This is a genomic window from Candidatus Neomicrothrix sp. (genome assembly GCF_035329545.1).
In the GTDB taxonomy this organism is placed as follows: domain Bacteria; phylum Actinomycetota; class Acidimicrobiia; order Acidimicrobiales; family Microtrichaceae; genus Microthrix; species Microthrix subdominans.
This window is the reverse complement of sequence record NZ_DAOLGP010000018.1, coordinates 1-57,671: the sequence shown is the minus strand read 5'-3', so window position 1 is coordinate 57,671 and position 57,671 is coordinate 1. Positions and strand designations below refer to the sequence as shown.

Genomic DNA, 57,671 nt, shown 5'->3' with positions numbered 1-57,671 from the left:
CCGCTCCGAACGGGCCTGGCTGCGCTCCCGCTGGAGCGCCACCCCGGCGCCGCGGCGCTGCCACGACACAAAGGTCACCCCCACGGTGGTGATCAAGGCAAGCGCAGCCGCAACGTCGCGCACGGCGTTGGGTTCGTAGCGCAGCCCGACGACGACGGCGCCGGCGAACAGCACGCCCGTCGTGCCGCGGATCGTCCAGCCGTATCCGATGCCCACCTCGCGCCGGCGGCCGGTCAGGGCCAGAAAGGCGCCCATGCCGGTCGCCCAGGCGACCATGAACGTGGCGGCGTCCAAGGTGATCATCGACGCAATGCCTTTCGCTCGGGCGAGGGGGGGGGGATCGCAACTCGATGTGAGTTGCGACGGTGCAGTGCCCGGACGCTAGCCCGGTTGGGGTTGGAGGTCGCTTCGAGCGCGTGGCCCGGCTGTGCTGCGCGCCCCGCCGGCCCCATGAGCGGCCGCGGCGTCGGCCGCTTGGGCAGCATGGTGGGAGCTACGGGTGAACGGGGACGACTCGGCGTGGGCGATGCCGGCCTCCCGTGCCAAGGCGCCGAACCGGTCAAAGTCGGCGGGGGTCCACCAGTGCGACACCGGCAGGTGGGCTGCGGTGGGCCTCAGGTACTGGCCCATCGTGACGATGCTGACGCCGACCCCGGCCAGATCGGCGAGGGTGGAGGCGATCTCCGCCTCGGTCTCGCCCATGCCCAGCACCATGCCGGACTTGGTGACCAACCCTGCATCGGCCGCCCGGGCGAGCACGGCGAGGCTGCGGGTGTAGTCGGCGGAGGGCCGGGCGGCCCGCTGGAGCCGGGCGACCGTCTCGATGTTGTGGTTGAGCACGTCGGGGCGGGCGTCGAAGATGAGTTCGAGCGACTCGGGGTCGCCTTTGCAATCCGAGATGAGCACCTCGACCCGACATCCCGGCCGGGCCCGACGGATCGCTTCGATCGTCGCCGCAAACGCCCCGGCGCCGCCGTCGGGCAGGTCGTCGCGAGCCACCGTGGTGACGACGGCAAAGTCGAGCCCCATCGAGACGACCGCCTCGGCCACCCGTTCGGGCTCGCCGTCATCGAGCGGGCCGGGGCGACGGGTATCGACCAGGCAGAACCCGCAGGCGCGGGTACAACGCTCGCCGTTGATCATGAACGTGGCGGTCCCGTCGGACCAGCACTCAGACAGGTTGGGACAGCCTGCCTCCTCGCACACCGTCACCAGGTCCAGCCCGGCGATCTGACGCTTGAGCGCCGTCACCTCGGGGCCGTGCTCGACTCGGGACCGCATCCACGAAGGCTTGCGCTCCCGGTAGGGCACCGCCTCGTCCACCCCCGCCTCGGCCAGACGCTTGGATCGCCTCGGCGACAGGGTGACCGTCGAGGTCGTGGCGCCTCCGTCGGCGGGTTCGGCGGCGACCGATCGGGCTGTCGCTCCCATCCCAGCGGATGCACCGGCCAAGGTGACCCCGGCGTTGGCACCGGCTGCACCCGGGTCGGAGCGGGCAGCGGCGACGTTGCGGCTGAATGGGGCCAGATCGTCGACATGATGGCGCCACACGACGTCGGAGCGGTCCCACGCCCGGCCATGCCCGAACGCCTCGGCGGGCGGCGCCCAGCGCTCGACCGCCCGGGCGATGAAGGCGTCGGTCGCTTCGGCCAGGCCGACGTCGATCCCCTCGGCGGCCAAGGAGGTGACCCCGTACTCGGCGATGCCGCAGGGCACGATGTGGTCGAAGTAGCTCAGGTCGGGGTGGACGTTGAGGGCCACGCCGTGCAGGGTGCGGTTGCGCACCAGGCGCACGCCGATGGCAGCGATCTTGCGGGGCCGTTCACCCTCCGGCGCGATCCACACGCCCGGGTAGTCGTCCATCCGGGTGGCGCCGGGCAGGCCCAGGTCGGCCAGCGTGTCGATCACCACCTGTTCGACCGTGCGCACGTAGGCGACCGTGTCGGGCTTGTCGCCCCCGCCCCGCCCCGGCAGCGTCAGCACGGGATAGGCGGTCAGCTGCCCGGGCCCGTGAAAAGTGACGTCGCCGCCGCGGTCGGCCCGCACCAGCTCGGCCCCCACCGTGGCGGGGTCGACGAGGATGTTGGCCGGGTCGGTGCGCACCCCCATCGTGTAGGTGGGCTCGTGCTCCTGGCAGAGCAGCCAGTTGTCGGCGCCCCGCTGTGACAGCGCGTGCTGAAGGGCGTAGGCATCCCGGTATCGGGTGCGGCCCAGCCAGCGGACGTGCAGGGGCGCCGGCTTCATCGGCGGGCGCTCACAGCTCGGCCGTCCAGTCGCGGGTCTGGAGAATCTCCTTCATGCGGGCGAGGAAGGCGGCGGCGTAGCCGCCGTCGAATGCCCGGTGGTCCCACGACATGGTGAGGTTGCCCACGGAATGGATGGCGATCGACTCGTGGCCCCGCTCGTCGGTGATCGCCACCGGGCGGCGGGTGATGCCGTCGGTCGAAAGGATCGCCACCTGGGGCTGGTTGATGATCGGCGCCACGAACAGCGTGCCGAAGCTGCCCGAGTTGGACAGCGTGAACGTGCCGCCCACCAGATCGTCCGGTCCGAGCGCTTTGGTGCGGGCCCGACCGGCCAGGTCGGCGATGTCACGGGCGATCGCCCGCAGACGCTTGTCGGAGGCATGACGCACCACGGGGGCCAGGAGCCCCTCGAAATTGAGATCGACCGCAACCGACAGGTTGACGTTGCGGTGAACGACCAAACCGTTCTCGTCGACCGAGGCGTTGATGTAGGGGAACTCCTCGATGGCGTCGACCGCTGCCCGGGCGATGAACGGCAGGTAGGTGAGGCTGTAGCCCTCGGTCGCCTTGAAGTCGGCGCCAAACAGGCTGCGAGCCGTCTCCACGCCCTCGAAGTCCACCTCGACGGCGGTGATGGCGTGGGGGGAGGTGGCCTTGGACGCCACCATGTGATCGCCGGTGCGGCGACGGATGTTGGTGAACGGAACCTCGGTGTCGTCCGCGCTGAGCGTGACGGGCGCCGGGGTGGGCACCGACGACTGAGGCTGGCTCTGCGGGGCCGGGGCGGGCGAAGCGGGCGCACCGAGGGCGAACGCCGGGGCCTGAGGAGCCGCTGGCGGGGCCTGGGCGCTGGCCAGCGGTGCAGCCGGAGCGCTGGGGGCCTGTGCGGGGGGTGCGGAGCCTGGCGCACCCTGACCGCGGGCCTCGATGGCGTTGACCGCGTCCTCGCGTGTGATGCGCCCCCCGGGGCCCGTACCGGTCACCTCGGAGGCGTCGAGGTCGGCCCCGTCCAGCAGCCGACGAACGAGCGGCGACAACAGCACGCCGCCGTCGCTCGTCGTGGCCGACGAACTCTCAGGCTTGGCCTCGTCGCCGGCTGCCGCCTGCTGGGGCTCTTCTCCCGGCTGCTCCTCTTGGGGCTGGGTTGCCTCATCAACCGGGGTCTCCTCGGCTTCGGCCTGGTCCTCCGGCTGAGGTTCGGGCTCCGGCTCGCTGGCCTGCGCCACCTCGGGCTCGGCGGGCGCCTCTTCCTCACCGCTGTCGGCGTCCTCGTCGGACCCGCTGGGCGCCGCTCCCTCGCCGACGACGGCGATCACCGTGCCGACATCGACCGTGTCGCCCTCGGCGGCGCGCAACTCCTGCACCGTGCCGGCGATCGGGGAGGGCACCTCGGTATCGACCTTGTCGGTCGACACCTCCAGCAACACTTCGTCCTCGGCCACCTCGTCACCGGGTTGCTTGAACCAGCGGGTGATCGTTCCTTCGGTGACGGACTCGCCCAGCTGGGGCATGGTGACGTCGGACATGGTTGCTGCTCCTGTGATGTGCGAACGGTGTGATGGCGAATGGGTTGATCTGGGGACGGGGCGCTACCCGTGAAGGCTGCGGCCGGTGAGGGTCATCACCGTCTCGCCGAAGAGCTCCGACAGGCTGGGGTGGGGCTGGAGGTAGTGGGCGATCTCGTCCACGGTCGCCTCCCAGTTGACCGCCAGGTACCCCTGGCCGAGCTGTTCGGTGACCCACGGGCCGACCATGTGAACTCCGAGCACGCGACCGCCGGTGCCGTCGCCTTGATCCTCGGCGATGATCTTCACCAGACCATCTGTCTCGCCGATGATCTGTGCGCGGCTGTTGCCCATGTAGCGGCTGCTCGACACGACGACGTCGAAGCCGGCCTCCTTGGCCGCCTCCTCGGAGTATCCGGCGAAGGCCACCTCCGGCTTGCAGTAGATCGCCCAGGGAACAGCGTGGTAGTCGACCGGCACGGGGTGCTCACCGAGGATGTCGCCGATGGCGCAGATGCCTTCGGCGAAGCCGACGTGGGCCAGCTGGGGCGTGGCGATGCAGTCGCCGATCGACCACACCCCGTCGGCACTCGTCCGGCACAGCTCGTCGACGGTGACGAATCCGCGGTCGTCGAGGTCGACTCCGGCGCCGTCGTCGACCAGCGAGTCGGTGTAGGGCCGGCGGCCGACCGAGACGACGACCAGATCGGTCTCGATCGTCTCGCCGTCGCCGAAGCTGACGGTGGTGGCACCCGAACCGTCCGGCTCGTGGCCGGTGACCTTCACCCCGGCGCGCACGTCGATCTTCTTCTTCTTGAACGCCCGCAACACCTGCTTGGCGACGTCCTCGTCCAGGCCGGGCAGGATTTTGGGCAGCGCTTCGAGAATGGTCACGTCTGCGCCCATGTCGGCCAGGGTCGAGGCGAACTCGCAGCCGATGGCACCGCCGCCGATGACGACGGCGCGACGGGGCAGATTGGCCAGCTCCAGGAACTCGTCGGAGGTGCACACGACCGAACCGTCGGGCTCGAAGCCGGGGATGGTGCGTGGCACGGACCCGGTGGCCAGGATGACGGCGTCGCCCTTCAGGGTGCGGGTGCCGCCGTCGGACAGTTCAACGGTGACCGAATGGTCGGATTCGAGGCGACCGGTCCCGGCGACGGTTTCGATCTTGCGCTGCTTGATCAGCCCGGACAGCCCCTTGTGCAGCTGATCGACAACCTTCTGCTTGCGGCTCTGGGTCACCGACCAGTCGACCTCGGGAGCATCGGTGGTGATACCAAAGGTCCCGGCGCCGAGCACGGTCTGATGGACGTGGGCGGTCTCGAGCAGTTCCTTGGCCGGGATGCACCCGCGGTGCAGGCAGGTGCCACCGACCTTCTCCTTCTCCACCATGGCGATCCGCAGACCGGCGCTGGCGCCGTAGAGCGCAGCGCCGTAGCCCCCGGGGCCTCCACCGATGATCACCACATCAAAATCGTCGGCGCCCTGCTGCGACCCTGACCCCTGCTGCGAAGCGTTGCTCACGCCGATCTCCTCACCACCGCGCCGTTCGGCCCCGGTGCCCATCCGAGACTACCCCGGTGTGACGCCGACACCGGCCGGTCGTCGCCCGCTCCATCGAAAGGACGGTCGCCAGCCGGCCGAACGGGCTCAGGTGTTGCCGGTCGCCATCACCACCTGGGTGACGAACGCCGCCACAATCAGGACCCCGCAGATGACGGCGGCGATGATCAAACGCTTGGTGCTCACGCCGAGGCAGGTTAGTCAGCGGTCGGTTCGGCAGCTGAACCTCGACGGCGGTTGACTAGGCGGATGGATATTGCGATCACCGGATCCGGCGGGCTTATCGGCACCGCTCTGAGCAAGGCGTTGACCGATCGGGGCGATCGGGTGCTGTCGCTGACCCGGTCGGCCGACAAGGCCAAGGGCGACCCCGACGCCGCCTACTGGTCGCCCTCCTACGGCAGGATCGACGCCGGTGCGCTCGAAGGCCTCGATGCCGTCATCCACCTGGCGGGTGAGCCGATCGCCGACAAGCGCTGGACCGACGATCAGAAGGCCAAGCTGCTCAACAGCCGCACCGAGGGCACCACGTTGATCGCCGAAACGCTCGCCGGGCTGGCCCGCCCACCGGCCACGCTGCTGTCGGCGTCGGCGATCGGCTACTACGGCGATACCGGCCAGCAACTGGTGGATGAGACCTCGCCGGCGGGGTCGGACTTCCTCGCCAACATCTGCGTTGCCTGGGAAGCGTCGACCGCTCCCGCCGAGGCCGCGGGGATCCGCACCGTCCACCTGCGCACCGGCATCGTGCAGTCGACCCAGGGTGGCGCGCTGCAGAAGCAGCTGTTGCCCTTCAAGATGGGGCTGGGCGGCAAGGTGCTGCCCGGCACCCAATGGGTCAGCTGGATCACGATCGACGATGAGGTGGGCTCGATCATCCACGCTTTGGACACACCCGAGGTGACCGGCGCAGTCAACCTGGTGGCCCCCAACCCGGTGACCAACGCCGACTACGCGTCCACGTTGGGCAAGGTGTTGCACCGGCCGACGTTCATCATCCCGCTCATCGGACCGAAGGTGCTGTTCGGCTCGGAGCTGGCCGAGTCGCTGCTGAAGACCAGCCAGCGGATCGACGACGGCGTGCTCGAGCGGACCGGCTACCGCTTTGCCCATAGCGACCTGGAGGCCGGGCTGCGCAGCCTGATCGACGGGGACCGCTAGGACGGCGGGGCGCCATCGTCCAAACTGGGAGCGCCGGGCCGGGAAGCTCCCGCCGGGCAGGACGGAAACATGATGGTCGAGAAGACAGCCAAGGACCAGGTTTCGGTGTCGCGACAGATCGACGCCAGCCCTGAAGAGATCTTCGACGTATTGGCCCATCCGGCCCGCCACTCCGAGATCGATGGCTCCGGCACGGTGAAGGACAGCCGCGACGGCCAGCAGCTGCGCCTGTCCCCCGGCGCCAAGTTCTCCATGGACATGCGCCTCGGGTTGCCCTACCGGATCAAGAACACGGTGGTGGAGTTCGAGGAGGGCCGCCTCATTGCGTGGCGACACTTCGGCCGCCACATCTGGCGCTACGAGCTCGAGCCCGTCGACGGCGGCACCCTGGTGACCGAGACGTTCGACTGGTCGGGCGTGCCGGTGAAGGCCTACATCACCCTGATGAAGTGGCCGGAGCGTCACGAGAAGAACATGGCCGCCACGCTGGAGCGCCTGGCCGAGGTCACCGAAGACGGGGCCACCAAGGGCTAGCCGGTGAGTTTACCGAGCGCCGGCACCGACCCGGCCGACCGGCCCGGGGTGGCCGCCTTCGACTTCGACGGCACGCTCAGCGTGCGAGACACCCTCGTGCCGTTCCTCGTCGGCCTGGCCGGCCGACGGGCGATGGCGTCGCTGCTGGGCGGCTCCGGCGCCGAGCTGGTGCGCGGCCGAGGCCGCAGTCGCGACGCGGCCAAAACGATCGTGCTGCGGCGCGTGATGACCGGCCGCCCGGCGGTGGACGTGGCGGCGGCCGGCACGCGCTACGCAGCACGGCTGTTGCCCAGGCTGCGTCCCCACGGCCTCGAGCGGGTGCGCTGGCATCAGCAACGCGGCGACCGGGTGGTGCTCGTGTCCGCCTCGCTGGGCGTCTACCTACGACCCTTGGCCGACGAGCTCGGCCTGGACGGGGTCGAAGCCGTCGAGCTCGTCGTCGACGCTGACGGCCTGCTGACCGGCGCCATGATCGGACCCAACTGCCGGGGCCCCGAGAAGGTGGTGCGCCTCGACGGCTGGCTGGCCGGGGCAGGACTGGACCGCTCCAGCATCGAGCTGTGGGCGTATGGCGACTCGACGGGCGACGACGAGTTGTTGGCGGCGGCCGATCACGCCCATCGCTGCGGACGTCCACCGCGCAAATCGGGCGATCGCCGGGGTGTCCGCATCACCGGGTGACGGCGGCTACTCGATCACCGGCTTGACGTCGGTCAGGCCGATGTACACCGGGCCCGATTTCAGAGCGATCGGGTTGCCGGCATCGTCGGTCAGGTGCCAGGTGTCGTCCGGGTTGGCGCGGGACCAGGTGCCGTGGATGTAGTCCCGGCCGGTCATCACCCACGCTTCGCCTCCGCCAGTGGACGCCGCCTCGGGCGACCGGTCGTCGGCCGGCGACGGTGGGTACCCGGTGCCCAGGATCACCACCGAGGTGCGCCCGATCTGGTAGCCGGTGTCCTTGTCGATGTGGGGGCGGCCGTGCTGGAAGCGAAGCCACATCTGGGAGGTGTCGTCCCACTGCCACCAGGAGTGCGACTGGCCGATGTCGACCGACACCTTCACCGGTTGCCCACTCACCGTGTTGACCCCGGCGCCGGCGCCCACGAAGTCGGTCTGCCTCCTCGGTGGCAGGGCCTCTGCGCCACGCGCGGCGATCCAGCCCGGGCGGTGGCCGTAAAAGTTGTGCGGCTGTTGTCGGTCGTCGCTGCGGAAGAAGGAGCCGACCGCGTTGCGGTTGAGCATGCGCACCAACGTGCCGTCCGTCTCCCGGGCCTCCATCATCGCCATCACGTAGTCGTTACCGCCCGAGAACACCAGCATCGGCCGGCCCAGGCTCTTGATGATCGGCGGATCGGCGGTGCGCCCCGATCGGATCGGCCCGATCACGTCGGCCGCCCGGGAGTGGTACACGGCGATGAACCGGCTGACATCCTCGGCGCGGAGCTCGTAGATCAGGTCGGCACGATGCAGGTTGGTATGAGGATCGACCTCGGGGGCGTTGGACACCTTCACCGCGACCGCCGGCCCGGCAGCGCCCTCCGGCGAGTCGAAGCCCAGGTTGGTCAGCGGAGCACAGCACCCCTGGGGCCACGGCTCGGGCGGCAACACCGGCAACAGCTGGGGCCCCGCCTTGTCGCCGGAATCCGTTCCGATCGGCACCTCCTCGACGTCTGTGACGGGCGCGACGGCCTGGGTGGTCGACGTGACCTCCTCCGGGACGCTCGACGGCGCCGAAGCCTTCTTCGAGGTACCGCTGACGCCCTTGGACGTCGACACGATGCGTCGACGAGCGATGGGCGTCTCGTCATTGGTCGAGACGGTGGAATCATCGCCCGTGCGCAGGACCAGCACCCCGGCCACCGCAGCGACGACGACGATCGGTGCAAGGAAGGCCAGTTGCCGGGGTGACATCGAGCGGACGGCCGCCCACAGTCGACCCATCGTGTCGCCCACCGTCGAGCGAAGGCGATCGATCACTGGCTACGTGACGGTGGGGGCCGTGGTGACCAAACCGACGTAGATCGGGCCTCGCTGCAGGCCGATCGGACGCCCGTTGAGGTCGTTCATCTGGAACGTTGCCGTATCTGCGCCTCGGCTCCAGCTGCCTTGGGTGACGGTCTGACCGGTCAGCACCCACACCTGTCCGGAGGCCGCGACGCCCGGCTGCGTGGGGTACGTGACCGCTTCCAGGCTTCCGAAAGACTGCTGGTAGGCGGTGGTCATCACGATCACGGAGCTGCGACCGATCTGGGAGCCGTCGGTCTTGTTGATATGGGGCCGCCCGGACTGGAAGCGCACCCACTGCTTTGACGCGTCGTCGAAGACAAAGCCCGATCGCTGGCCGGCCACCTGCAGGTCGACGCGGCGAGCGGGTGTGGCTCCGGCGTTCTGCTGTCCATCCGCGAGGAACGCAAACTGGGGGTTGGGCGGGTAGGTGTAGGGGGCGTACTTCTGCACCAGGTTGTTGCGGCTGACGAACAGGTTGTAGTCGGTCGCTTTGGGGGACGTTCGGAAAAACTGGGGCGAACCGTCCTGGTTCTCTTGGGCGTGAACCAGCCATCCCTCCTGCTGGCGCAGGTCAACCCTGGCCTGCACGCCCTCGTTGGCTCCCGCGTAGGCCAGGATCGGGCGCCCCAGCGGCGCCAGCAGTGGCAGGTCGCCGCTGCGCGCCGACCGGACGGCGCCGATCGTGTCGACATTCCGGGAGTGATACACCGCCAGAAAGCGACTGGCATCCCCGATTTGGTGGGCTGGTTCCTCGTAGATCAGGTCGGCCATGTGCAGCCCGGTCTGTGGGTACGCTTTTGGGGCATTGGACACCTTGACCGCCAACGCCGGCCCGCCCTGACCGAATGGTGAGTCGACCCCCAGACCGGTGAGCGGGGCGCAGCGACAGCCCTCCGGCCAGGCGACCGGCGGCACCGGGCCGATCAGCCCCGCGGTGAGGTCGACAGGGGTCGGCTGGCCGGGCTCGGGCGCACGCAGTTGATCGGATTCGCCTGGCGGGGCTGTCGGCACCGGGTCGACCGGGCCCTGGTCCTGGGGAAAGACCTGCGCATCGGCCTTCGCCTTGGCGTCGACCTTCGCCTTCTTGGCATTGGCGGCCGCATCGGCCTTGGCCTTTGCATCCAAGGCGTCGCCCATGCCTCGGGACGTGGAGACCAAACGTCGCGCCGGGACGGCCACGTCGTCTCGGGTCTCCACCTTGGCGGGGTCGGTGCGGTTCGATGCCATGGCGATGCCTGCCACCAGTGCCACCGCCACCACTGGGCTGGCCGCGAGCGCACGCCGAGAGGTGACAGCTGTCGCCAAACCCTGAGGAAGCTTGGCGATGAAGTCTGGCAGCGCCACCCTGAACCTCCTAGGTCGGACTAGTGGATGCTAGCCCGACCACCCTGGCATTGGAATGAACGAATGCGAGGGGGCCGGGCCGGCGCATCGCTGGTCCCGCTACTACTTGGGCTGCATCCGGGTGCCGGCGTCGAGGCGCACCGTCTCGGCGTTGAAGTACGAGTTGGTGATCATCTCGACGGCGAGCGAAGCGAACTCGGACGAGAAGCCGAGGCGCTTGGGGAACAGCAGGTTGGCCGCCAGCTTCTCCTTGAACTGCTCGGAGGCCTCGCCGGTGCCGTAGATCGGGGTGTCGAACAGACCGGGGGCGATCGTGTTGATGCGAATACCCGAGGCGGACAGGTCGCGTGCAACCGGCAGGGTCATGCCGACGACGCCGCCCTTGGAGGCGGAGTAGGAGGCCTGGCCGATCTGGCCGTCGAAGGCCGCCACCGATGCGGTGTTGACGATGGCGCCACGCTCGCCGGACTCGTTGGGCTCGGTCTGGCTCATCGCCGTCGCCGCCAAGCGAATGGCGTCAAAGCTGCCGATCAGGTTGATCTCGATCACCTTCTTGAAGATGTCGAGGTCGTGGGCCGAGCTGTACTCGCCGTCGCGCCCGATGGTGCGGGTGGCCCAGCCGATGCCGGCACAGTTCACCAGCGCCCGGACGGGGCCGAGCTCCTTGGCGGCCTCGACGGCGGCGATGATCTGGTCGGTGTCGGTCACGTCGGTGGCGACATAGACGCCACCGATCTCCTTGGCCAGCGCCTCGCCGGCCTCGGCCTGGCGGTCCAGGTCGCAGACGACAACCTTGGCGCCCTTGTCGGCCAGCGCCTTGGCGGTGGCCTCTCCGAGGCCAGAGGCCCCACCGGTCACGAGTGCGGAAGCTCCGTTGATGTCAAGCATTCGAACATCGTAGGGAGCGAGGCCGCCCGCGCGCAGATTGAGGCCTCCGACGGTCGCCCCCGGACGCCCGGCTCGACCCCAAACCCACCGAACCGGGGAGCCCAAACAACCGCCAGACGGGCCACCCCACTCCCGAGTTGCAAGCGGGCTGCGAACCGGGGAGCCCAAACGACCGCCAGACGGGCCACCCCACTCCCGAGTTGCAAGCGGGCTGCGGACCGGGGAGCCCAAACGACCGCCTGACGGGCCACCCCACTCCCGAGTTGGCTGTTTAGGCGGGCGAGCCCCAGCCGGCGCCCCCGGGGGTGAGCATGCGGATCACGTCACCGGTTTCGAGCTGCAGGGTGCACTTGCCGGGGAGCCGTCGGGCCTGCGCCTCGTCGCCGCCGGGCAACAGCCAGTTCTCGCCCACGGCCCCGTCACCTCCGCCCGCCCTGCCGTGGGGCGCCACCTCTCGTCGCTCGCAGATCAGCGACACGGTGACCGGCTCGAGCACCTCCAGCTCACGCTCGATGCCCTCGCCTCCCGCAGCGAGCCCGGTTCCCCCACTCCCCCGGCGCAGGCGGTAGCGCCGCACCCGCACGCCCAACGCCCGCTCGGTTGCTTCCACAGGCGTGTTCAGCGTGTTGGTCATCGCCGTGTGCACACCGGACATGCCGGGTCGAGCCTTGGCGCCATCGGCCACCGGTCGACCGCCCTGTCCGCCACCGACCGTCTCGTAGCTCACCCAGCCGTCGCCGCCCAACAGGATGCTGTTCATCGTCCCCTGAGAGTCGGCGGGAACCCGATCGGGGAATGCACCGGCCAGCGCACCCAGCGCCACGTCGGCCACCCGCTGGCTGACCTCCACGTTGCCCGCCCCGACCGCAGTTGGCGCCAGCGCATCGGTCACCGTGCCGGGACGGGTGATCACCTGCAGCCGGCGGAGCGTGCCGCCGTTGGCGGGGAGGGTCGGATCGAGAATCGACCGCAAGGCCCAGAACGTCGCCGAGACCGTGACCGCCTTCGGCGCCCAGACGTTGCCCGGCGCCGAGGCACCGCATTGCGAATAGTCGAACGTGGCGCTGGAGCCATCCAAACGGAGCCGCACCCTCACCGGCACCGGTCTGCGCTGCGACGGCGCCGGCCCGGACGAGTCCATCACGTCGTCGTAGCTCCACTCCCCCAGGGGCGCCGCCGCCAAAGCGGCGGCCACCGTGCGCTCACCGTGGTCGAGCACCTCCTCGAAGGCACGAGCCGCCACGGCCGCGCCGCCCAGCTCCTCGACGATGACCGCCAGGCGCCTGGCCGCCACGCGGTTGGCGCCGACCTGGGCGTCGAGGTCACCCCGGCGCTCCTCCGGGGTACGACTGTTGGCCGAGATGAGGCGGGCCACCTCGGAGGTGAACACCATCGGCGGGATGCGCAGCCCCTCCTGGGCGATGTGAGTGGCCTCGGCGGGCAACGAGCCCGGCGCCGCGCCGCCGACATCGGCGTGGTGGGCCCGAGTCGCTACCCAGCCGACCAGCGTTGCCTCGGCATCGCCGGTCATCGAGGTGCCGCCGACCACCCCCGCCCGAACCCCCTCGGAGGTGGTGGCCCCGGCGGGCCCTGCAACGTAGACGGGAGCAACCAGCGTCAGGTCGTTCAGGTGGGTGCCACCGGCGAACGGGTCGTTGACCACCGCCTGGGTGCCCGGGGGCAGCGGGCCCAGAGCGTCGATCACCGCCGCCACCGCCGCCGGCATCGACCCGAGGTGAACCGGGATGTGCTCGGCCTGCACCAGCAGCTCACCGGGTGCGGTGAACAGCGCCACCGAACAGTCGGCGCGCTCCTTGATGTTGGGGCTGAACGCGGCCCGCCGCAGCACGGCACCGGCCTCGTCGGCCACCCCGGCGAGCCGTGCCAACAGCACCGCCAACGCCGCACTGTCGAGGCTGCCGTGCCATCGATTGCCGGCCTCCGGAGCCGAGCCGCTAGGGCCGGCATCAGTGTCGGCAGCCACGCCAGCATCCGCACCGATACTCCCATCCGCTGTCACCGCAGCATCCGCTGTCACCGCAGCATCCGCTGTCTCCTCGGTGATGACCAGCGCGCCCAGGGGGCCGGGCCGACCGGTCCAGCCTTCAGGGATCCAGACGGTGTGATCGGCGGCCGGCACCGACACCGGGCCGGACACCACCTGATCGCTGACCGCATCGGCACGCTCCAGCAGCTCGATCGGGCCGACCGGCGATCGCCGCTCGCCGAAGGCCCGGAGGGCGATGACCTCCACCGGGGTCTGCGGCAGCGAAAAGCCGTTGCGCTCCTCGTGGACGGTCCCGAAGCGTTGGACGTCGTCGACCTCGATCTCGTGGCCCTGCCCGGCGTACCGACACGACAGCACCGAGGCAACCTCGATGGGACGGTCGGCTTCACCATCGTCAACCTCGGCACGGTCGACTTCGGCACGGTCGGTCGCACCGGAATCGTGCTCGAACTCGGCTCGAACCCGGTCCTCCAGGGCGCGCCTCGCCTCGGCGAGCCCGTCGTGGTCGTGAGGGGTCGGCCACGAATGAGTCAGGTCGTGACGCTCGGGAGCGCCCACGATGCCAACCGCCGACAACACCCCAGCGAGCGGCGGCACGATGACCGCCGCCATGCCCAACAATCGGGCCAGGTCACAGGCATGCAACGGCCCGGCGCCACCGAAGGCGACCAGGGCCAAACCAGACGGGTCGACACCGCGGGCCACGCTGACGCTGCGCAGCGCGCCCTCCATGTTGGCCGTGACCACCGCCAGGGCCCCTTCGGCTTCGATGCCCTCCCGGGCAAACGCCTGGGAGGCTCCCCCGCCGTCGAGCGAGCCCAGCGCACCGTGACCCTGAGCGGGGATGCGGCCCAGCACCACGTTGGCGTCGGTCACCGTCGGCTCGATGCCACCTCGTCCGTAGGCGACCGGGCCCGGCTGTGCGCCGGCCGACCGGGGGCCGACCGTGACCGCTCCGCCGGCGTCGGTCGACACGATCGACCCTCCCCCCGCCCCGACGGTGACCACATCCAATGACGGCATCCGCACCGGGTAGCCGACGAGGTCGCGGTCGACCGCAGGCGCCGGGTCGCCGTCGAGGATGAGGCAGACGTCGGTCGAGGTGCCACCCATGTCGAAGGAGATCGCATCGGGGAACCCACAGGCGCTCGCCACCACCGCTGCAGCCCGAACCCCGCCTGCCGGTCCGGACAGCGCCAGCCCGGCAGGGGCGGCGGCCGCGTCGCCCAACGGCCACAGGCCTCCCGCCGACGTCATCACCCACAACCGTTCGGCCAACGGCGCCAGCCCTTCCAGGTAGCGACGCACCCGGGGTCGCAACGCGGCGTTCATCACGGTGGTGGAGGCCCGCTCGTACTCTCGGAACAGCGGCGACAGCTCGTGGCTGGCGGTGACGTCCCAGCCCGCCTCCCGGTAGGCCTGAGCGACCAGTTCCTCATGTTTCGGGTTCAGGTCGGAGTGTAGGAGGCACACGGCGAGCGCCTCGACGCCACCTGGGATGTCGGGCAGCGCTGCGACCTCCGGGGCGAGCTCCACCTCGCCGGTCGGTGACAGGCGTTCGGCGACGTCCAAGCGGTCGCGTCGGGCGACCAGGGGCGGAGGCCGGTCGGCGAAGTGGTCGGCCAGGGAGGGGCGGTTCTGTCGGCCGATCTCGATCAGGTCGGCAAACCCGGACGTGCCGAGCTGGGCCACCCGGGCCAGCGTGCCCTCGAGCACCGCGTTGGTGGCCACCGTGGTGCCGTGGGCCAGGTGCAGGGGCGCCGGATTGCCGGGGTCCGCCCTGAGGTCGCCACGGGCGAACGCTTCGGCTCGCAGGCGCTCGACGCCCTCCCGGATGGCAGCGCCAGGATCGGCCGGCGTCGACGGCAGCTTGACGATCGACCCGTCGGGTCCAACCAGGTCGGTGAACGTGCCGCCGGTATCCACCCCGATGTGCCACGCCGACCGTTCCGCCACGCCTCCGAAGCTACTGCCGAGGACGCGCCGGCCGGTGCCCAGAGCGCCACCGGAACCCACCGTCAGACGGCTCAGGACCAGCAGTGTCCCCCATGCACAACGCGAAGTGAGGTTCAACGCACATGGCGCCACCGTGGGTTTGAATGGACCGATGGGGCTCTCCACCGCAGTGACCACCTGTCCGCTCTGCGAGGCGATGTGCGGCCTCGAGCTGTCGCTTGATGGCGGACGTGTGACCCGCATTCGCGGCGATCGCGACGACGTGTTTTCCGGCGGTTATCTGTGCCCCAAGGGCACCACCCTCGGGCGGCTTCACGACGACCCCGACCGCTTGCGTGCTCCGGTGCATCAGCCCAATGCCCGCAGCGCCGCCGCCGGAGCGGCCCAACCGGTCACCTGGACCGAGGCCTGGCACCTCACTGAGGAGTTGCTGCGCACTGCGATCGACACGCACGGGCGCGACAGCGTGGCGATCTACCTGGGCAACCCCAACGTGCACCACCTGGACGGCACCCTGTTCGCCAAGCCGCTGATCCGGGGCCTCGGAAAGCCCAAGGTATTCTCGGCCAGCACGGTTGACCAGCGCCCCAAGGAGGTGGCCTCCGGGCTGATGTTCGGTACCACCCTGTCGGTGGCGGTGCCCGATATCGACCGCACCGACCTGGTGGTGCTCATGGGGGCCAACCCGCTGGAGTCCAACGGCAGCCTGGCCACGGCACCCGACTGGCCGGGCCGGCTGGCCGCCGTACGCGATCGTGGCGGCCGGGTGGTGGTGATCGACCCGCGCCGCACCAAGACGGCGCGGGCAGCCGATACCCACCTGGCCATCCGCCCCGGGGCCGATGCGCTGTTGCTCGCAGCGGTCGTCACCGAACTGGAGCGAACCGGTCGGGTCGATCCGGGCCACGCTGGGGAGTGGACCGTCGACCTCGACGAGGCCATCGCCTCGCTGGCGGCGTTCACCCCCGAGTCGGTCGCCGTCCGCTCTGGGGTGAGCCCAGACGAGATCCGCTCGTTGGCGGCGCAGCTCGCCGACGCCAAGTCGGCGGTGGTCTACGGCCGCATCGGCACCACCACCCAACGCTTTGGCACGCTGGCCAGTTGGCTGGTCGATCTGGTCAACCTGTGCACCGGCAACCTCGACCGAGCCGGCGGCGCGATGTTCACCAAGGCCGCCGCCGGCGCCGCCAACACCCGGGGCACCCCCGGCGTCGGTCGTGGCGTGCGCATCGGCCGCTTCGCCTCCCGGGTGCGCGGCCTGGGCGAGACGATGGGCGAGCTGCCGGTGGCGGCGCTGGCCGAGGAGATCGACACCGACGGCCCCGGCCAGATCAAGGTGCTGATCACGGTCGCCGGCAACCCGCTGCTGTCGACTCCCAACTCGGCGCGCCTCGAGGCGGCGATGGAACACCTGGAGCTGATGATCTCGGTCGACCCCTACGTCAACGAGACCACCCGCCACGCCGACATCGTGTTGCCCCCGCCCTCGCCGATACAGCGACCCCATTACGACCTGGCCTTCACCCAGCTGGCCGTGCGCAACGTGGCCAACTACTCCCCACCCGTCATGGAGCGCGACCCCGACACGCCCGAGGAGTGGGAGATCCTGGCCCGGCTGGCAGCCTTTGCTCAGGGCTTGGGACCCGAGGCCGACCCGGCCGACGTGGACGACCTGATGATCACCACTCTGGTCGGCGCCGCCGTCGCCGACGAGACCGGGCCGGTGCACGGCCGGGACGCCACCGATCTGCTCGCCGAGCTGGCTCCCCGCACCGGACCCGAGCGCATGCTCGACCTGATGCTGCGGATTGGCCCGTACGGTGATGCCTTCGGCGCCGTCACCGAGCCGGTGCCGCTGGGGCTCGACGAGGAGGGCCGTCCCATCTCGGTTCCGCCGCTCAGCCTGAACGAGCTGGAGGCCCATCCCCACGGGGTCGACCTGGGCCCGCTTCAGCCTCGCCTGCCCGAGGTGCTGCGCACCCCGTCCGGGCGGATCGAGGCCGCACCTCCCGAGATCGTTGCCGACGTGCGGCGACTCACCGCACTGCTCGACGACGGGGAGGACGGCTCCCTCGTCCTGGTTGGGCGTCGCGACCTGCGCTCCAATAACTCCTGGATGCACAACGTCGAGGTGCTCGTCAAGGGCAAGGAGCGCTGCACCCTGCACATCCACCCCGACGATGCCGCGCCGCTGCGGCTGACGAACGGCGAGCTGTGCGTGGTGTCGTCGCGGGTAGGCCAGTTGGAGGTACCGGTGGAGCTGACCGAGGACATCGCCCCCGGAGTGGTGTCGCTCCCCCACGGCTGGGGCCACAACCAGCCCGGCACCCGGCTGGCGGTGGCCAACGAGCGCGCCGGGGTGAACTCCAACCTGCTCACCGACGAGGACGACGTCGAGGCGATCACCGGCACCGCCGTGCTGTCCGGCATCCCCGTCGAGGTCGCCCGGGCCTGAGGTCGATCCACGCTCGGACGGAAGGGATGGCCGCCCACAGCGATCGCACCCAAGCCGCCTCTGGGTGTGATTGCTGTGGCCCGTCCCACAGCAATCACACCCAGTTGGACCGTGGGTGTGATTACTGAGGGGGCCCGGGGGACGAAGCCAGACCGGAGATCGGCTACGGAAGGGCGGACAGGTCGAGGTCCCACACCTCGTCACCCAGACGGCCGAAGCGGCGCAGTAGCGCCCGACCCTCGGTCGTGTCGCCCCGTCGGACGAGCAGCGCCCCGTCGGCCACCTTGGCCAGCCAGCCGTCGCGTCGAGCCAGCGCTTGGCTGCGACCGTCGGCGTCGGACGGGGCCTTCGATTCGAGCACGACCGTGTCGGCCACCCGCCCCAGCAACTCGGCGAACGCGGAGCGGTCGGCCGAACGCAGCGTCGCCTGCGGGTCGGGCCACGGCAACACCGCCACCACGGCGATCCCGGCGTCGAGGGCCACCTGCGCTCCGATCGCTTCGGGCCCAGGGCGCAACCCGGACAGCACAACCAGGTCGGGATGAAACTCGCCCTGGGCGGAAAGGATCTTGGCCAGCTGGCTGCGCGCCGCCGCCAACGACCGGGCGTCGAGTCGACGGATGCCGGAGACGGCATAGCGATACCCATCGGGGGCGCGCCGATCGGCGCTGCGACCGGTCGGCGCCTCATCGGTGGTGACAGCCGTTGAGGCATCGACGCTGGCGGGATCGGAGCCTGCTCCGTCGGCGGAAGACCCGCCTCCCGATTCGGAGACCGCGATGATCGTTGCCACCGCGGCGGGAGCAGAGCCGGCGGCGGCGGAGTTGGCTCCGCCGGCGGAGTTGGCTCCGCCGGCGGAGTTGGAGCCTCCGGCGGCGACCGTTGCAGCCGCCTCGGTGGCCAACCGGTCGGCCTCCTCGTTCATCGGATCGCCGGCGTGGCCCTTCACCCAGCTGAAGGTGACCTGGCCGTGCGCAGCCACCTCGTCGACGAACGGCTTCCACAGGTCCTGGTTGGCCACCGGCTCCTTCTTGGAGTTCTTCCAGCCCCGGCGCAGCCAGCCGTCGATCCACCCCTCGTTGAACGCCGACACGACGTATTTGGAATCGGACACCACCTCGACCGCACCGGGGTGCGCCGCCACCGCCTGACGCGCCGCTTGGAGTTCCATGCGCTGGTTGGTCGTGCCCCGTTCGCCTCCGGAGTCACACTCGCCGCGCTCGTCCACCCACCCCCAACCGCCGGGGCCCGGGTTGCCGAGGCAGGCCCCGTCGGTCCAGACGCGAACCACGTCAGAGGGTCCAGGGCGGATCGACGTCGGCGTCGATGCCGAAGCGGTCGATCGCCTTCATTGCCAGCGAGGCCTCGATCGTCCCGCTGCGGGACATGGCCGACAGCACACCGACGACCACGTGGGCGGCGTCGGTCTCGAAAAAGCGCCGCAGGTGGGCGCGGTCGTCGGAGCGTCCGAATCCGTCGGTACCCAGCACGGTCAACGGCCGGGGCACCCAGCGGACCACCTGATCGGCCCACGACGACAGGAAGTCCGAGACCGCCAACACCGGCCCCTCGCCCTCGGACAGCAGCTCGGTAATGAGCGGCGTCCGCTCGGGCGACTCCGGATGCAGTCGGTTCCACCGCTCGACTGCCAGCGCCTCCCGACGCAGCTCGTTGTAGGAGGTGGCCGACCACAGGTCGACCCCGACGTCGTAGTCCTCCGCCAGGATCCGCTGAGCCTCGACGGCCGCCGACCAACCCGTGCCGGAGTACAGGACCGACCCGCGGTGGGTCGCTTCGGGGGCGGCATGGCTGCGGTACAACCCGCGAGTGACCCACTCGGTCAGCTGCTCGATGCCGCCCTCGGCCTCGGGGGCCGGCGGCATCTCGTAGTTCTCGTTGTACAGGGTGAGGTAATAGAAGACGTCCTCGCCGCCGGCGGGGTCGCCGGCGGTCGACGCCGGGTACATCCGTGCGAGGCCGTCCTTGATGATCAGGGCCATCTCCCAGGCGAACGCCGGGTCGTAGGCCCGGCAGTTGGGCACGGTCGAGGCGAGCAGTTGGCTGTGCCCGTCGGTGTGTTGGAGCCCCTCGCCCTCAAGCGTGGTGCGACCGGCGGTCGCCCCAAGCAGAAACCCGCGAGCCCGGGCGTCGCCGGCGGCCCAGATCAGGTCGCCGACCCGCTGGAAGCCGAACATCGAATAGAAGATGAAGAACGGCAGCATCGGCACGCCGGTGGTGGCATAGGAGGTTGCCGCGGCGGTCCACGACGCCATGGACCCGGCCTCGGTGATGCCCTCCTCGAGGATCTGGCCTTGGGCCGACTCGACGTAGGACAACAACAGGTGGTGGTCGACCGGCTCGTAGCGCTGACCCTGCGCGGCGTAGATCTCCAGCTCGCGGAACAGCGCGTCCATCCCGAAGGTCCGGGCCTCGTCGGGCACGATCGGCACCACCCGATCACCGACCGTCTGATCCCGGGCCAAGCTGCGCAGCAGCCGGGTGAATGCCATCGTCGACGACACCTGCTGGCCGTTCGAACCCGACAGCAGCTCGTCCCACGTGTGGCCCTCCACTGCACCGAGGCCGCGACGCACGGGCAGCGAGCGGGCGGGCAGCGGCCCGTCCAGGTTGCGCCGACGTTCCATCAAGTAGCGGTGTTCGGGCGAATCCTCGCTGAAACGCAGGTACGGCGGATCACCGTCGGCGATCGCCTCCTCCGAGACGTCGGACTCGAGGTGCAGACGTTGGCGCAGTTCGCGCAGCTGCTCGGTGTCCATCTTCTTGATCTGGTGGGTGGAGTTCCGGCCCTCGACCTTCGACCCGAGCGCCCAACCCTTCACCGTCTTGGCCAGGATCACCGTCGGGGCACCCGCCATCTCGGTGGCCGACCGGTAGGCGGCGTACACCTTGGAGTAGTCGTGGCCGCCGCGGGGCAGGCTCTGGAGTTCCTCGTCGGACAGGTGCTCGACCAGCTTGCGCAGCCGGGGATCCGGCCCGAAGAAGTGCTCGCGGATGTAGGCACCCGATTCGGTGGCGTAGCGCTGAAACTCACCATCGACCGTCGTGTTCATCTTCTCGAGCAACACCCCGTCGACGTCATTGGCCAACAGCTCGTCCCAAGCGGCCCCCCAGACAACCTTGATGACGTTCCACCCGTTCCCCCTGAAGACACCCTCCAACTCCTGGATGATCTTGTTGTTGCCGCGCACCGGCCCATCGAGACGCTGCAGGTTGCAGTTGATCACCCAGGTGAGGTTGTCGAGGCCCTCGCGTGCGGCCAGGTTGATCGCCCCCAGGGTCTCGGGCTCGTCGACCTCACCGTCGCCAAGGAAGGCCCACACCCGCGAGTTGGACGTGTCGTCGATGCGCCGGTTGTGCAGGTACCGATCGAAGCGTGCCTGGTAGATCGAGTTGATCGGCCCCAGGCCCATCGACACGGTGGGAAACTGCCAGAAGTCACCCATCATGTGGGGGTGGGGGTAGCTCGTCAGGCCCCGCCCCGAACGGTCGGGCGTGTCGATGTCGAGGCGGAAACGGTCGAGGTCGGCCTCGTCGAAGCGACCCTCGAGGAAGGCGCGTGCATAGATGCCCGGCGAGGCGTGACCTTGGATGTAGACGTGGTCGCCGGGCGTACCGTCGGCCTGTCCCCGGAAGAAGTGGTTGAAGCCCACCTCGTAGAGCGCAGCGGAGGATGCATAGGTGGCCAGGTGTCCGCCGATGCCCGGCGAGGCCCGGTTGGCGCGGATCACCATCGCGACCGCGTTCCAACGGATGAATGCCCGAATGCGCCGCTCCATCTCGAAGTCGCCGGGAAACCACGGCTGAACGTCGGTGGGGATCGTGTTGATGTAGGGCGTCCACACCGATGCCGCCACCCCCAGCTGACCGGCATGCGCCGCCTCACCCAGACGGGCAAGCAGGTATCGGGCCCGCGCCTTGCCCCGGTGCTCGACCACCGCCTCCAGCGAATCGAGCCATTCCTGGGTCTCGCCAGGGTCGATGTCGGGCAGCTGGTGCGAGAACGCATCGTTGAGCATCGGAACTCCTCGTCGTTGCGGGCGTGAGGCCAGACTACGGCGCTCGGCTTGGGAGTGGGTCCACGAACCAGAGTGTCGGAGGGTCCACCGCTGCGTTTGGTGTACCCGACTAGGACTGCAGCGACCGGGAGGTGCGCGACAGCCAGCCGGTGAGCATCGCCACCGCCCGGGGGTCGTGGCGCAACTCGTGCCCGGCCCCCTCGATCAGGCGAAACTCGGCGGTGCCGTGGGCGTCGGCCAGCGCCAGCGGGTCGACGGCCGGCACCACCTCGTCGGCCGAACCGTGCAACAAGAACAGCGGCCGGGAGGCCAGTTCGGTCACCCGGTCCAATGGGCGGGTGGAGCGCAGGGCACGCCCCCAGGCGTCCTCATCGGCGGGGAAGTCGTCGTCGCGGATCACCCCGACCAGCCGGGAGTGCTCCAGCAGGTCGCGGGGGTGTTTGGCCCAGTCGTCGAAGTCGGCCGGGGATCCGGCGGCGGCAACGCCCGCCACCTTGGGGTTGGACGCTCCCTCGCAAATGCACAGCGAACCGCCGGTGCCGAACCCGACGAGCCACACGTGGGCGATGCCCAAAGCGGCCACCTCGTCGATGGCGGCGGCAATGTCGTGCTGCCAACCGTCGAGGGAGAAGTCGCCCTCCGACTTGGCGCACCCCCGGAAGTTGATCGTCAACACCGGCCACCCGAGGGACTCGCTGAGGCGATCGGCCAGCTGGGGGAATGATTTACCGGAGTTCTCGGCACCGCGACCCTTGTTGGGGTAGCCGTGGCACAGCACGACCCCGTGATCCGACGGCCGTGGACCGGCCGGCGCTGCCAGATACCCGGCCAGCGACAGCCCTTCCGAGCTGAACCTCAGCCAGGCCACGGCCCAGCTCCGTTGACCGCCAGCCCGGCCCGGTCGAGCGACCTCGTGGCATCGAGTACCTGCGGGGAGGCCCGACTCCACGGGAAAGCGGCTCTGCTCGAAGTGCACACGGCAGCGGCTCCCCGACCGATCAGCTCGATGCCGTCGCCCTGCGTCCGCCGTAGGGGCGATAGCCCCGGTTGTGGGCCTCCGCCAACGTGTCGGGACCGAAACAGATGTAGGTCTCGGCCGTCATCAGCTCGGTGATCAACGCCTCGTCGGCGCCCGAGATGGCATCGACGTCGTACACGACCTGCGTGCGCTTGTCGCCGACGTACTGATTCTCAGAAAACTGCTTGGGACGCTCCATGGCGCAAGCTCCTCCAACGGTGCCGAGCGGGGTTTTGGGCGAAGGTTACTCGTCGCCAACGGGGTCGTCGCCGAGCGCCGAGCCGACCGCCCCGATGCTGCGTTGAAACTCCCCCTCGGCGCGCAGCACGATCACCACCTGTTCGTCGCTCAGGTCGCGGTCCTCCACCTCGCCGAGCACCCAGGCCAGCGGCTCGTCCTCGTCGACGACGACCAGGTCGTCGGCCACCGTGTCGAACGTGCGGGGCGAGGCCAACCCGCGCCGGGACATGTAGGCGATGTGGGCCTCGATCACCGCCCGCACGTCGTCGTAGCTGATCTGAGCGGCCACGTCCGGCGGCAGGTGATCGGCGACGTAGTCGACCGCGTCCTCGACCACGTACACCGCCCGCATCGGCCGCTGGGCCTGCACGCCGGTGACCGACCCGACCGCCACCGCGGCGATCACAAAGGACACCAGCGCGCACAGCACCCAAAAGAGGGCGATCATCGCGTTGCTCCCGTCGAAATTGGACGACCGGTGGGACCGAACACGTTCACGCGCTCACGCTACCGGGGCGTTCAGATGCCGATCGCCTGAGCGAGCAGTTCCCGGTGGTAGGTCGGGTCGCCGAAGAGCAGCTCGGAGCTTTTGGCCCGCTTGAAGTACAGGTGGGCCGGGTGCTCCCAGGTGAAGCCGATGCCACCGTGGATCTGGATGTTCTCGGCGGTCGTGTGGAAGTAGGCCTCCGAGCAGTAGGCCTTGGCCAGCGACGACACCGAGGTCAGCTCGTCGTTCATCTCCGCACCGCACCAGGCGGCGTAGTAGGCGGCCGACTTACCGGACTCCACCTCGAGCAGCATGTCGGCCAGCTTGTGCTTGATCGCCTGGAACGAGCCGATCGGCCGACCGAACTGCACCCGGTCCTTGGCGTACTGCACGGCGGAGTCGAGGCACTCCTGGGCGCCGCCCATCTGCTCGGAAGCGAGGGCGACCACCGCCAGCTGCAGCATCTTGGTGAGCGTGTGCCAGCCTCCGCCAGCGGCGCCGATCAGCTTGCCCGGCGTCGCATCGAAGTCGAGCTTGGCCTGCTTACGGGTCTGGTCCATCGTCGACAGCGACGTGCGGGTCAGCCCGGAGGCATCACCGTCGACCGCGAACAGGCTGACGCCCTCGGCGGTGCGGGCAGCGACGATGATCAACGAAGCGAGGTGGCCGTCGATGACGTAGCTCTTGGTACCCGTCAGAGTGTGGCCGTCGTCAGAGGCGGCAGCCTCCATCTCGATGCCGGACTCGTCCCAGCGGCCGTTCTCCTCGGTGAAGGCCACGGTGGCGATCGTCTCGCCCGAGGCGATCCCGGGCAGGTACTCGGCCTTGGCGGCGGCGTCGTCAGACTGCAACAGCGCGTTGGCGGCCAGGGCGACCGTCGAGAAGAACGGCGCACACAGCAGGCGGCGGCCCATTTCCTCAAAGATCACGCACAGCTCGACATAGGAATACCCCGACCCGCCGAACTCCTCGGGAATCGCCAGACCCTGCAATCCCAACTGCTCGGCCATCTGGCTCCACACCGCCGGGTCGTAGCCGTCCTCGGTCTCCATCAGGCGGCGGACCTCGGCCTCGCTGCTTTTGTTGGTCAAAAAGTCGGCTGCGACCTTGCGCAGTTCCTCTTGCTCTTCGGAGAAGGCGAAGTTCATGGATGTCCCCCTGGGTCACGACCCCTCGTCGATGGCGTGTTCGCCATCCGAGCGGTGCGGTGTGGTCATGTGGTGTTGGGACCAGTGTGATCGCGTGCCGGCCGCCGTGTCATCTCGGTGTGTGTACATCTGTGTACGCCATAGTCAGCCGGGCGGATAGCGTGACCGCATGGATCAGGGTGATGGAACCCGCCCCGCCGGGACGATCGAGATCGGGGTGCGGCGGCTGCGCAGCGAATTGGCGGCGCTGGTGCGGCGTGCCGGTGCGGGCGAGCGGGTGGTGATCACGGTGGCGGGACGGCCGGTGGCCCAGCTGGGCCCGGTCGAGCCGACCGCCGGCCCGCCCACGCTGGCCGACCTGATCGCCCGGGGCGACGTGGATGCGCCGCGCCGCGCCGACCGGCCCGAGCCGTCGATCACCGTGCCCACCTGGGCCGGGGTTCGCCTCGACACCCTCGTCCGCGAGGTGCGAGGCCGATGAACTTCACCTGGCATGCACAGCCCTTCTTGCAGGACGAGACCCGGCCGGCGAGGCCCACATGACGTTGGCCATGGACACGACCGGCCTGCTCGCCCGCTACCTGGAGGGCCCCACCCACGCGGTGGCGCTGCGTGCCATGGCCGCGGATCCGGACTGGTGCGCCTCGGCGCTGGTGCTGAGCGAGGCAATGATGCTGATCGACCGGCTGGGCCTCGACGGCGAGCGCTCCGACGAGCTGCGTCGCTCCCTGCGAGACGATTGGGAGCGCTGCGCCGTCGTACCCCTCGACCGCAAGTGCCTGGACCGCGCCGCCGAGCTGGGCCGCACCCAACCCCTGCGCACCGTCGATGCGCTGCACCTGGCCGCCGCCGACCGGTTGCCAAGGCCCATCACCTACCTGACGTTCGACCCGGCCCAGATCCCGGTGGCGCTGGCTCTGGGCTTCTCGATTCCCGAGGACTGAAGCTCCCCCAGGGACCGAAGACTCCCGAGAACCGAAGACTCCCGAGAACCGACTCAACCGTTGGGCGGGCGACGGCGAGCGGCCCGGCACGCCAGGTTCGGTCCGCCAGGTGCGGGTCGCCCGGGGCGCTCAGCCGTCTCCGGAGGTCCGCCGCCAGGTGGCCCCGTCGGCGGTGTCGGTGATCGCTACTCCCTCGGTCGCAAGCAGGTCTCGAATCTCATCCGCTCGAGCAAAGTTCCGCTCGCCGCGCGCCGCCTCCCGCTCGGCGAGCAACTCGTCGATCCGCTGGTCCGACCCGGTGGCGTCGGCGGCCTCGTCGGGATCGACCGCAGCGGCCAGGCCGAGGCCCAGGGCGCGGTCGGCGTCGGCGAGCAGCGCCCACCGCTGCGCTGAGCTCAGCGCCTCGTCCCGCACGGCCTCCCAGATCACCGCCAGCGCCCGTGGGGCCGCCAGGTCGTCGGCCAGCGCCTCCCAGATTCGGGTGGAGTACCCGGCCACAGCCGGGTCGTCCAGGTAGGCGGCGGCGCCGACCGGCAGCTGGACCGCTGTGAGATCGGACGGCTCCGCCACCGTGAGATCGGACGCATCCGCCGCCTGTGCCGTCGGCGCCCCCTCAGGCGGCGCCTCGCCTCCGCCGTCGGGGCCCAGCGCCTGGGCACGGCCGGTCGCCGCAACCTTGGACAACCGCCTGAAGGCGGCGGCCGCCTGGTCCATCGCCTCCCAGGTGAAGTCCTTTTGCTGGCGGTAGTGGCCGGTGAGAAACAGATACCGGAACGCCAGCGGGTCGTAACCCCGCTCGATGAGGGTGTCGGCGGTCAGCACGTGCCCCGCCGACTTCGAGAGTTTGGCGCCGGACAGGTTGAGGAACTCGTTGTGCACCCAGAACCGAACCCAAGGGTGCACGCCCAGCGCCGACTCGCTCTGGGCCACCTCGTTGGTGTGGTGCACGCCGATGTGGTCGATGCCGCCGGTGTGGATGTCGAACGAGTCGCCCAGGTAGCGCCTCGACATCGCCGAGCACTCGATGTGCCAGCCGGGGAAGCCCCGACCCCACGGCGAGTCCCACTCCTGTTGGCGGGTGACCCCTGGGGCGGTGAACTTCCACAGGGCGAAGTCGGCCGGGTTGCGCTTGGCGCCGGTGTTGTCCACCCGTCCGCTGCCGGTCTGGGCGGCCACGTTGAGCCTGGCGAAGTCGGCGTAGGTGGGGAACGTGGCGATGTCGAAGTAGACGCCGTCGTCGATGACGTAGGCGTGCCCGCCGGACTCGAGCATGGTGATCATCTCGATCTGCTCGGCGACGTGTGCAGCCGCCCGGGGCAGCTCGTCGGGTTCGAGGCAGCCGAGCAGGCGGCGGTCGGTGGCCCATTGCTCGGTGTAGTGGGCCGCGATCTCGGCGGCGGTCCGCCCGGTGCGCTTCGCCGCAGCTTCGACCTTGTCGTCGCCGTCGTCGCCGTCGTCGGTCAGGTGCCCGACGTCGGTGATGTTGGTGACGTAAGTGACGTCGTACCCGGCGACCAGCAGCACCCGCCGCAACAGGTCCGGCGTCAGTTGGCTGATCATGTTGCCCAGGTGCTGAGGCGCATACACGGTGGGGCCGCAGGTATAGATGCCGACGTGGGGGGCATCGATCGGCTCGAAGCGCTCGATGCTGCGCCGGCGCGTGTCGTGCAGGCGAAGGTCGGCCAGGGCAGCGGGCGCAGCGGCGCCCAACGGGGCGGCCGGGTCGGTGGGAGGGGCCATGGCACCATCATGGCCCAGCTCCCGCCGGTCGATCATCGACGGCAGGAGCCGGTTGAGCGACGAGGAACAGAGCGCTCTGGGTCAACGATGGGCACAGCTTGGCCGGGGACGCTGCCGCGGGGAACCCGACGCGACCGGCGGCGGTACCCTCAACACATGGCCCTCGAAACCGACACGACCCGCATCTGGTCCGACACCGCCGCCGAGATCCACCAGGTGGTCGTCGGGCCGATGGACAACAACGTCTACGTGCTGCGCTGTCGATCCACCGGCGACGCCGTGCTGATCGACGCCGCCAACGAACACGACCTCCTGTTGGAGCTGGCTCGAAGCCTCGGGGTGCGCCAAGTGCTCGAAACCCACGGGCACTGGGACCACATACAGGCGGTGACCGAGATGCGCGACGCCGGCTATTCGGTGGGTGTGACCTCCGAGGACGCGTCGATGCTGCCGTCCTATGACGAGATCCTGGCCGACGACGAGCTGATCGAGGTTGGTGACCTCCGGCTGCGCACGATCCACACGCCCGGCCACACGCCCGGTTCGATGTGCTTTGCCATCGAGGGCACCCCGGTGCTGTTCTCGGGCGACACCCTGTTTCCGGGCGGGCCGGGCAACACCACCTTCGAGGGCGGCGACTTCCCGACGATCATCGAGTCGCTCGAACAGCGGCTGTTCCGCCCCTTCGGTGGCGACACCCTCGTGCTGCCGGGACACGGCGACCACACGACGATCGGCGCCGAGGCACCACATCTTGACGAGTGGGTCGAGCGCGGCTGGTGAGCTCCAGCGGGCGCTGCCACGGTCACCTCGTCGTGCGGACCGAACGGTCCGACCAGCCTGTGGGGGCGGCCTCGCCCGGCGTCCTAAGGTGACGGGTCCCTCTTTCGACTTTCGATCTAGGAGAAATACACTGAAGCCCATGGCCAAGCTCTCCCATCATCCGGTGAGCGCATGAACGACCTGCGCAACCTGCCTGGCGACCCCCTCGACTCGGTTGCCATCCGGGCGCAGTTCCCCGTACTCCAGCGGGAGATCAAGGGCCATCGCATGGCCTTTCTGGACAGCGCTGCATCTTCACAGAAGCCCCAGCGGGTCATCGACTCCATGTCGCGCTTCTACGAGACGATCAACGCCAACGTTCACCGCGGCGTGTACGAGATCTCCGAACAGTCGACGACGGCGGTGGAGCAGGCGCGCCGCGACATCGCTCGGTTTATCGGTGCCGCCGACGCTGCCGAGGTCGTGTTCACCAAGAACGCCACCGAATCGCTGAACCTGGTTGCCGGCTCCTGGGGACGAGCCAACCTCGGGCCCGGGGATGCCATCGTGCTCTCGATGCTCGAGCACCACGCCAACATCGTGCCGTGGCACATGCTGGCCGCCGAGAAGGGCTTCGAGATCCGTTGGATCCCGCTGACCGACGACGCCCAACTCGACCTGAGCTCACTCGACACCCTGCTCGACGGCGCCAAGCTGGTCGGCGTCACCGCCGCCTCCAACGTCACCGGCACCCTGACCCCGGTTCGGCGCATTGCCGATGCCGCCCACCAAGCCGGCGCCGTCGTGTGCGTCGACGCCTGCCAGTTCGTGCCCCACAGCCGCTGCGACGTCGAAGAGCTCGGCGCCGACTTCCTGGCCTTCTCCGGGCACAAGATGTGCGGCCCGACCGGCATCGGCGTGTTGTGGGGCCGTCGGACCCTCCTTGAGGAGATGCCGCCGTTCCTTGGCGGCGGGTCGATGATCCGCGACGTCCGCCTCGACGGGTTCACCGCCAACGAGATCCCGCACAAGTTTGAGGCCGGCACCCCACCGATCGCCGAGATCATCGGCCTCGGCGAGGCGGTCGCCTTCCTCGAGGAGCTGGGCATGGACAACGTCTTGGCTCACGAACAGGCGATGTCGGCCTATGCCTTCCGGACGCTGACCGAACGCTTCGGCGAGCGGCTGACGATTCACGGGCCGGCGGAGCCCGGCCAGCGGGCGGGCGTGATGAGCTTCGCCCTCGGCGACGTGCACCCCCACGACGTGTCGCAGATCCTCGACGAGCACGGCGTGGCGGTGCGGGCCGGGCACCACTGCGCCAAGCCGCTCATGAAGGAGCTCGGAGTCGGGGCAACCGCACGCGCCTCCTGGTACCTGTACAACACACCCGACGATGTCGATGCCCTGGCGGACGCCCTGGACGCCACGGCCGAGTTCTTTCTGTAACCGTTCTTTCTCCACAACGTGCGCCGCAGCCTGCGACGCTCGCCACCCGCACCTGGCCGGGCCTTCGGGGCTCGACCGACCAACCCTCCGGAGCCACCATGGCCGGTCTTGAGGATCTGTACCGAGAGATCATCCTCGATCACTACCGCAGCCCCCGCCATCGCGGGCAGCTCGACACCCCACCGGCCGTCAAGGCCGAGGGGTTCAACCCGTTGTGCGGGGACGAGGTGGTCGTCTACCTGGCCGTTGACGACGGCGTCGTCACCGACGTCGCCATCGATGGGCAGGGCTGCTCGATCAGCCAGTCGTCCGCCTCGATGATGAGCGCTGCGATCAAGGGCCGTTCGGTCGACGAGGTGCGTGCCCTCGTCGGCTCATTCAAGCAGATGATGTCGAGCCACGAGACCGAACTGAGCGGCGACGACGACGACGCGCCGACCGAGACGGCGGACAGCCCCGATCTGGGTGACCTGGCGGCGCTTCAGGGGGTCGTGAAGTTCCCGGTCCGCATCAAGTGCGCCACCCTCAGCTGGAACACCCTCGTCCATGCACTCGACGAGGCAACCGCGTAACGTCTGAGTCTCGGGCCGACAGGCTGCGCTGGCGCCGCCTCGCCCTCAAGCCCGGGACGGCTTCGCAGGCTCCCGCGCAGACTCGAGGTCGCTCCAGAGCCGATCGAGCCTGGCGGCAACTACCCGGCCGGGCCCGCCTGGCTGGTCGGCGGAGCGGCCATGGGGGGCTTAGCGCCCGCCGGGATCGGCACCGGAGGCGCCGTCGTCGGCGCCACGCCGCCGGTGACGGTGGGCAGCGCTGCCGGGTCGACCTTGTCACCAAGGCGGGTCGATACCTCGGCGGCGACCGCCGGATCGCCCAGCGACAGCGCTTCCACCGGAAGCACCGTGCGGTTGATCAGCTTGATCCAGTCGTCGGAGCCGAGGCGGCCCAGCGTGTCCGAGCGGACCTTGCCCTCGGCCCACAGCGTGCGACCGAGTTGGTCGGGCAACACGAGCAGGTCTTGAGCCCGCACCGTGGGGGTGGCCCCGCCCTGACGGGCCTGGGCGACCGTCATGGCGAGAGCCTTGAGCATCGGGTACGGGTTGGAGGTTTCGCCGCCGGCGGGCTGCACCTCGAAGTGCAGGTGCGGCGGCGTGCCGATGGCGTTGCCGGAGGTACCAACCTTGCCCATCACCTGCCCGACCTCCACCTGCTGGCCGTCGATGCCATCCTCAACCGCAGAGAGGTGGGCGTAGTAGTAACGGTTGCCCGACCGGCCGTACAGGTACACCGTGTTGCCGCCCAGGCTGTTGGTCGCCACCCGCACGACGCCGTCCTCAACGGCCACCACCGGGTTGCCGTAGCGGGAGAACAGGTCGTTGCCCTTGTGCGAGCGCTTGCCGCCCGCCCGCTCGAAGCCCCATGAGTCGACGAAGTTCCAGTCGCCGGCGATCGGGTAGGTGACGGTCAGGTCGTTGCTCACCAGCGCGTTCAACGCCGCATCGGGCCCAGCGCCTGCGGTCGGGTCGCCGCCGGTCGTCGTCGATGCCAGAGCGCCCTCGGGCAGGTCGGGCAGCGCCGCCGGCTGCTCTGCGGGGGCCTCCTCGGGGGCGGCTGCTGGGGCCTGATCCAAATTCAGCGCACTCGCCTCGGAGACGACCTTGGCCAAGCTGGCCTCGGTCTCGGCGAGCGCCTTGCGGCTCTCCGCCAGCGCAGCCTTGGCGCTGTCGCGGTTGGCGGTGTTTTTCATGACCGCAGCCTTGGCCCCATCGAGGCCATCGGAGGCCGAGGCCTGGTTCTCGTCGGCGCCGACCAGGACGGTGCCCGAATACTCCCGCACCGCGCTTGCCCGCATCGTCTGGCCAGTGAGCGCCAGGATGTCGGGGTCATTCTCACCGTACAGGTTGGTATAGGAGGCGACGCTCATCCGGGCGAGCTGCTTGCGCGCCTTTTCGGCGGCCGACTCACGCCGCTCGAGTTCCACTCGGGCCTCGTTGAGCGCCCGCTCGGACTGCACCATGGCCGTCTCGGCCCCAATGACCCCGGCCTTGGATGCCGAGCGCTGTTCGTCAACCGTGAACGCTGCGGATTCGGCCTCCTTGCGCACCTTCGTGACCGTCTCGCGCAGGCTGACCCCCTGCACACCGGCCTGACCGCCGATGAGCACCGGGGTCTCCCACACGCCGGGTGCCAGCTCCCGGATCGGGTTCTCGCCGATGACCGCACCGCCGCCGGTGTTGCCGCCACCGGAGCTTTCCGAGTTTCCGGGCGGGGTGACCGGCTCGCCGACGTCGCCGCCGCCCTCATCTTCCGGTTCGTCCTGCTTGGGGGGAAGGGTGGCCTCCGGAAGGGTCTCCTGCGGGCCTTCGGGCTCCTGCGGGGCGGGGGGCGTCGTCGCCGGTCCGGGCGCGTTGGTGGTCGGCGCTACCGGCGGCGGGGCCTGCGTGGTCGGCGGCCTCGTCGTCGGTGCAGCCGACGTCGGCGCCACTGTCGTTGGCGGAGCGGTCGTCGGGGGCGCGGTCGGCCGTGCCGTTGTGGGCGTCGTCGTGGGTGCAGCGGTGGTCGGGGGAGGCGTCGGGTCCTGTGCCCCGACGGGAGCGACGGCAACAACCGTGCCCATGAGGACCGCCCCGGCCATGACGGTGGCGCCCAGCGAGCGACGGCCAAACCGGTTCTTCAAGGTATTCAACAGGGGTTCCTCACCAGGTGCCAGAGGGTCGTGACCGTGTGCAGAGTATCGGCCATGGGACTGCCCATGAGACGTCGCTAGACTCCATCTATGGAGACCCAGCACCGCCGCCCCGATCGCTCCGGGTCGAGCGGCCTACCTTACGCTTCGGAGCCCGCAAACGACAGCGGGGACGAAGAATCCGACTTCGTCGCCCGCTTCGGCCCACCCGGGCTGACCTTCGATGACGTCATGCTCATGCCCGCAGCCTCCGACGTACTCCCCCAAAACGTCGACACGTCGGCATCGTTCGCTCAGGACATTCGCCTGGCCGTCCCGATCGTGTCGGCGGCCATGGACACGGTCACCGAGGCGGGCATGGCGATCGCACTCGCGCGGATGGGCGGGCTTGGCGTGGTCCATCGCAACCTGTCGCCCGAAGAACAGGCCCACGAGGTGGACCGCGTGAAGCGGTCCGAGTCGGGCATGATCTCCGACCCGGTCACCCTGACGGCGAACCGTCCGGTGTCCGATGCGCTCGACCTGATGGCCCGGTTTCACATATCAGGGGTGCCGATCACCGATCATGCCGGGTTACTCGTCGGCATCCTCACCAACCGCGACCTGCGCTTCGAGACCGATGACACCCAGCTGATCTCCGAGGTGATGACGCCGCTGCCGTTGGTGACCGCTCCGGAGGGCACCACGCTCGATCAGGCCCAGGTGCTGTTCGCCCGCCACAAAATCGAAAAGCTTCCCGTCGTCGATTCGGGCGGCAGGCTGTGCGGCCTGATCACCGTCAAGGACCTGCAGAAGCGGATGGACCACCCCGAGGCAACCAAGGACGCCGACGGCCGCCTGCGCGTGGCCGCCGCGCTGGGTGTGGGGCCCGATGCGCTCGACCGGGCCAAGCTGCTCATCGACGTCGGCGTGGACGCATTGATCGTCGACACCTCCCACGGCCACTCCTCGTCGGTGCTCGAGACGGTGCGCAACCTGCGCGCCGAGTGGGCCGGGCCGATCGCCGCAGGCAACATCGCCACCGGCGAGGCCGCCCAGGCGCTGATCGACGCCGGCGCCGATGCGATCAAGGTGGGCATCGGCCCGGGTTCGATCTGCACGACCCGGGTGGTGACCGGCGTCGGGGTTCCCCAAATCACCGCCGTGTGGGAGTGCGCCGAGGTCGCCAGGCGCCACGGCATCCCCGTGATCGCCGACGGCGGCATCCAGTACACCGGCGACGTCCCCAAAGCGATCGGTGCGGGGGCCAACACCGTCATGCTGGGCAGCTACCTGGCCGGGGTGGATGAAAGCCCGGGCGAGATCGTCTTCTACCAAGGCGAGCGGTACAAGGAGTATCGAGGCATGGGTTCGATGGGGGCAATGAAGGCCCGCTCGTTCTCCAAGGACCGCTACTTCCAGGCCCACATCACCGAGGCGGACAAGCTGGTGCCCGAAGGCATCGAGGCTCGGGTGCCCTACAAGGGACCGCTGCGCAACGTTGTCGGTCAGCTGGTGGGCGGCCTGCAACAGGCGATGGGCTACACCGGGTGCGGCGACCTCGACCGGCTGCGCAGCGAGGCCAGGTTTGTGCGCATGACCTCCGCCGGGTTGCGGGAGAGCCACCCCCACGACGTGTCGATCACCGAGGCGGCCCCCAACTACCGGCTGCGCTGAGCCCGGCCCGGTCCTCCCACGCGAGCCCACATTCCGGTGCGGTGTCGCCGCCGAGTGCAACGATGGGCCGATGACCAGGCCCTTCCGCTTCGCCATCCAGCTCTCCCAGCCCCTACCCGGCACGTCCTGGGGTGACACCGCCCGCCGGGTCGAGGAGGCGGGCTTCTCGGCCCTGCACATGCCCGACCACTTCGGCGATCAACTGGCGCCCTTGGCGGCGATGACCTGGGCGGCGGCCGTCACCGAGCGGTTGCGGGTGGGCGCACTGGTCTTCGACAACGACTACCGCCACCCGGTGGTGCTGCACAAGGAACTCGCCACCATCGACCAGCTGTCAGGCGGGCGGGTCGAGTTGGGCCTGGGCGCCGGCTGGATGCGCTGGGACTACGAGAAGGCGGGCTTGGACTATGACGCGCCCAAGGTGCGGGTCGACCGCTTCGAGGAGGCGCTCATCGTGCTCAAAGGTCTCTTCCGCGAGAGCGAGTTCAGCCACGACGGCGAGCACTACTGCATCGATGCGCTGGAAGGGTTGCCCCGGCCACACGCGCCGGGCGGCCCTCCGCTGATGATCGGCGCCGGCGGGCCGCGCATGCTCGGCATCGCCGGCGCTCACGCCGACATCGTCGGGATCAACCCCCGGATCCCCTCCGGTGCGGTCGACGCAGAGGCCGCCCGCGACTTTGCCGCCGACCGGGTCGACCAGAAGCTGGAGTGGATCAAACGCGGTGCCGGGGACCGCTTCGACGACATCGAGCTGAACGTTCTCGTGTTTCTGGCCACCGTCACCGACGATGCCAGGGGCATGGCCGAGGGCATCGCCGCCATGTTCAGCGCGGAGCCCGAGATCCCCAAAGGGGTGGGCGATGCGGTCAACGCAGCGGCGACCGGCGGCGCCACCAACGACGATGCTTCGGGGGGCGACTTCAGCACCGAGACGGTCCTTGAGGCGCCCGCCATCCTGCTGGGGTCGTTCGAGGAGATGGCCGCCACCCTGCGCCAACGGCGCGAACGCTGGGGCATCAGCTACATCACGTTGCAGGGCCCCGACGCCATGGAGATGGCGCCGCTGATCGCCGAGCTGTCCGGCACCTAGCGCCGTGGTCGTGGCGACCCCGACGTGGTTAGGCCACCCGCTGGATCGCCTTGGCCAGGGTGATATCGCGGTCGGTGAGGGTGCCGACGTCGTGGCTGATCAGGTCGATCGTCACCGTGTTGTAGCTGTTGGACCAATCGGGGTGATGGTTGGCCTCCTCGGCCAGCGGTGCCACCCGGATCATAAACGCAAAGGCCTCGGAGAAATCGGCGAACTCAAAGGTGCGGTGCAGGGCTCCCTCGGCCAGCCGCCACCCCGGCAACTCATTGAGCGCCGCCCGGAGCTCGTCGTCGGTCAGCCCCTCGTCGCCCTCTGCCCGTGCGCCCATGATGTTGCCTTTCGTTCAAACTCGTCGTCAGGGGACGCCTGGGGCCTCCCCCAGGCCACCGTAGGGGCTATCTCCGATTCCAACCGGTTCCAAACCGGGCCAGGATCACTCCCATGACCACGCCCGACACCAGCGCCACCAGCGCCGCCCAGCCCGCTGTGGGCGCCTGTCCCCGCTGCGGCGCCCGCCTCAGCGCCGCCATCGGCACCCCCAACGCGGCCTGCCCCAGCTGCCACCTCGCCCTCGGCGGACCCCTCGTCGCCGAGCTGAGCGACCTCAACCGCCGCCATGGGGAGCTCCATCGGTACCGGAACGAGGTCCTGGCGATCGTTGCGCACGACCTGGAGGCCAACGAGCGGCGTCGTGGAGAAGTGCTCGCCGCCTTGGAGCCGGCCAGCCCGACGGCCGCCGGTCAGCCGCCTCACCAGGCCGCTGAGCGCGGACGACCGGCCGGCGGCAACGGCCGGGGAACCCAGGCGTTGCTTCTGGGCCTCGGCGTGTTGTGCCTGGCGATCGCCGTCGCCGTGTTTGCCGCCGTCGGGTGGGGTCGGCTCAACCCTGCCGGCCAGGCCGCCGTGCTGCTGGCCGCAACGGTGGTGGCCGGATTTGGCGGGCTGGCGCTGCACCGTCGGGGCCTGAGGGCGACGGGCGAAGCGGTGCTGTGCCTGGCCGCGGCCATGGTGCTGGTCGACATTGCGGTGTTCGGCGACGCCCTCGGCGCCGGCGCAGGCGATCTCCGGTTCTGGAGCGGTGGCCTGGCGTTGCTCGCCGCCCTGGGCGCCGCCACCCGGCGCTGGGGCGGAGCCGGCGGCCTGGCCCCGCCATCGTCCGGGGCCCTGATCGGCGTGGTCGCTGCGCAGCTGACCTTGCCGATGGCGGTGGGGGCGGCGCTCGGCCGCCACTCGAGCACCGGGTTCGACCTCACGCTGGGGGATCCGGGCCTGACCCAGGTGGGCATCGCCGGGGTGGCTGTCGTCGGCATCGTGCAGGCGATCGTCGTCACGCTGGGCACCCGTGAGCGACGCTGGTCGCCGGCCTCACCGGTGGTGGGCATGGCGCTGCTGACCGCGGCCGCCGGTTGGTTTGTGTCGGCGAGCATGGCGCTGGCGCTGAACGAGCCGACCGCCGCCGCGGCGATTCTGGCGGGGGCGGCGATCGCTGCGACCCTGGCGGCGTTGCTGCCGCAGCTCGGCTCGGCCTGGACCAACCTGGCGGCGGCCGGAACAGCCGCTGCGGCGCTCGGGGCGTGGACGGCGCTGGCCCCGGACGCACTCTCGCTCACCGTGTGGGTGGCCACCGGCGCTGCGTTGGCCGTGCTCGCCGCCTGCACAACCCCGCAGCGCTCCAGGTGGGGCGGGGCGCTCGTCGCCGGCCTCGTCCTGGCGGGGACGACGTGGGTGCTCCTCGCCGCCGGCGGCAGTGCTCTTGACGACTTGACGACACGCCTCGGCGGCACCCCGGAGGGCACCGCCGGCGCCGACTACTCCTGGGCCGAGGTCCTCGCCGTGGCGATGATCGTCACCGCAGCCGTCGTCGGCGCCCTGATGATCCTCGCCCGACATCGCAACCGAAGGGCCTGGATCGGACCTCTCACTGCCGCTGCGGTGGTGTTGATCGCTTATCTGGCCATGGCGCTGCCGCCGTTGATCGGCGTGAGCCAGCTCACCTGGGCGATCGTATTGACCCTGGCAGCCGCGGCCGGCGCGGCCGCCGTGACTGCGATCTCGATCAGCGGCGCAGCGGGCGCGGCCATCCGGGCCGCGGGATGGGCAGCGGCGGGCACCACCGCAGCCGCTGCGCTCGCGCTGGGGTTCGTCGGGGACGACCTGGACCTGTGGTGGGCGCTCACCGGCGTCGCTGCGCTCCTCGCCGTGCTGACCGGGCGGGCGGGACGGACCATCGAAAGCACCGGCCTGGCCGGCGTGGCCGGCCTGCTCACCGTCGTCGGCGCCGCCTCGACCGCAGCGCTGTTCGACGCCGGGCCGACCTGGGTGGCCATCGTCGCCGTCACCACCTCGGGCGTCCTCGCCGTGGCGGCTGCCGCCGTCGTGTGGGCCGCCGAGGAAGTCGCTGCGGCGGGCCGGGGTCCCCGATCGGTCGCCGGCGCCATCTGGAGCACCGTCGCCCGCCCGTTCATCGCCCTGATGCTCGGTGCCCAGGCGGTGGCCCTGGTCGTGGCGGTGGTCGACTCGATCGACCGCCAGGCAGCCGTCTCCGGCACGGTCAACCTGCTGATCGGCGCGATCTGTTGGTTCGCCGTCTCCATCCTCATCCGACAGGGCCTTGCCGCTGCGGTCGGCGCAGTGCTCTCCCAGTTCGCCGCCTGGCTGGCCCTGGGGATCGCCGGGGTGGGGCTCGTCGAGGCCTACACCGTGCCGGGCGCGCTGGTGCTGCTGGCGCTGGGCGCCGAGGCGATGCGGCGTTCCCCGCAGCGGGGCTCCTGGATGTCGTTGTCACCGGCGCTGGTCGTTGCCCTGGTGCCGTCATCGATGGTCGCGATCGCCGATGGCGGCGCCCGGATGCTGGCGCTCATCGCCGTCGGTGCGCTGCTCGTCATCGTCGGTGGCCTGCTCAGGCTGGGTGCCCCGGTCGTTGCCGGAGCGTGCTGCGTGGTGACGCTGTCGTTCGTCGAGGTGGCGCCGCTGGTCGGATCGCTGCCCCGCTACCTCACTTTCGGCACCGCCGGCGCGGTGTTGCTCGTCACCGGGGCCACGTTCGAGCGCCGCCGGGCCGAGCTGCGCTCGCTGCACCGTCAACTTCGGTCGCTGCGCTGAGGTCTCGCCCGGAAGGGCGCCGGGTTCCGGACGGCGTTACCCTCATCGAGTGTCCGACTTCAGCACCGCCGACGCCACGCCCGACCTGCCACTGATCCACTGGGTGGACGAGGCCCACGTCACCAGAGAGCCGGTTCCGGCCCAGACGCTGCTCGGCTGGATCGACGCCGGTCACCTGCCGGCAGAGACCCCGGCATGGTGGGATGGCCTCGACGGTTGGACGACCGCCATCGAGCTGAGGGCGATCGTCGCACCCCAGGCGGGCGCCGCCGCCGAGCCCACCGCCGATGCCCAGCCAACCGCCGGGGACACCCAACCGACAGCCGGGGATACACAGCCGACATCCGGGTACACACGACCGACAGCCGGGGATACACAGCCGACCAGCGGCGCCACCCAACCGGCCGTCCCCGCGATCGACGAGCCCGACGACCAGCCGCGCCCCGCTCCGATGACGCCGGGATCGCTGACCGAGCGCTTTGACGATCAGGATCTCGACGACACCTTCATGGAGCTGGTCGAGCGCAGCTCGGAGATCTATAAGGAGTCCGAGCAGGCCACCTCGGTGGACGAGGTGTTTCTGGGAGGCGTGATCGCCGCGCTGGGCGACAGCGGGTACGTGCTGATCGACATCCTCACCGGGGGTTCACTCCGCAACGCCGGTGCCACATCGTCGACCACCCAGGTGGCGCTGCCCTTCAACCGTCATGAGCTCCGCTTCGAAGATCCGGCCACCGGCGCTCGCGTGGCGCTCGTGCTCGATCACCTCACGCCCGACGTCGGCTCGGCCAAGGTGCTCGGCCAGCGCGCCCGCATCCAGCTCGGCTACGGCCAGCGGGTTCCCAACTTCGGCCAGGTGGGCCGGGCCCTGCGCCAAGAGATGGCTTCGACGTTCGTCGTGTCCCCCGAGCCGGGTCGGGTGACCTTCGACGCCGACCTCTCCAGCGGGTTCGTCTACTGCCAGGTCGACCTGCTGTGGGAGCTGGACCGCTATGTCGACGACTCGATGGACGTCGATGCCGATCTGCTCCGCAAGCACCTGGCCGCGACGGTCCACACCCTCCGCAAGTTTCTTCAGCTGCGCTTCGCCGGCTGATCATCCACCTTCAACGGGAGTCCTCCATGGGCCTGTTCGACACCGCCACCGGCTACCAACACAAGGCCGAGCTTCGCGAGTCCAAAGACGAGATCCTCGTCGGCGAGCTGATCCGAGGCCTCTCTGCGCTGGGCTGGAACCCCTATCGGCTGATCGCCGACTCCGACCGTCAGGCGGTGGGGTTCAAGGTGCCCGCCGACCCGGTGATCTCGGCCTACTCGCTGACCGTCGACCGCAAGAGCGGATCGGGCATGATCACCCAGAAGCTGGGCTCCCGGACGGTGCTCGGGTTCGTCGCCGAGATTCACAACAAGGTGGTCGACCCCGACGATCTGGCCACGATGTGGCGCACCGACATGGCCAACCTGTTCAAGTTGCCCGTGGCGGGCGAGGTGCGCATCAACCACCAGCTCAACCGCGTGGTCGCCCGCACACACCATCTGGTGGACATCGATTCCTACGTCGACGGCACCAACGTCAACCTGGGCGCCCTGGTCGAGTGGACCCAGACCCAGTTCCTTGCGCTCCGTGAGCAGCTGCTCCCGCTGAAGAAGGGCTGACCAGCGGACGAACTCGCTGGGGGCCGGGCCGGTCGTGCACCTAGGTTGACGCGATGTTGACTCAACCGGGGCTCACCTCTCCGGGCGTCGCTCCGAGCGGCTCCCACCCCCTCCGCCGGCTGTGGAACTTCGCCCAGGCGGATCATCGGGCGGTGATCGTCGGCACCGTCCTGTCGGTGCTCAACAAGTTCTTCGACGTGCTCCCCGAGCTGCTGATCGGTGTCGCGGTCGACGTGGTCGTCCGGGGCAACCAATCGCTGGTGTCCGACTGGTTCGGTATCGAGGACCGCTGGTCCCAGCTGCTGCTGCTGGCCGGGGTCACCGTCGTCATCTGGGTGTTCGAGTCGATCACCGACTACGCCTCGTCGATCGTTTGGCGCAACCTGGCCCAATCGGTCGAGCACACCGCCCGCTCCGACCTCTACCGCCACCTGCAGACGCTGGAGCTGGCCTGGTTTGAGGACCGGTCGTCAGGCGGCTTGTTGTCGGTGGTCAACGACGACGTCAACCAGCTGGAACGGTTTTTGGACGTCGGGGCCAGCGAGGTGATCCGCACCGCCACCAACGTCGTGTTGGTGGGCGCCTTCTTCTTCATCGTGTCGCCGACGCTGGCCCTGGTCGCCTTCTTGCCGATCCCCTTGATCATCGCCGGCTCGCTGCGCTACCAGCGCCGACTCGAGCCCCACTACGCAGCGGTTCGTGACAGCGTCGGTGACCTCTCGACGACGCTGACCAACAACCTGGGAGGCATCGCCACGATCCGGTCGTTCGTCGCCGAGGAGCGGGAGGCCCGCCGGGTCGACCGCCTCAGCGAGAACTACCGCGACGCCAACCGTCGGGCGATCAAGGTGTCCTCTGCGTTCGTTCCTCTCATTCGCATGGCGATCCTGGCGGCGTTCACCGTCACGCTGCTCGTCGGCGGCCGGGCGGCGATCGAGGGCGCCTTGGCGGTCGGGCTGTTCTCGACCCTGGTGTTCATGACCCAGCGATTGTTGTGGCCGCTCACCCGCATGGGCGAGGTGATGGACCTTTACCAGCGGGCGGCCGCCTCGGTCGTCCGCATCCTCGACCTGTTGGCGGTGCAACCCGGCATCCGCCCGGGAGCTCGGGAGCTGGCCGCGCCCGTGCGTGGCGCCGTGCGCTTCGACCGGGTGGACTTCGCCTACGGCGCAACCGCGGCGGCGCCGGGTGAGCGCCCCGAGGCACACCCGGTGCTGTCCGGGTTCGACCTCGACATCGCGGCCGGCGAAACCCACGCCCTCGTCGGCACCACCGGGGCGGGTAAGTCCACCGTGCTCAAGTTGCTGCTCCGGTTCTACGAACCGACCGGCGGCACGATCAGCATCGACGGGATCGACACCGCCGAGTTGGGCTTCGCCTCCCTTCGGGGCGCGATCGGCTATGTCAGCCAGGACACCTTCCTCTTCGACGGCACCGTCGCCGAGAACCTGGCCTACGGTCGCCCCGACGCGCCCCGGGAGGAGCTGGTCCGCGCCGCCGAGTTGGCCGAGGCCGGCGACTTCATCCGGGCGTTGCCCCACGGCTACGACACCAGGGTGGGCGAACGGGGCCAGAAGCTGTCGGGCGGCCAGCGCCAGCGCCTGTCGATCGCTCGGGCCATCGTGGCCGACCCGGCCATCCTCGTGCTCGACGAGGCCACCTCGGCGGTCGACAACGAGACCGAGGCCGCCATCCAGCGGTCGCTGGCCAAAGTGTCGGCCGAGCGCACCACGCTGATCATCGCCCACCGCCTGTCCACCGTCCGCTGGGCTCATGCCATCCACGTGCTGGAGGCGGGCAGGATCGTCGAGTCCGGCACCCACGACGAGCTGCTCGCCGACGGCGGCATGTACGCAGCCCTGTGGCGGGTGCAGACCGGCGAGGCGGCCCTCAGCGGTTGATGAGGGCTTCGAGGGCCTGCCACTGCTCGGGGGTGATCACCGACGGGTTGCCGATTCGGGGCACCCGCCGCACCTCGAGGCGGCGCAGCACCGGCACGCCATCGGTGCGCTCGACCTCCACCGGTCGAACGAGCACGTCCAACGCAACCTGCACCCTGGGCCTCGGTCGATCCCGGGCGGCCGTGCTGACCCAACGGTGGTCGTCCACGTCGCCCGGTTGCAGCTCACAGCGGTCCGGTCGCTCGATCACCGTGCCGGCGGCCACCACGCCGGCTGGGCCCGTCCACCCTCGGGTACGCCACAGCACCACCGGATCCCCGGGCTCGATCAGCTCGACCCGGTAGGTGGACGCCAGCCGCCAGGACGTCGGCACCTCACCCGCCGCCAACGCCCCCTCCAGGTCCCACACCCCGGGGGCCGCCTTGAGCAGCCAGCCGGCGATACGGGTGCCGTCTCGCAGCGTGCGCTTCAGCGGCGCTTCCAGAACTTCCAGCGGGGCCCCTTGGCCTTTCGGCTGCGGTCGGCGTCCACCTCGGAACGGATGCGGGGGCCGGCCTCGTTGACGATATCCTCGGCCTCGTCGAGCAGCGCACCGATCGACGGGTCCTCGCCGACGCTCTTGGGTGCAACGGGGGTGGGGGGCGTCACCAGCGAGCCGTGGGCCCAATTCACGTCGGCCATCCGCGGCGTGTACGACGAACAGTCGTCGGGGCAGCGCCACGGCGCCTCCGGCGCCAGGTCCAGGTCGCACTTCCGCACGGTATCGCCGTTGGGGTAGCTGCGGCTCTCGAAGTATTTACAGTTCTGCCGCATCGTCATCGTGGGCGTCCTCCCGGGGTCGACCTCAGGATATTGGCTGATCGCGTCGCTGGGTCGACACCACCGACGTCCCGGTGCGGGTGACGGCGCGCCGTCGACGGTCGCACCTCGGTCACTAGGGTGGGTTGCGTGCACCAGCAGTTCAGCTCCGTCACCCCCCGGGACCACCTGGACGAGGACACGGCGACACCTGACGGCCAGGAACACGGCGCCAGGGAACACGGTGCTTCCGATCGTCGCACCATCTCCTCTGAGGCCACCGGCCATCACGCCGCCGACCCTGGCGCCGCCGCTGCGGCGGCGAGGTGGCGTCGGCTGGCTCCGCTGGCCGTCGGCGGGCTGACCGCTGCGGCCACCCTGGCGGTCACCTGGTGGAACCCGAGCGACACCGGGGCGCCACTGTGCCCGTCCAAGTTCGTGTTCGGCGTCGACTGCCCGTTCTGTGGCACCACCCGCGCCACCGCTGCGCTCGCCCGAGGCCAGTTTGGCCGGGCCCTCGACCACAATGCGTTGTGGGTGGTGCTGATCCCCTTCATCGGTGTGGCGTTCGTGCTCTGGGTGGTCTCGGCATTCCGCGACCGGCCGATGCCCACCGTGTCGCTGCCCCGCTGGGCCTGGATCGGGCTCGGGGTGGCGTTCGTCGCCTTCGGCGTCTCCAGAAACCTCGACGTCACCGCGTTCACCCGCTGGCTGGGTGCCGACGCCGGAGCGCTCTAAGCCGTTGGCACCCGAAGCGTCGTCTGAGGCTGCCGGGCACCCGCCCACCTCACGTCAGGGAGCGGTCGGCCCGATCACCCGCAGCGTCTCGTGGTACCAGCGGGCCTTCTCGACGTAGGTGTCCACACCGGAGGCCCACTGCTCGTAGGAGGCCACACCCTCGGTGCACACCGCCGGGATCCCGAGCGCCCGGGCCTGGGCGGGCACCGACTTGTTGTTGCCGACCAGGGCGCCGGCCCCGACCAGGGCCTCCTCCCCCACCTCGGCGTGGTGCAACACGATCGAGCCGGAACCGATCAGCGCCCGGTTGGCGATGCGACAGCCCTCGAGGTGCGCGTTGTGGCCGACGGTGACCTCGTCGCCGATCGTGGTCGGCGACGATGGGATGGTGTGCACGATCGTGCCGTCCTGGACCGAGGTGCGGGCCCCGACGATGATCGGCCCGTTGTCGCCGCGGAGCACGGCGGTCGGCCACACCGAGCTGTGCTCACCGATGGTGACGTCGCCGATCACCACAGCGTCGGGGTGAACAAACGCCGATGGGGCAATGGTTGGGGTCGAGTCGCCGATCGCATACAGCGTCATCGCGTCACGAACCCCTGAGTGTTTCGGCGTCGGTGAACCCGCCGTAGGCACGGCGGTGGAAGATCAACGGTCCCAAACCATGATCGGCGTTGGCCTCGAAGGCCTCCACCCGGCCGATAACCAGATCGTGATCGCCCGCCGGATGGATGGCGTCGATCGTGCAGTCGACCCACGCCGGTACGCCGTCGAGCACCGGCGCACCGCTCACCGGCGCGCTGGAGTGGCTCAGCCCAGAGAACCGGTCGCCGGGACTCGACATTTGCGAGGACAGCTCGCGCTGATCGGTGCCGAGGATGTTGACGCAGAACGACCCGACCAGCTTGATCGCCGCCCAAGTGGACGAGTTTCGTCCGGCGGCGAAGCCCACCAGGAGCGGGTCAAGCGACACCGAAAAGAACGAGCCGACCACGAAGCCGACCGGGCCGGCCTCGGTGCGCGCCGTCACGACCGTCACCCCGGTGGGAAAGTGCCCCAGGCACTCCCGAAACGCCGCAACGTCCGCGCTGGTGACCACTGGTTCCTCCCCTGCTGTCACGGCCCCTCGAGGGGCCGGGTCGGCCAGTGTAGTTGAGGGTCCCAGTCCGGCCGTGAGGGCCCTCAGCCGTCGATGAGCAGCGTCGGGGCCGCTGCGTCAACCGGACGTGGTGCGGTCTCGACGGGCTTGGGCGCCTCCATGGCGACGGTCAAGCCCTCGGCTGCAGCGAAGGTCTCCTCGACCCCCAGCTCGTTGCCGAGCAACCGGGCCGCGGCGGTCAGCGCATCGATCGATTCATCGTCGTGGCTGGGGTCGTGATGAAACAGCGCCAACCGTCGGGCACCGGCCTGCGCCGCGACGTGCACGGCGTATTCCACCGTGCAATGGCCCCAATCCGACTTGGCGGCGAAGTCGGCGGCGTCGAACTGGGCGTCGTGGATCAACAGGTCGACGTCGCGCACCAGCTCGAGCACACCGGGCGCCACCTCGGTGGCGTCGGGCCCGGGTTGCTGGTGATCGGGCACGTACCCGATCGACATACCGGCGACGTCGATGCGGTAGCCGAGCGTCCTCCCGCAATGGGGGACCTCGGCGGAGGTGACCCGGGCATCACCCACCGAGAAGGGCCCCTCCGGAGTCGAGCGGACGGTGATGTCGCCGCGCAGCGCGTCGAGCGAGACGGGAAAGAAGGGAGGGCCCAGAAACGTCCGAATGGCCGAATCGGCATCGAGGCCGCCGCCTTCGTGGTCCGTTGCCGGAGCGACGATCTCAAGGCGGGCACCCTCGGCGAGGACCGGCGAGAAAAACGGCAGGCCCTGCACGTGGTCCCAATGCAGGTGGGAGACCAAGGCGGTGCCCGCGAAGGGCGTCGTGTGGTCGTGCGTGCGCCCAAAGAACCGCAGGCCGGTACCCATGTCGAGGATGATCGGGGCAACACCAGGCCGTTCGAGCACCACGCAGGAGGTGTTGCCGCCGTAGCGCTGCACCCCCTTCTCACAGCTGGGAGTCGAGCCCCTCACCCCATAGAACGTGACGTTCAGCGTGGCGGCCCTCCTAGCCTCGTGCTGTTGATCGCCCGGAAAGCCCCGAGCGCATCGGTCCCCAACCCCAGTGTCGCAGGTGCTGAGGCGCCCCATCGAACCGAGTCATCCTCCAGTACCCCCATGCTGGGAGGATAAACGGGCGGACGTGACCAAGGGGTGTGACTTTCAGCACTCGGCGGTAGGGGCGGGCGGTATCCTACGGGCGACGAATCATTTCCGGCGATCGATGGCCCAGGGGGATCGATGACCCAGACCGACACCCTCACCGTCGTCGTCAAGGCGGACTGTCCCACCTGCGTCATGGCGGCACCAGCCCTGCGCACCCTGGCCGACGCCGGCGTCGAAATCGTCTCCCAAGACGATCCCGCTTTCCCGGGCGGCATCGATCACGTCGTCGACGACACGACCCTCGAGCGATCGGCCGACCTGGCGATCGAGGTGGTGCCGACCCTGGTGCGCTTCACCAATGGCATCGAATCGTCTCGGGTCGAGGGTTGGGATCGGGCCCGCTGGACCGAGGTGTCCGGCATCGCCGGCCTGGGTGCCGACCTGCCCGAGCGGCGGCCGGGCTGCGGCTCGTTGACCCTCGACCCGAGACGCGCCGACGAACTGCTGGTGCGCCAGCGCGCCGGCACGCTCGCCAGCCGCCGGGTGACGCTGTCCGCCCTTGAGGACGACGTCGATGCCTTCGACGCCCGGGGCTGGGGCGACGGCCTTCCGGTGGTCCCGCCCACCGAGGCGCGGGTGCTGCGGATGCTGGAGGGCACCGATCGTGCGCCCGACGAGGTGGTGGCCGTCGTGCCGCCCGACCTCACCCCGGCGACGGTCGAGAAGGTGGCGATCAACGCCGTGCTGGCCGGGTGCCGGCCCGAGTACCTCCCGGTGGTACTCGCCGCCGTCGAGGCGGCGTGCACCGACGAGTTCAACATGCACGGGCTGCTCGCCACCACCTGGTTTGCCGGCCCGATGGTGGTGGTCTCTGGGCCGGTCGCCCGGGACATCGGCATGAACGACGCCATGAACGCCCTGGGGCAGGGCAACCGAGCCAACGCCACAATCGGCCGAGCGCTGCAGTTGATCGTCCGCAACGTCGGCGGCGGACGCCCGGGCGGCGTCGACCGGGCCACCCTGGGCAATCCGGGCAAGTACACGTTCTGTTTCGCCGAGACGCCACCCGCGGATTCCGACTGGCCCAACCAGGCCGTCGAGCTGGGCGAGGACCCCGCCGGGTCGGCGGTCACCCTGGTGGCGGCCGAGGGCGTGCGGGGCATCATCGACCAGCTGTCGCGCACCCCCGAGTCGCTCGCCCGCTCGTTCGCCGAGGTGCTCGCCGGCGTCGCCCATCCCAAGCTGGCGATCGCCTTCGACGCCTCGCTGGTGATCTCGCCCGAACACCTGCGGGTGTTTCGGGAGGCGGGTTGGACCAAGGGCCGACTCCGCCAGGAGTTGGCCACCCTGCTCACCCTGGACGGGGCCCTGCTGGCGCGTGGCGCCCGGGGCATCGCCGAGGGCATGCCCGAGGCTTTCTGCACCGGCACCCTTCCCAAGTTTCGAGATGGGGGGCTGACGATCTTTCAGGCGGGCGGCGGCGCCGGCATGTTCTCGGCGGTCATCGGTGGCTGGGCCGCCGGCGAGATGGGCAGCTCGCCGGTGAGCCGGCCGATCGGCACCGCATCGCCGGCCACCCGATGACCTCCACCCCGACGATGCAACCAACGAGCGAGGAGCGATCACGATGACGTCGACCCCACCGGCCACCGGCGAACGGACCGTCCTCGACCCCACCGGGGAACGATCCGAGGCCACGCGTGAACTCAGCGAGCGGCCACCCTCGCTCGACGGGCTCACCGTCGGGTTGCTCGACATCTCCAAGGCACGGGGTGACGTGTTTCTCGACCGGGTCGAGCACGCCTTCGGCGAGCGGGGCGTCACCACCAGGCGCTACCACAAGCCGACCTTCACCAAACCGGCGCCCACCGACCTGCGGGCCCAGATCGCCCGGGAGTGCGGGGCGGTGGTCGAGGCGTTGGCCGATTGAGGCAGTTGCACGTCGTGCAGTGTGCACGACCTCGACGACCTGGAGCGCCGGGGCATTCCGTCGGTGTTCGTGGCCTCCTCGGAGTTCATCGATGCCGCCGACACCCAGCGGGCCGCCCTCGGCTCACCGGTGCGCGGCGTGTTCGTCCCCCACCCGATTCAGGACCGCACCGACGACGAGATGACCGCGCTGGCCGACGCCGCCGTCGAGGAACTGATCGCCGCTCTCACCGCGACCACCGCGTAGTCGCCACTCCCGCGTCAAGGAGCGGCCAGAGGCACTCCCCAACCAGGCGAGGCCAACCGGGAGAAACAGTGACGGTCACCAGATGCAGTTGATCCGCCGGTGCTCGGTGGCCCAGCTGCAAATTCTGGCGTCCTTGGTCAGCAGTGGGACACCGAGCGACTGGGCGGTGGCGACCAGGACGCGATCGACCGGGTCTCCGGGAAACTCGGGCAGCTCTCCCGCCGCCACCGCGATCGCGGGCGTGAGCGGCGCTTCTTCGGTGGCCTCCTGGGCAAGCACATCGTTGGCCCACGTGGCTGTCGGCCGGTCGAGCTCGATCCGACCTTTGGTCACCAACGTGGCGACCTCCCAGAACGAGATGGGGCTGATGAGCAGCCCGTCCGCATCCACCATCGCGCGGGCGGCGGGTTCGGACAGCAGGTCGGGGTCGGTGAACCACCACAGCAACGCATGGGTATCGACCAGCATCCGCTTAGACATCTGAGCTCCAAACTTCGCCGGTCGAGAACAGCTCGTCCTCGTCGGGTGACACGATGGTGACCGAGCCCTGGAGGTCGGCGGGTGGATCGATGGGCACCAGCTTGGCGACCGGGCGGCCGCGTTTGGTCACCACGACCTCCCGCCGGGTTTCGGCCACCTCGTCCAACAACGCAAGGCACTTGGCTTTGAACTCGCTGGCCCGGATCTCGGTGTTCATGCACCTACTCAACCATGGTCATTGACCATGGTCAACAAGACTCGGTCAGCGACCGGTTGGGGGTGGGCCGATATAGCGGGAGCTGGGACGGATCAGCTTTCCTGCAGCCGCCTGCTCCACGATGTGGGCGCACCAGCCGGCGGTGCGGCTGACGGCAAAAGTCGGGGTGAACATGTCGCGCGGCAACCCGGCGGTTTCCATCACCACCCCGGCGTAGAACTCCACGTTGCTCGGCAGCGGACGTCCGGGCTTCAGCTCGGCCAGTGTGACGAGGATCTCGGCCTCGATCGCCACCGCCCGCTCCACCAGCGGACCGCCCAAACGTTCGGCCACCTCCCGCAGCAGGCCCGACCGAGGGTCCGATGCCCGGTAGACGGCGTGGCCGAACCCCATGATCCTGCGCCCTGTTCCCACCTCCCCCCGCACCCAGTCGGCCGCCCGCTGCGGATCGCCGATCTGGTCGAGGGCGTCCAGCGCCCGGCTGGGCGCTCCACCGTGCAGGGGCCCGGCAAGCGCGCCGAGGGCGGCGCTGACGGCGTCGGCCACGTCGGCGCCGGTCGAGGCGACCACCCTTGCGGTAAAGGTCGAGGCGTTGAACCCGTGATCCAGCGTCAGTATCAGGTACTGCTCCACCGCCCGGGCGTCGACCGGCGTCGGCACCACGCCCGTGGTTTCGTACAGGTAGGACGCAGCGTGTCCAAGCGACGGGTCCGGCTCGACCGGCGGCTCGCCCCGACCTCGGCGGTTGAGGGCGGCCAGCACCGGTGCCACGATGGCGGCCAACCGCAGCGACTGCTCCCGACGGCCGTCATCGTCGAGGTCGATCACCGGTGCCAGGTTGAGCACCTGGCTGCTCGCCGACAGCACGGCCCGCAGCTTGGCCAGCGGCGGCGCGTCCATGGCGGCGACCACCTCGATCAGTGGCTTCAGGCCTTGCGGCACCCGTCGCTGCTCTGCCAGCGATCGCCGAAACTGCGCCAGTTCGTCCGCCGACGGCAGCCGGCCTTCCCGGATGAGCCACCACACCTCTTCGAAGCTGCGGGTGCGGGCCAACTCGATGGCGTCGTAAGCGCCGTAGTGGAAGTAGCCCTCATCGCCATGCACAGCGCCGATGGCGGTGTCGGCCGCCACCACACCGTGAAGGCCGGGGGGAACATCGATCAGTTGCTCGGTCATGAGGTCGAGTGTCACCCGGACCCGACCAGGAATCAACGTTGACTCGATCAACGTTGACCCGATCAACCGATCCGGTCAGGCTCGGGGGATGAGCACGTTGGTCAAGGCCGGCGAGGCCGCCCGCATCCTCGGGGTGTCCAAGGCCACCCTGTACGCCTACGTCAGCCGGGGCCGAGTCGGCCGCAGCACTGCAGCCGACGGACGCACCTCCCTGTTCGCCCTCGACGAGCTGGAGGCGCTCGCCGCTCGGGGCCGCCGGAGCGAGCAGGTGCCGAGGCCGACGATCGACGTCCAGATCACTTCGGCGATCACCGTCCTCGACGAATCCGGGGTGAGCATCCGGGGCCACGACCTGGGTGAACTGGTCGTCGACGGCCAGTTCGAGGACGTGGCCGAGCTGCTGTGGACCGGCGAGTGGTCGCCGGGCACCACGTGGCCGGCGGCCCATCGCGGCGACCTGGCACGGGTATCGGCCATGGCCGACTCGGCCCTGACGCCCATCCCCCGATTGGCGGTCGCCGCCCACGTCCTCGATGCCGCCCACCCAGGAGACGACGCCCCCACCGCCGCCCGGCGGTTGTTGGCCGTGGCGCCCGGAATGTGCGGCTCCCGGCGCACCAGGGGCCGGTACGCCCACCGGCTGGCTGGCGCGTGGCGCACCGACCCCAATTCCGAACTGGTGCATGCGGTCGACCTGGCGCTGTGCCTGCTGGCCGACCACGAGCTGGCCACCTCGACGCTTGCCGTGCGGGTCGCCGCGTCGGTGCGGGCCAGCCCGTATGGGGCGATCGCTGCGGGCCTGGCCACCGTCGACGGAGCCCTGCACGGCTCGGCCTCCCGCGAGGCCCACCGCTTCCTGGAGGAGTGCTCGGCCGACGGCCCCGCTGTCGTCGTCGCCCGCTCCCGCGACGGGCGCCGACGGGTGCCCGGGTTCGGGCACCCGATCTATCGCGGGCTCGACCCCCGATTCGCTTCGCTGCTCGCCGCCGTACGGCAGCTGGACACCACCGGCGAACGCATGGCCATCGTCGACGACGCCATCGCCACTGTTGGCCAAGCCATGCCCCAGCAACCCAACATCGACCTGGCTCTCGGCGCGCTCACCTGGGTGGCCGACCTCGATACCGACGTGCCCATCTTCGCCGTCGCCCGCATCGCCGGGTGGGCCGCCCACTACGCCGAGGAGCTCGACGAGCGGCCCGTCCGCTACCGGGGCCTCGCCCGGACCCCATGACGACCGCCGACCGGCATCCGGACGAGCCGCTTCGGCGGGAACTCTGCCGCTATCGCGCGCTCTACGACGCGATAGCGGCAGAGTTCCGGGAGTACACGCGATTCGGCGCAACTCCCCCCGTGGGGTAGGACCACGATATGGAATGGTGGAGCGCTCCGGGTGATGCGTTGGCCCGCCTGGCGTTCAGCCGGGCGCTCGCCGGCGTCTACCTGCTGGCGTTCCTCGCTGCGCTGAGACAGTTCCGACCGCTGCTGGGCGAGCGCGGCCTGATGCCGATCCCCCGCTACACCGCCTCCTCGCCGTTCGCTCGGTCGCCCAGCGTGTTCCACCTGCACTACAGCGACCGGTTCTTCGCCGCATGCTGCTGGGTGGGCATGGTGTTGGCCGGGCTGGCGGTGGTCGGAGTGGTCGACCGGGCGCCGCTCTGGGGCTGGATGATCATCTGGGCGGTGCTGTGGGCGCTGCAGCTCTCCATCCTCAACGTCGGCCAGCGCTGGTACTCCTTCGGGTGGGAGACGCTGCTGGCCGAGGCCGGGTTTCTCGCCATCCTTCTTGGACCCGCCGACGTGGCCCCTCCGCTGTTGATCATGTGGGCGCTGCGGTGGCTGCTGTTTCGGGTGGAGTTCGGCGCCGGCCTGGTGAAGATGCGCGGCGACCGATGCTGGCGAGACCTGACGTGCCTCGACTACCACCACGAAACCCAGCCGATGCCCAACCCGCTCAGTTGGCGCTTTCATCACCTGCCCACGCCCCTGCACCGGACGGAGGTGCTGGCCAACCACATCACCCAGCTGGTCGTCGTGTTCGGACTGTTTGCGCCCCAACCGTTCGCCACCGTCGCTGCGCTCGTCATGATCGTCACCCAGGGGTGGCTGATGCTCAGCGGCAACTTCGCGTGGCTCAACCTGTTGACCGCCACGCTGGCCCTGTCGGTGCTCGATGACCGGTTGCTCGCCTGGATCCTGCCGATCGACCGGCCGGTCGACCTGGCCAAGCCCGTGTGGCTGGGCGTGCTGGTCGCCGTGGTGGCGCTCGGCCTGGCGGTGCTCAGCTATCAGCCGATCCGCAACCTGGCCTCGAAGCGCCAAGCGATGAACGCCAGCTTTGATCCGCTGCGGTTGGTCAACACGTACGGGGCTTTTGGCAGCGTCACCAAGGAGCGTCGGGAGGTGATCCTCGAGGCGACCGACGATCCTCAACCCGGGCCCGACACCGTGTGGGTCGAATACCGGTTCAAAGCCAAGCCCGGCGACGTGACGCGACGGCCGCCGCAGTTTGCGCCGTACCACCTGCGGCTGGATTGGCTGATGTGGTTTGTCGCCATCTCACCCAACTACGGCGCCGGCTGGTTGCGGCCGCTGATGTCCCGCCTGGCCGCCAACGACGCCGGCGTGCAGTCGCTGCTGGCGTACTCCCCCTTCCCCGACGAGGGCCCCACCTACGTGCGGGCCCTCGTCTACCGCTACCGCTTCACCACCGCCGAGGAACGACGCTCGACCGGCGCCTGGTGGCATCGCACCTATCTGGGCGAACTGATCGGCCCGGTCAAAGGTGCGAGCTGATCGCTCGCTACTCGCCCCGATAGTCGCCGAAGCTCCAGAGGTTGCCTTCGGCGTCGGCCACCGTGCCGCCCCGACCCCCGTAGTCCTGGTCCTCCATCGTGCGGAACGCGGTGGCACCGGCGGCAAGCGCACGGTCGAACGCAGCGTCGGGGTCGGCGGTCACCACGTAGACGGCGCCGCAGCCGGTCGGGCGCTGCGAGAACTCGTTGGCCTCGCGGTTGGCGGTGCCCAACATGACGCCGCCACCCTCGGGCCAGCGCAGCTGGCTGTGTTCGATGACCGTCTCGTCGTGCTCGTTGGGCACCACGATCGACCTGGTGAACCCGACGGCGAGGAGAAACTCGATCGCCGCCGGCGCATCATCGTAGATCAAGGTGGGCCAGACCGTGCTCGACGGTTCGGTGGATGCTGGGTCGCTCGATGCGTTCATGGCCTCATCCTGGCGGCTTCGAAGTTCCGGGTCTTGAACAAATGGGATCGGTCGGCGGGCGCCGGGGTTGGCAGGGGCAGGTCAGCGACCCGGGATGGCGAGCATCACCAGCGTGTCGTCGCGCATCCACTGGGTTGGCGCCGCCCCGGCCAGCGCCTTCCACTCGCGGCTCAGGTGGGCCTGATCGGCGTAGCCGCAGGTCGCAGCCACGCTGGCCAGGGAGGGGCGCGTGGGTGCCTGCAGCAAGCCCTTGGCGTGTTCGAAGCGCAGCACCCGGCTCAGCACCTTGGGGGTGAGCCCGTACTGCGCCGCGAACCGCTGGGTGAGGTGGCGTCGGCTCCAGCCGACCCGGTCGGCCACGTCTCCTACCTGTGCCAGGCCCCGGCCCGCCACCAGCAGCGCCCAGGCGTGTTCCAGCTCGGACGGGATCTCGGCCTCGACGTTCAGCTCCCGCAGCAGGACGGCGTCGAGCGTCGTCCAGCGCTCCGCCCAGCCTCCGGCCTCGGAGAGGCGTTCGATGAGCTCGGCGGCAAACCGGGGCACCACCGTCTGCAGGTGCACCGCCGTCGAGCCCAACTCCGCCGCCGGCACTCCGAAAAGCGCCCCGGCGCCTCGAGGGGTCACGTCCAGCTGCACCCCGTGTTGGCTGCCGTCATGGCGAACGAGCGCCGGCGACGCATGCAACCCGGCCAGCATCGCCCAGTAGCGATCGCGCTGTTCGTGTTCGATCGTGGTGGTGACGTCCAGCGGCTCGTCGAAGGCGACGATGAACGTCAGGGACTTCGACGGCAGACCCATGTGGACGCCGGGCTCGGCACCCTCGATGCGGTAGCCGGTGTAGGTCGACACGTACGGGCGCAGCCGAGGGTGCGGTACCCCCGTCGCAAAGTCGTTGACCAGCGTCCCCACCCGGCCAGCCTACGACCCGATGCGCTTTCTGCGATGTCCCACGACGACGCTCCCGGCGAGAACAGCGATCACGACGAGGACCATCCCGGCGACGAGCCCTCTCGAACGGTCAATCCCGGTGTGACTCGCTGCGGACGTCGACGCTGCGACGGCAGCGACCGCTGCCAACGCGGCGGGCGGGGTCACGCCCACGCGTGACCATGGGATCGGCTCGACGGCCGGGACCCAACCGCTGGCGCGGGGCAGCTGCACCTCGCTGGCGGTGAAGTAGGCATAGCCGCCCCCCGACCAGGCCCCCCCCTCGGCCTGGGGCTCCGGCCTCGACGGCGCCACGCAGGGGGCTCCCTCCAGTGCCTCGGCCACGGACTCGTCCAAGGATCTGGTGAAGGCCAGCACCTGCTGGTAGGTCCGCACCAGGATGATGCTGCCGTCTGGCGAGATGTCAGCGGCGGTCACCAACGTGGAGGGAAGCGGTGCCACCGGGGTGGGCGCGTCCGCCTCCGGTGCGAGCACATCAAACACCCCGACCGTCTCCATTGCGACCGGGGTACCGGTGAGCAGTTGGTCGGCCTTGGCCGCGAGGACCGCCGACCGGCCGCTGACCTCCTTGGTGATGATGACCAGGTCGCCCGACCGCGGGTCGACGAGTAACGCTTCGGCGTCGGCAGGCCCGGTGTCGTAGCGCAGATCGATGGCCTCGGCGCCCTCGAGCGTGCCGTCGCCCGCCGGGACGACGTCCGGCTCGGGCACCCGGTACACCGTGAGGTGATCCCGAGCGGCGAGATTGTCGCCAATGTCGCCGATGTAGAGGTAGGAGCGGTCGCTGTCCGGCCCCGGACCGGCTGCGATGTCCTCCCAATCGACGGCCTCCGCCCCGGCGACCGCCCACCGCCCGATCGTCTCGCCGGCCTCGTTCATCGCCAACAGCCGGGGCACGTCGCCCGAATCGTTGTGGGCCCAGAGCATTCCTGGGAACGCCCGACTTGCGATGAGGCCGGAGAGCTCATCGAAGTCCTCAGCCTGGACAACCCCGGGGGGCGAGTCGAGTTCGAACCGATCGCAGGTGTCCTCAGAGGCGGACGCAGGACCGGCCGACGCTGCGCCGATGGCGACACCGATCACGACCGCTGCCACGCTCGCGAGGATCCGGCGCACCGCCGCTCGGGTCGTGCCCGCCGGGGTCAGGCCGCAACCGGTCGACCGGTCAGGCCGATGGCGGGTCCCGCCGATCATCAGATCGTCGACGCCCGAACGGGATCACCGCTCAAGTGCACGGCGTCACCGGTCGTCGACACCAGCCCTTCGGCCACCAGCTGTTCGAGGGCCTCGACCACCCGCAGGTCGTTCGTCGTCGGAAACGACACGGGCTCGGGGGCGAGGAGTGCGGCGGCGCGGGCAGCCAGGTCATCGCGCTGGGTCGGGCCGTCGGCGAGTACATCGAGCACCCGGCCCCGGGCCTCGCGCATCGACCCCTTGTACGAAGCCTGGCGCACCGACACCCCGGCCGACTTGGCCGCCGGATCGGGTTCGGGCCAACCGTCGAGCGCCCACCGGCACTCGGCCGCCAGCGGGCAGGGCTCGCACGATGGTGCACCCGGCCGGCACAGCAACGCCCCCAGGTCGAGCATCGCCTGGTTCCAGGCCCAGCCCTCCCCCTCCGGTACCCAGCGGTCGGCCTCGGCCTGGGCCTGCCGGGCACCGAGGCGAGCGCCGCCCACCCGGGCGAGGATGCGACCCGAGTTGGTGTCGACTATCCCGACGTCCGCCTCGTGGGCGAAGGCGAGAACGGCCCGGGCGGTGTAGGGCCCGATCCCGGGCAGCGCAAGCAGGCCATCGAGGGTGGACGGCAGTTCGCCGCCGAGTTTGGGGTCGGCCACCACCGCCTGGGCGCTGCGGTGCAGGTTGGCTGCCCGACGCGGGTAGCCCAACCCCTGCCAGGCGCGCAGCACCTCGGCCAACGGTGTGGTGGCCAGCGCGGTCGGCGTCGGCCAGCGCTCCAGAAAAGCGTGCCACCGGGGCACCACCCGGTCGACCTGGGTTTGTTGGGCCATCACCTCGGCCACCAACACGGCCCACGGGTCGCGTGTGTTGCGCCAGGGCAGCTCACGCCGGTGCAGCGCCCACCACCCCAGCACTCCGCTCTGGTCGACCGGTGGGGTCATGCCCGTAGGCGGCACCAGTAGATCTTGGTGTTGTAGGGGATCGTGATGCGGTCCAGGCCCCGGGTGTCGGGGTGGGTCGCAACCAGCTCGGCCACCTCGTCGAGCACGTGTTGGTGCCGGTCGGGCGGCAACGCCGCGATGAAGCTGGTCGATCGGGTGCGCTCGACGATCAGCTCGGGCGTCCCCGACTGTTCGTGGGGCACCGAGCGGTACTCGAGCGGCTCGAAGCTGCCCGACTCGGCCACCACGTCCTCCCACAGACGCTCGCGGTGGTCGGAGTACGGCCGGCCGCCTCCGAGTTCGGCCACCAGGTCGCCCCAGCGGTTCATCCAGTCGACGTCCTCGTCGCGGGCGTTCCACACCATCAACAACACGCCACCGGGCCGCAGCACCCGGGCGATCTCGGCCAGCGCTGGTTGGGGGTCGAACCAGTGGAACGCCTGGCCGACCGTGACCGCATCGACCGAGGCGTCCTCGAGCGGAAGGTCCTCGGCGGTGGCGTTGAGGATGCTCACGCTGGTGACCCCGGCCTTGTCCAGTTGCCGCTCGAGCTCCTCGCGCATGCTGAGCAACGGCTCGACGGCGGTCACGTAATAGCCGCTGTCGAGCAACTGACGGGTGAGGATGCCGGTGCCGGCGGCCAGGTCGCAGACGTGCGCGTCGGATGTCGGCGGCAGCAGGCCCATGAGGGTCTCCATCACCGCTGCGGGATAGGCCGGTCGCACTTTGGCGTAGGAGCCCGCCTGTCGGCCGAACCCCACCGCTGCGGCCGGTTCCACCCCGTCGCGGTGTAGGTCGTCGTCGTCCAACTCGGTGCTACCGGTTTTTTCGGTGCCGGTCACCCCAGTCCCCATCACCCGATCCTACGACGCCGCCCAACGTGGGTGGCCGGGATCGCAAGGCTTTCTTTGGCAGTCCTGCCCCGGGCAGGCCTTCGCTGACCTGGCGGCAGTCGCCGGGCGCTGGAAGAGGCTTTGCGTCTGGGAGAAAAAGGCTACCGCTCGGTAACATGGCGCCATGACCGACGTCGCCGCACCCCCCGTCACCCCCGACCTCACCGCCGCCGCTGCCGCCCTGGATGTTGGCCAGGCCGTCATCGACTCGGCCGTCGGCCGGTTGGCCGAGGACGGCATCGATGCCAACCAGGTGTTGGCCTACGACGTCGCCCACGCCGCCGCTGCGCTGATGTGCGGCCGGGGGCTGCTCGACTATGGCTCCAAGGGCGACGACGAGGGCCTGATTACCGCCGCGTTCATCGCCGATGCGCTGGCCGAGCTGGGTGCCAAGCTGTTCGGCCGGGAGGCCGAGTGGGGTGTCGCCCCCGATGCGCTCGACGGCGCCCGGGACTTCGTGGCCACCTACCGGGCAGCGGACTTCCTCGCCTCGCTGGCCAACACCGACGGCCCCCGCCACCTGGGCGACGACTTTGAGATGGTGCAGGACGCCTTTCGCCGGTTCGCCGAAGACAACATCATGCCGATCGCCGAGGAGATCCACCGCCACAACGGCGACATCCCCGAGGAGATCGTCACCGGCCTGGCCGAGATGGGTGCGTTCGGCCTGTCGATCCCCGAGGAATACGGCGGCTTCGCCTCCGGCGGCGCCTCGGACTACATCGCCATGGTCGTCGCCACCGAGGAGCTGTCCCGCGGCTCGCTGGGCGCCGGCGGCTCGCTGATCACCCGCCCCGAGATCCTCGCCCGGGCGCTCATCGCCGGCGGCACCGAGGAGCAGAAGCACGAGTGGCTGCCCAAGCTGGCCGCCGCCGAGGTCATGAACGCGGTCGCCGTCACCGAGCCCGACTACGGCTCCGACGTGGCCGGCGTGAAGGTCACCGCCACGCAGACCGACGGCGGTTGGCTGCTCAACGGCGTGAAAACCTGGTGCACCTACGGCGCCCGCGCCGACGTGCTGATGGTGCTCGCCCGCACCAACACCGATCGCTCGGTGGGCCACAGGGGCCTGTCGATGTTCATCGTGCCCAAGGAGCGC

51 protein-coding genes (1 of these 51 running past the window's edge) are annotated in these 57,671 nt (G+C 69.9%); 21 read left to right on the top strand and 30 right to left on the bottom strand.

Annotated features, from left to right (window positions below):
- From PKD89_RS11420 to lpdA, 4 genes are all read right to left on the bottom strand, one after another.
- Positions 1–303: the 5' portion of a hypothetical protein gene (locus PKD89_RS11420; protein WP_287379023.1), read on the bottom strand. It extends 558 nt beyond the left edge of the window; only the first 303 of its 861 coding nucleotides appear in the window; it begins with the start codon at positions 301–303; its stop codon lies beyond the left edge, outside the window.
- 78 nt (positions 304–381) lie between these two features.
- A complete protein-coding gene (gene lipA, locus PKD89_RS11415) occupies positions 382–2,244 on the bottom strand; it encodes a lipoyl synthase (protein WP_289012038.1) in 1,863 nt (620 codons plus the stop codon).
- A gap of 10 nt (positions 2,245–2,254) precedes the next feature.
- The gene (locus PKD89_RS11410; RefSeq protein ID WP_289012037.1) at positions 2,255–3,772 is read right to left on the bottom strand and encodes a dihydrolipoamide acetyltransferase family protein; all 1,518 of its coding nucleotides are present in this window, start codon (positions 3,770–3,772) and stop codon (positions 2,255–2,257) included.
- Between the two features lie 63 nt (positions 3,773–3,835).
- Positions 3,836–5,278: a dihydrolipoyl dehydrogenase gene (gene lpdA / locus PKD89_RS11405; protein WP_289012036.1), complete on the bottom strand. Its 1,443-nt coding sequence runs from the start codon at positions 5,276–5,278 to the stop codon at positions 3,836–3,838.
- Positions 5,279–5,566: 288 nt separating this feature from the next.
- Between lpdA and PKD89_RS11400 the strand changes: the two genes are divergently transcribed.
- The 3 genes from PKD89_RS11400 (at position 5,567) to PKD89_RS11390 (ending at position 7,693) form a co-directional block, all read left to right on the top strand.
- Positions 5,567–6,478 carry a TIGR01777 family oxidoreductase gene (locus tag PKD89_RS11400; RefSeq protein ID WP_287379027.1) on the top strand — a complete coding sequence of 304 codons (912 nt, stop codon included), beginning with the start codon at positions 5,567–5,569 and terminating at the stop codon, positions 6,476–6,478.
- Between the two features lie 72 nt (positions 6,479–6,550).
- Complete coding sequence (locus PKD89_RS11395; RefSeq protein WP_289012035.1) at positions 6,551–7,012, top strand: SRPBCC family protein; 462 nt, start codon at positions 6,551–6,553, stop codon at positions 7,010–7,012.
- Between the two features lie 3 nt (positions 7,013–7,015).
- A complete protein-coding gene (locus PKD89_RS11390) occupies positions 7,016–7,693 on the top strand; it encodes an HAD family hydrolase (RefSeq protein ID WP_324332446.1) in 678 nt (225 codons plus the stop codon).
- Between the two features lie 6 nt (positions 7,694–7,699).
- Here the strand turns inward: PKD89_RS11390 and PKD89_RS11385 are convergent, their stop codons facing one another.
- The 4 genes from PKD89_RS11385 to PKD89_RS11370 all read right to left on the bottom strand — a co-directional run bounded on the left by PKD89_RS11385 (position 7,700) and on the right by PKD89_RS11370 (position 15,215).
- Complete coding sequence (locus tag PKD89_RS11385; protein WP_289012034.1) at positions 7,700–8,989, bottom strand: DUF3048 domain-containing protein; 1,290 nt, start codon at positions 8,987–8,989, stop codon at positions 7,700–7,702.
- Between the two features lie 3 nt (positions 8,990–8,992).
- A complete protein-coding gene (locus PKD89_RS11380; RefSeq protein WP_289012032.1) occupies positions 8,993–10,363 on the bottom strand; it encodes a DUF3048 domain-containing protein in 1,371 nt (456 codons plus the stop codon).
- A 102-nt stretch (positions 10,364–10,465) separates the two neighbouring features.
- Positions 10,466–11,251 (bottom strand): SDR family NAD(P)-dependent oxidoreductase, encoded by a 786-nt coding sequence (locus tag PKD89_RS11375; protein ID WP_287379032.1) that lies wholly within the window; start codon positions 11,249–11,251, stop codon positions 10,466–10,468.
- Positions 11,252–11,522: 271 nt separating this feature from the next.
- A complete protein-coding gene (locus tag PKD89_RS11370; protein WP_289012031.1) occupies positions 11,523–15,215 on the bottom strand; it encodes a hydantoinase B/oxoprolinase family protein in 3,693 nt (1,230 codons plus the stop codon).
- 151 nt (positions 15,216–15,366) lie between these two features.
- Between PKD89_RS11370 and PKD89_RS11365 the strand changes: the two genes are divergently transcribed.
- On the top strand, positions 15,367–17,670 hold the full coding sequence (locus PKD89_RS11365) for a molybdopterin-dependent oxidoreductase (RefSeq protein WP_289012030.1): 2,304 nt from the start codon (positions 15,367–15,369) through the stop codon (positions 17,668–17,670).
- 163 nt (positions 17,671–17,833) lie between these two features.
- Here the strand turns inward: PKD89_RS11365 and PKD89_RS11360 are convergent, their stop codons facing one another.
- The 6 genes from PKD89_RS11360 to PKD89_RS11335 form a co-directional block, all read right to left on the bottom strand.
- Positions 17,834–18,961, bottom strand: a complete 1,128-nt coding sequence (locus PKD89_RS11360; protein ID WP_287379035.1) for a ribonuclease H — start codon at positions 18,959–18,961, stop codon at positions 17,834–17,836.
- A 1-nt stretch (position 18,962) separates the two neighbouring features.
- Positions 18,963–21,707: a pyruvate dehydrogenase (acetyl-transferring), homodimeric type gene (gene aceE, locus PKD89_RS11355; RefSeq protein ID WP_289012029.1), complete on the bottom strand. Its 2,745-nt coding sequence runs from the start codon at positions 21,705–21,707 to the stop codon at positions 18,963–18,965.
- Between the two features lie 109 nt (positions 21,708–21,816).
- Positions 21,817–22,575, bottom strand: a complete 759-nt coding sequence (locus PKD89_RS11350; RefSeq protein WP_287379037.1) for an alpha/beta hydrolase family protein — start codon at positions 22,573–22,575, stop codon at positions 21,817–21,819.
- Between the two features lie 130 nt (positions 22,576–22,705).
- Positions 22,706–22,924 carry a hypothetical protein gene (locus tag PKD89_RS11345; RefSeq protein WP_287379038.1) on the bottom strand — a complete coding sequence of 73 codons (219 nt, stop codon included), beginning with the start codon at positions 22,922–22,924 and terminating at the stop codon, positions 22,706–22,708.
- A gap of 45 nt (positions 22,925–22,969) precedes the next feature.
- Entirely contained in the window at positions 22,970–23,413 is a 444-nt protein-coding gene (locus PKD89_RS11340) for a hypothetical protein (RefSeq protein WP_287379039.1), read from the bottom strand.
- Between the two features lie 71 nt (positions 23,414–23,484).
- Positions 23,485–24,600, bottom strand: coding sequence for an acyl-CoA dehydrogenase family protein (locus PKD89_RS11335; protein ID WP_289012026.1), 1,116 nt, complete (start codon positions 24,598–24,600; stop codon positions 23,485–23,487).
- 169 nt (positions 24,601–24,769) lie between these two features.
- On the opposite strand from PKD89_RS11335, the gene PKD89_RS11330 reads away from it, so the two are divergent.
- Together PKD89_RS11330 and PKD89_RS11325 are read left to right on the top strand one after the other, a co-directional pair.
- Positions 24,770–25,081, top strand: a complete 312-nt coding sequence (locus tag PKD89_RS11330; protein WP_289012025.1) for a type II toxin-antitoxin system Phd/YefM family antitoxin — start codon at positions 24,770–24,772, stop codon at positions 25,079–25,081.
- Positions 25,082–25,139: 58 nt separating this feature from the next.
- Entirely contained in the window at positions 25,140–25,544 is a 405-nt protein-coding gene (locus tag PKD89_RS11325; RefSeq protein WP_287379042.1) for a type II toxin-antitoxin system VapC family toxin, read from the top strand.
- Between the two features lie 129 nt (positions 25,545–25,673).
- Here the strand turns inward: PKD89_RS11325 and PKD89_RS11320 are convergent, their stop codons facing one another.
- Positions 25,674–27,284: a cysteine--tRNA ligase gene (locus tag PKD89_RS11320; RefSeq protein ID WP_289012024.1), complete on the bottom strand. Its 1,611-nt coding sequence runs from the start codon at positions 27,282–27,284 to the stop codon at positions 25,674–25,676.
- Positions 27,285–27,440: 156 nt separating this feature from the next.
- On the opposite strand from PKD89_RS11320, the gene PKD89_RS11315 reads away from it, so the two are divergent.
- The 3 genes from PKD89_RS11315 (at position 27,441) to sufU (ending at position 30,067) form a co-directional block, all read left to right on the top strand.
- Positions 27,441–28,067: an MBL fold metallo-hydrolase gene (locus PKD89_RS11315; RefSeq protein WP_287379044.1), complete on the top strand. Its 627-nt coding sequence runs from the start codon at positions 27,441–27,443 to the stop codon at positions 28,065–28,067.
- A gap of 171 nt (positions 28,068–28,238) precedes the next feature.
- On the top strand, positions 28,239–29,495 hold the full coding sequence (locus tag PKD89_RS11310) for a SufS family cysteine desulfurase (protein ID WP_287379045.1): 1,257 nt from the start codon (positions 28,239–28,241) through the stop codon (positions 29,493–29,495).
- A 98-nt stretch (positions 29,496–29,593) separates the two neighbouring features.
- Entirely contained in the window at positions 29,594–30,067 is a 474-nt protein-coding gene (gene sufU / locus PKD89_RS11305; protein ID WP_287379046.1) for a Fe-S cluster assembly sulfur transfer protein SufU, read from the top strand.
- Between the two features lie 119 nt (positions 30,068–30,186).
- On the opposite strand, the gene PKD89_RS11300 is transcribed toward sufU, so the two are convergent.
- Positions 30,187–32,178: a peptidoglycan DD-metalloendopeptidase family protein gene (locus PKD89_RS11300; RefSeq protein ID WP_287379047.1), complete on the bottom strand. Its 1,992-nt coding sequence runs from the start codon at positions 32,176–32,178 to the stop codon at positions 30,187–30,189.
- A gap of 90 nt (positions 32,179–32,268) precedes the next feature.
- Between PKD89_RS11300 and guaB the strand changes: the two genes are divergently transcribed.
- Both guaB and PKD89_RS11290 read left to right on the top strand, forming a co-directional pair.
- Positions 32,269–33,834 (top strand): IMP dehydrogenase, encoded by a 1,566-nt coding sequence (gene guaB / locus PKD89_RS11295; RefSeq protein WP_287379048.1) that lies wholly within the window; start codon positions 32,269–32,271, stop codon positions 33,832–33,834.
- A 70-nt stretch (positions 33,835–33,904) separates the two neighbouring features.
- On the top strand, positions 33,905–34,927 hold the full coding sequence (locus PKD89_RS11290) for a TIGR03621 family F420-dependent LLM class oxidoreductase (RefSeq protein ID WP_287379049.1): 1,023 nt from the start codon (positions 33,905–33,907) through the stop codon (positions 34,925–34,927).
- A 28-nt stretch (positions 34,928–34,955) separates the two neighbouring features.
- Here PKD89_RS11290 and PKD89_RS11285 read toward each other — a convergent pair whose 3' ends face one another.
- A complete protein-coding gene (locus tag PKD89_RS11285; protein WP_287379050.1) occupies positions 34,956–35,255 on the bottom strand; it encodes a 4a-hydroxytetrahydrobiopterin dehydratase in 300 nt (99 codons plus the stop codon).
- A 113-nt stretch (positions 35,256–35,368) separates the two neighbouring features.
- Here PKD89_RS11285 and PKD89_RS11280 point away from each other — a divergent pair, with 113 nt between their 5' ends.
- From PKD89_RS11280 to PKD89_RS11265, 4 genes are read left to right on the top strand one after another with little or no spacing between them, the layout of a single operon-like run.
- A complete protein-coding gene (locus PKD89_RS11280) occupies positions 35,369–38,029 on the top strand; it encodes a DUF2157 domain-containing protein (protein ID WP_289012023.1) in 2,661 nt (886 codons plus the stop codon).
- 49 nt (positions 38,030–38,078) lie between these two features.
- Complete coding sequence (locus PKD89_RS11275; protein ID WP_287379053.1) at positions 38,079–39,125, top strand: hypothetical protein; 1,047 nt, start codon at positions 38,079–38,081, stop codon at positions 39,123–39,125.
- A 26-nt stretch (positions 39,126–39,151) separates the two neighbouring features.
- Complete coding sequence (locus PKD89_RS11270; protein ID WP_287379054.1) at positions 39,152–39,685, top strand: hypothetical protein; 534 nt, start codon at positions 39,152–39,154, stop codon at positions 39,683–39,685.
- Between the two features lie 53 nt (positions 39,686–39,738).
- Positions 39,739–41,586 carry an ABC transporter ATP-binding protein gene (locus PKD89_RS11265; RefSeq protein ID WP_287379055.1) on the top strand — a complete coding sequence of 616 codons (1,848 nt, stop codon included), beginning with the start codon at positions 39,739–39,741 and terminating at the stop codon, positions 41,584–41,586.
- Here PKD89_RS11265 and PKD89_RS11260 read toward each other — a convergent pair.
- Both PKD89_RS11260 and PKD89_RS11255 read right to left on the bottom strand, forming a co-directional pair.
- Positions 41,576–41,995, bottom strand: coding sequence for a hypothetical protein (locus tag PKD89_RS11260; protein ID WP_425591248.1), 420 nt, complete (start codon positions 41,993–41,995; stop codon positions 41,576–41,578). The genes PKD89_RS11265 and PKD89_RS11260 overlap by 11 nt on opposite strands.
- Positions 41,996–42,054: 59 nt before the next feature.
- Complete coding sequence (locus PKD89_RS11255; RefSeq protein ID WP_289012054.1) at positions 42,055–42,405, bottom strand: hypothetical protein; 351 nt, start codon at positions 42,403–42,405, stop codon at positions 42,055–42,057.
- 129 nt (positions 42,406–42,534) lie between these two features.
- Between PKD89_RS11255 and PKD89_RS11250 the strand changes: the two genes are divergently transcribed.
- Complete coding sequence (locus tag PKD89_RS11250) at positions 42,535–43,122, top strand: DUF2752 domain-containing protein (protein WP_289012022.1); 588 nt, start codon at positions 42,535–42,537, stop codon at positions 43,120–43,122.
- 54 nt (positions 43,123–43,176) lie between these two features.
- Here the strand turns inward: PKD89_RS11250 and PKD89_RS11245 are convergent, their stop codons facing one another.
- The 3 genes from PKD89_RS11245 to PKD89_RS11235 form a co-directional block, all read right to left on the bottom strand.
- Entirely contained in the window at positions 43,177–43,707 is a 531-nt protein-coding gene (locus PKD89_RS11245; RefSeq protein WP_289012020.1) for a gamma carbonic anhydrase family protein, read from the bottom strand.
- Positions 43,708–43,711: 4 nt separating this feature from the next.
- Positions 43,712–44,221, bottom strand: a complete 510-nt coding sequence (locus tag PKD89_RS11240) for a flavin reductase family protein (protein WP_289012018.1) — start codon at positions 44,219–44,221, stop codon at positions 43,712–43,714.
- 83 nt (positions 44,222–44,304) lie between these two features.
- On the bottom strand, positions 44,305–45,201 hold the full coding sequence (locus PKD89_RS11235) for an MBL fold metallo-hydrolase (protein ID WP_287379060.1): 897 nt from the start codon (positions 45,199–45,201) through the stop codon (positions 44,305–44,307).
- Positions 45,202–45,468: 267 nt separating this feature from the next.
- Here PKD89_RS11235 and PKD89_RS11230 point away from each other — a divergent pair, with 267 nt between their 5' ends.
- Positions 45,469–46,917 (top strand): thioredoxin family protein, encoded by a 1,449-nt coding sequence (locus PKD89_RS11230; protein ID WP_289012014.1) that lies wholly within the window; start codon positions 45,469–45,471, stop codon positions 46,915–46,917.
- Between the two features lie 43 nt (positions 46,918–46,960).
- Positions 46,961–47,509 carry a UGSC family (seleno)protein gene (locus PKD89_RS11225; RefSeq protein ID WP_287379062.1) on the top strand — a complete coding sequence of 183 codons (549 nt, stop codon included), beginning with the start codon at positions 46,961–46,963 and terminating at the stop codon, positions 47,507–47,509.
- A 75-nt stretch (positions 47,510–47,584) separates the two neighbouring features.
- Here the strand turns inward: PKD89_RS11225 and PKD89_RS11220 are convergent, their stop codons facing one another.
- Genes PKD89_RS11220 through PKD89_RS11210 form a run of 3 tightly spaced genes read right to left on the bottom strand, consistent with a single transcriptional unit; the run spans position 47,585 to position 49,382 of the window.
- Positions 47,585–47,989 (bottom strand): type II toxin-antitoxin system VapC family toxin, encoded by a 405-nt coding sequence (locus PKD89_RS11220; RefSeq protein ID WP_289012012.1) that lies wholly within the window; start codon positions 47,987–47,989, stop codon positions 47,585–47,587.
- Positions 47,982–48,206, bottom strand: coding sequence for a type II toxin-antitoxin system Phd/YefM family antitoxin (locus PKD89_RS11215; RefSeq protein ID WP_287379064.1), 225 nt, complete (start codon positions 48,204–48,206; stop codon positions 47,982–47,984). The genes PKD89_RS11220 and PKD89_RS11215 overlap by 8 nt, the downstream gene beginning before the upstream one ends.
- Positions 48,207–48,251: 45 nt before the next feature.
- On the bottom strand, positions 48,252–49,382 hold the full coding sequence (locus PKD89_RS11210; RefSeq protein WP_289012010.1) for a citrate synthase: 1,131 nt from the start codon (positions 49,380–49,382) through the stop codon (positions 48,252–48,254).
- Between the two features lie 88 nt (positions 49,383–49,470).
- On the opposite strand from PKD89_RS11210, the gene PKD89_RS11205 reads away from it, so the two are divergent.
- Both PKD89_RS11205 and PKD89_RS11200 read left to right on the top strand, forming a co-directional pair.
- Positions 49,471–50,616 carry a citrate/2-methylcitrate synthase gene (locus PKD89_RS11205; RefSeq protein WP_289012009.1) on the top strand — a complete coding sequence of 382 codons (1,146 nt, stop codon included), beginning with the start codon at positions 49,471–49,473 and terminating at the stop codon, positions 50,614–50,616.
- Between the two features lie 137 nt (positions 50,617–50,753).
- Positions 50,754–52,178, top strand: a complete 1,425-nt coding sequence (locus PKD89_RS11200) for a lipase maturation factor family protein (RefSeq protein WP_289012008.1) — start codon at positions 50,754–50,756, stop codon at positions 52,176–52,178.
- Positions 52,179–52,185: 7 nt separating this feature from the next.
- Here PKD89_RS11200 and PKD89_RS11195 read toward each other — a convergent pair whose 3' ends face one another.
- From PKD89_RS11195 to PKD89_RS11175, 5 genes are all read right to left on the bottom strand, one after another.
- A complete protein-coding gene (locus PKD89_RS11195; RefSeq protein ID WP_289012007.1) occupies positions 52,186–52,608 on the bottom strand; it encodes a VOC family protein in 423 nt (140 codons plus the stop codon).
- Positions 52,609–52,689: 81 nt separating this feature from the next.
- Positions 52,690–53,517: a helix-turn-helix domain-containing protein gene (locus PKD89_RS11190; protein WP_289012006.1), complete on the bottom strand. Its 828-nt coding sequence runs from the start codon at positions 53,515–53,517 to the stop codon at positions 52,690–52,692.
- 9 nt (positions 53,518–53,526) lie between these two features.
- Positions 53,527–54,651, bottom strand: coding sequence for a hypothetical protein (locus tag PKD89_RS11185; protein WP_324332443.1), 1,125 nt, complete (start codon positions 54,649–54,651; stop codon positions 53,527–53,529).
- Positions 54,652–54,749: 98 nt separating this feature from the next.
- Positions 54,750–55,679, bottom strand: a complete 930-nt coding sequence (locus tag PKD89_RS11180; RefSeq protein WP_289012004.1) for an A/G-specific adenine glycosylase — start codon at positions 55,677–55,679, stop codon at positions 54,750–54,752.
- Positions 55,676–56,533: a class I SAM-dependent methyltransferase gene (locus PKD89_RS11175; protein ID WP_289012003.1), complete on the bottom strand. Its 858-nt coding sequence runs from the start codon at positions 56,531–56,533 to the stop codon at positions 55,676–55,678. Before PKD89_RS11175 ends, PKD89_RS11180 begins: the two co-directional genes overlap by 4 nt.
- 163 nt (positions 56,534–56,696) lie before the next feature.
- On the opposite strand from PKD89_RS11175, the gene PKD89_RS11170 reads away from it, so the two are divergent.
- A partial coding sequence (locus tag PKD89_RS11170; RefSeq protein WP_324332442.1) for an acyl-CoA dehydrogenase family protein occupies positions 56,697–57,671 on the top strand: 975 nt, incomplete at its 3' end.

Coding starts and splice junctions, on each gene's coding strand:
- PKD89_RS11230 (WP_289012014.1), top strand. CDS start 45,469: ATGACCCAGACCGACACCCTCACCGTCGTCGTCAAGGCGGACTGTCCC.
- PKD89_RS11245 (WP_289012020.1), bottom strand. CDS start 43,707: ATGACGCTGTATGCGATCGGCGACTCGACCCCAACCATTGCCCCATCG.
- PKD89_RS11375 (WP_287379032.1), bottom strand. CDS start 11,251: ATGCTTGACATCAACGGAGCTTCCGCACTCGTGACCGGTGGGGCCTCT.
- PKD89_RS11340 (WP_287379039.1), bottom strand. CDS start 23,413: ATGATCGCCCTCTTTTGGGTGCTGTGCGCGCTGGTGTCCTTTGTGATC.
- PKD89_RS11395 (WP_289012035.1), top strand. CDS start 6,551: ATGGTCGAGAAGACAGCCAAGGACCAGGTTTCGGTGTCGCGACAGATC.
- PKD89_RS11255 (WP_289012054.1), bottom strand. CDS start 42,405: ATGACGATGCGGCAGAACTGTAAATACTTCGAGAGCCGCAGCTACCCC.
- PKD89_RS11285 (WP_287379050.1), bottom strand. CDS start 35,255: ATGGGCGCACGGGCAGAGGGCGACGAGGGGCTGACCGACGACGAGCTC.
- PKD89_RS11410 (WP_289012037.1), bottom strand. CDS start 3,772: ATGTCCGACGTCACCATGCCCCAGCTGGGCGAGTCCGTCACCGAAGGA.
- PKD89_RS11345 (WP_287379038.1), bottom strand. CDS start 22,924: ATGGAGCGTCCCAAGCAGTTTTCTGAGAATCAGTACGTCGGCGACAAG.
- PKD89_RS11280 (WP_289012023.1), top strand. CDS start 35,369: ATGACCACGCCCGACACCAGCGCCACCAGCGCCGCCCAGCCCGCTGTG.
- sufU (WP_287379046.1), top strand. CDS start 29,594: ATGGCCGGTCTTGAGGATCTGTACCGAGAGATCATCCTCGATCACTAC.
- PKD89_RS11220 (WP_289012012.1), bottom strand. CDS start 47,989: ATGTCTAAGCGGATGCTGGTCGATACCCATGCGTTGCTGTGGTGGTTC.
- guaB (WP_287379048.1), top strand. CDS start 32,269: ATGGAGACCCAGCACCGCCGCCCCGATCGCTCCGGGTCGAGCGGCCTA.
- PKD89_RS11325 (WP_287379042.1), top strand. CDS start 25,140: ATGACGTTGGCCATGGACACGACCGGCCTGCTCGCCCGCTACCTGGAG.
- PKD89_RS11195 (WP_289012007.1), bottom strand. CDS start 52,608: ATGAACGCATCGAGCGACCCAGCATCCACCGAACCGTCGAGCACGGTC.
- PKD89_RS11175 (WP_289012003.1), bottom strand. CDS start 56,533: ATGGGGACTGGGGTGACCGGCACCGAAAAAACCGGTAGCACCGAGTTG.
- PKD89_RS11310 (WP_287379045.1), top strand. CDS start 28,239: ATGAACGACCTGCGCAACCTGCCTGGCGACCCCCTCGACTCGGTTGCC.
- PKD89_RS11290 (WP_287379049.1), top strand. CDS start 33,905: ATGACCAGGCCCTTCCGCTTCGCCATCCAGCTCTCCCAGCCCCTACCC.
- PKD89_RS11210 (WP_289012010.1), bottom strand. CDS start 49,382: ATGACCGAGCAACTGATCGATGTTCCCCCCGGCCTTCACGGTGTGGTG.
- PKD89_RS11365 (WP_289012030.1), top strand. CDS start 15,367: ATGGGGCTCTCCACCGCAGTGACCACCTGTCCGCTCTGCGAGGCGATG.
- PKD89_RS11205 (WP_289012009.1), top strand. CDS start 49,471: ATGAGCACGTTGGTCAAGGCCGGCGAGGCCGCCCGCATCCTCGGGGTG.
- PKD89_RS11180 (WP_289012004.1), bottom strand. CDS start 55,679: ATGACCCCACCGGTCGACCAGAGCGGAGTGCTGGGGTGGTGGGCGCTG.
- PKD89_RS11320 (WP_289012024.1), bottom strand. CDS start 27,284: ATGGCCCCTCCCACCGACCCGGCCGCCCCGTTGGGCGCCGCTGCGCCC.
- PKD89_RS11400 (WP_287379027.1), top strand. CDS start 5,567: ATGGATATTGCGATCACCGGATCCGGCGGGCTTATCGGCACCGCTCTG.
- PKD89_RS11270 (WP_287379054.1), top strand. CDS start 39,152: ATGGGCCTGTTCGACACCGCCACCGGCTACCAACACAAGGCCGAGCTT.
- aceE (WP_289012029.1), bottom strand. CDS start 21,707: ATGCTCAACGATGCGTTCTCGCACCAGCTGCCCGACATCGACCCTGGC.
- PKD89_RS11200 (WP_289012008.1), top strand. CDS start 50,754: ATGGAATGGTGGAGCGCTCCGGGTGATGCGTTGGCCCGCCTGGCGTTC.
- PKD89_RS11265 (WP_287379055.1), top strand. CDS start 39,739: ATGTTGACTCAACCGGGGCTCACCTCTCCGGGCGTCGCTCCGAGCGGC.
- PKD89_RS11335 (WP_289012026.1), bottom strand. CDS start 24,600: ATGAACTTCGCCTTCTCCGAAGAGCAAGAGGAACTGCGCAAGGTCGCA.
- PKD89_RS11330 (WP_289012025.1), top strand. CDS start 24,770: ATGGATCAGGGTGATGGAACCCGCCCCGCCGGGACGATCGAGATCGGG.
- PKD89_RS11315 (WP_287379044.1), top strand. CDS start 27,441: ATGGCCCTCGAAACCGACACGACCCGCATCTGGTCCGACACCGCCGCC.
- lipA (WP_289012038.1), bottom strand. CDS start 2,244: ATGAAGCCGGCGCCCCTGCACGTCCGCTGGCTGGGCCGCACCCGATAC.
- PKD89_RS11215 (WP_287379064.1), bottom strand. CDS start 48,206: ATGAACACCGAGATCCGGGCCAGCGAGTTCAAAGCCAAGTGCCTTGCG.